Below are 57671 nucleotides of genomic sequence, written 5' to 3' on the forward strand. Positions count from 1 at the left end.
AATAAATTTTTTACTTTTTAATTGGCCGAATAGTATAAATAAATTCATTGAAATCTTGCCCTATTTTACTTTGGGAGGTTTTTTTTGAATTTTTATAAGAAATTAAAATTTGCAAATAGTTTTGCCTCTTAAACTATACTTTGGTTATGATTGTAATTTTGCACAAATGTTATAACAAAATACCTTTTCATTTGTTTAAAGGCATGGCAAATGCGACGGTTTTTATTGGTTATATCGAACCTGTTTAAACTTATTTCTTTAGACTACGAATGGCTATTTTTCACTGCGTGGCAGCCGATCATATTTCGCTTATTTATTTCGTCCGTAGCGCTGCTACGCCAGTTCCACTGCGGACTCAACAAATAATCTTATCTGATTAAAAAATTGCCGCGCGGCGTCCGCTCATTCTCGTTACTAAACAAAAAGTTTAAACAGGTTCATCAACAAACTATTCATGCTTTTAAACAAAGTTTGTTGTAAAATCCTATATTTGCCTCATTATGGGAATTCGTTCAATTTTAAGTAAACCATTGGCTGCTTATATAGTGGCTCAACAAAAAAAATGGATCGCCCGCCCGGCACAAGTACAAGCTGAATGGCGACAAAAACTCGTTGAACAGGCAGGCAATACTACCTTTGGCAAAGACCATCATTTTAAAGATATCCGGTCTTATGAAGATTACAAACAGGCTATTCCTGTGCGTGATTATGAAGACGTCAAAAACTACATCGAACAGATTTTAGATGGCAAAGAAGATGTGTTATGGCCGGGTAAGCCTTTATATTTTGCCAAAACTTCAGGCACCACTTCAGGCACAAAATACATTCCTATCTCTAAAGACTCTATTCATAACCATATTGATTCGGCCAGGAATGCCTTGCTCAACTATGTGCACGAAACAGGTAAATCAGGTTTTTTAGACCATAAAATGATTTTCCTATCCGGTAGCCCCGAACTCAAGCAAAAACATGGAATCAATATCGGACGCCTATCCGGTATTTCTATGCACCATGTACCTGCTTATCTGCAAAGTAACCGACTACCTTCTTATGAGACCAATTGCATAGAAGACTGGGAAGAAAAACTGGAAAAAATCATTGACGAAACCATTAATCAACCCATGAGTCTTATTTCGGGAATTCCACCGTGGGTACAGATGTATTTTGATAGAATTCAGGCACGCACAGACAAAAAAATAAAAGATGTATTCCCGACATTTGAGTTATTTGTTTATGGCGGTGTGAACTTTGAACCTTATAGGGCTAAATTATTTGAATCAATCGGCAAATCTGTCAATTCAATAGAATTATATCCTGCGTCAGAAGGTTTCTTTGCCTATCAGAATGAGCAGGACGATTCGGGTATGCTATTGTTATTAAATACAGGAATCTTCTATGAATTTATTCCTGCAGAAGAGTATTTCAGCGAAAAACCTACCCGATTGAGTATTGAGCAGGTAGAACTGGGGAAAAATTATGCATTGATTATTAATAATAATGCAGGCTTGTGGAGCTATTCAATTGGCGATACTGTGAAGTTTGTTTCGCTTGACCCTTACAAGGTTATTGTATCAGGCAGAATTAAACATTTTATTTCAGCTTTTGGCGAACATGTGATTGGGGAAGAAGTAGAAAAAGCCATGAAATATGCCTGCGAACGCCATCCGGAAGTAGAGGTAGTAGAATTTACGGTAGCGCCTATGGTAACAGCAGCCGAAGGATTACCTTATCATGAATGGCTGGTTGAGTTTGCGACACCTCCAAAAGATATAGAGCAATTTGCCGAAGATTTAGACAAAAAAATGACTGAACTCAATGTCTATTATGACGACCTCATCACGGGTAGCATTCTCAGACGATTAGTCATTACATCCTTGAAAAGAGATGCTTTTATCAACTATATGCGTTCGCAAGGAAAACTTGGTGGGCAAAACAAAGTACCTCGTTTATCAAATGACCGGAAAATTGCAGATGAATTGGGTAAGATGTGTTTATAGTTTTTTTAACCACGAAGTAACCCGGAGTCCATCAAGGAGGTGCACGGAGTTATAGTTTACTACTCTTTTGAACTCAGTGCCAGACTCCGTGTTACTCCGTGGTAAGAATTTCATGAACATTTTTTCATAATTTCACGTTGGAAAATCAACGAACATTGCATCAACAAACATGAAAGTCGAACAAATCTACACGGGCTGTCTGGCACAAGGCGCCTATTATATTGAATCAGACGGAGAAGCTGCCATTATTGACCCGTTACGAGAAGTAAATACTTATATCAATAAAGCAAAGAAAAACGGGGCTACTGTCAAATACATTTTTGAGACCCATTTTCATGCAGATTTTGTTTCTGGTCATGTCGAGCTTTCGCAAAAAACCAATGCCCCTATCGTATATGGTCCTCATGCTAACCCTGCCTTTGAGAGTATTATTGCAACTGATGAACAGGTGTTTGAAGTAGGCAAAATCAAAATAAAAGTTCTGCATACGCCCGGGCATACAATGGAATCTTCCTGCTATTTATTGTTTGATGAGAATGGAAAAGAATACTGTATTTTCACAGGCGATACGTTGTTCATTGGCGATGTAGGCCGCCCTGACCTTGCACAGAAATCAAATCTGACCGTGCAGGATTTAGCAGGCTATTTGTATGACTCTTTAAGAAGTAAAATTCTGCCTCTACCCAACCATATCATTGTCTATCCGGCTCATGGCGCAGGTTCGGCTTGTGGCAAGAATATGAGTAAAGAAACTTTCGATTCGTTAGGGCATCAGAAAGAGGTAAACTATGCGTTGCAGGAACAAAGCAAAGAAGATTTTATCAAAGCCGTAACTGATGGGTTAACACCCCCACCCTATTATTTTCCGAAAAACGTACAACTGAACAAAACAGGCTCTGCCAGTTTAGAGAGTGTGATGGAGTCTGGTCTTCAGGCACTTTCACCAGAGGCTTTTGAAGTAGCAGCCAATGAAACCGGAGCCATCATTTTAGATACACGTCCGGCTTCTGACTTTAAAGATGGCTTTATACCTAATAGCATCAATATTGGTATTAAAGGTGATTTTGCTCCCTGGGTCGGTACGCTTATTACAGATATTCAGCAACCTATTCTCTTTGTAGCAGATGCAGGTCTGGAAACAGAAGTAATTACCCGTTTATCAAGAGTAGGTTATGATAATATCTTAGGATATTTAGCCGGAGGAATAGAAGCATGGAAAGCGGCAGGAAAAGAGACAGATAGTATTGAATCTATCTCTCCGCAAGAATTTCGTAAAATCTACATTGAGGGAGATGTTACAGTAATAGATGTTCGTAAAAATACAGAATTTGAGGCCGAACATTTAGTAAATGCCGAAAACATACCTTTAGCATACATCAGTGAAAATATGGCCGGATTCTCAAAGAAAGCTACTAATTATATTCATTGTGCAGGAGGCTATCGCTCTATGATTGCAGCCTCAATCTTAAAATCAAGAGGTTTCGATAATGTAGTGAATGTCGAGGGCGGTATAGGTGCCATCAAGCAGCATTTACCTACGTCCGACCTGGTTTCTTCTTATTAAAAATAAGGCACCTATACTCTTCTTTTGTATAAGTGCCTTTTTCTTATCCTCTCAAATTTCCTCTTAGCTAAAACTTCTACCGTTTATCGAAATATTGATACATATTACTGCATATACACATACTTTTGTCTATTAGAACAATTTGGGTACTATTATATTTAAACCTAAGCGTCAAACTGCTGTTTATTTTATATCCTGAACCCATTTTATCAGCTTTGAACTCTAATTAACTATACCGTTTTATAACTTATGTTACAATTTTTGAAATACGTCTTTGCGACAATCGTTGGGCTATTCTTGTTTTTCGTGGTTTGTTTCTTCATTTTAGTAGGTATTGGCTCTATCATGTCGAGTGCTGATGAAAAAACTTTTGTGTCAAAAAACTCTGTTCTAAAAATAGACCTTAATCAAGTAATTACAGAAAACATTCCTCAGAAAGACCCATTCACTGAACTGCTGTCAGGTGGTCGTGGTCCCGGTCGATTGGGCTTACCTCAAATCAAAGAAGCCATTGCGAATGCCAAGCTCGACCCGAATATCAAGGGTATTTACCTACACGCCGAGTATCCGGCTGCAGGTTTTGCTACTTTAGAAGAAATCAGAAGTTATCTGATTGATTTCAAGAAATCTAAAAAGTTTGTGTATTCGTATGCTGAAATCATGTCTGAAGGCTCGGTTTATCTATCTTCAGTAGCGGATAAAAGTTATTTAACCCCAAGTGGCGGATTAGATTTTAATGGTTTGAACGCCAAATATACTTTTATGAAAGGCTTGTTTGAAAAAATTGGCGTAAAACCTGAGATTTTCAGAGTAGGTGAATATAAAAGTGCCGTTGAGCCATTTTTCAGAACCAATATGAGCGATGCCAACCGTGAGCAGACTCAATCGTTTATCAACGACATTGCAGCACGCTTCTATGGTGATATTTCACAGGCAAGAAATATCCCGATGACAGACCTGAACAATATACTGAATGGCGCTTTAATTCAAGAACCCGGTGATGCTGTAAAATATAAACTGATTACAAACACAGGCTACTGGGATGAGTTTGAGCAGGCACTCCGCCATGAGATAGGTTTAGAGAAAGACAAGAAAATTGACTATGTTACGCTAAATAAATATCTGAAAGCTGAAAAATATGTAAAAGAAGGCAGTCTTTCTAAAAGAATTGCCGTGATTGTAGGCGAAGGTGATATTGTAACAGGCGAAGGCGAAGAAGGGAGTATCGGCTCTGATAAAATCGTAAAAGAATTACAAAAGGCACGTAACGATTCAAAAGTAAAAGCCATTGTATTAAGAATCAACTCGGGTGGTGGTAGCTCACTGGCATCTGATGTGATGTGGAGAGAAGTTGAACTAACCAAGAAAGTAAAACCTGTGATTGCCTCTATGGGTGATTATGCGGCTTCGGGTGGTTATTATATGGCCATGTCGTGCGATACGATTGTGGCTCGTCCGACTACTATTACCGGTTCTATCGGTATTTTCGGAATGATTTTCAATGTTGAAACCCTGATGAACCAGAAATTAGGCATTACTTTCGATGCTGTGGGTTCACATAAATTCTCTGATTTCCCATCGGCTACACGTACCATGAGCGATGCCGAAAAAATGAAGATTCAGAACAGTGTCAATCATGGCTACGAAACGTTTACAGCCAAAGCAGCCAAAGGCCGCCGCATGAGTGTAGAGCAATTAAAATCTCTTGCAGGTGGTAGAGTATGGACAGGCACGCAGGCCAAAGCCAATGGCTTAGTTGATGTACTGGGTGGTTTAGACGATGCCATTAAGATTGCGGCCAAAAAAGCTAAACTAAAAGATGATGAGTATCGAGTAAAATATTATCCGATTCAGAAATCAGGTTTTGCAGCAATATTCGATAAGTTTGGTAAAGACCAGGAAGAAGAAAAAGTAAGGGCATATTTAGGTAGCCTTGCCCCATTTGCCAAGCAAATAAAAACGCTTCAAAGCATGGATAAACTACAGGCCAGAATGCCGTTTGAATTGGAGATAAAATAATTATACAGAGATGGGCCAAGCATAAGCCCAGACAATAAAACCACAAGAAGAGAGAAAAAAGTGCTACCTTTGCGCTTTATTCTCTCTTCTTTTTTTGTAGCTGTTGCTTACAAAAGAGAAAAAATACAATCAATTATGATTGTCTGAATTAGAAAACAGTATGAAACTCACCGAAGCAAAATTTGTTCAAAGCGCCTCTGATTACCGCAAAAGCCCTAAGCCTTTGTTGCCTGAATATGCCTTTATCGGCCGGTCAAATGTGGGCAAATCGTCTTTGATTAATATGCTCACAGCTAATAAAAACTTAGCCAAAACCTCTCAGACCCCCGGTAAAACACAGTTGATTAACCACTTCATAATCAATAATAACTGGTTCTTGGTAGATTTGCCCGGCTACGGTTTTGCCAAAGCACCCAAAGCCGAGCGTGAAAAATGGGATAAGATGATATGGGATTATCTCGCAAACAGAGAAAACCTGATGTGCGTATTTGTGCTGATTGATATACGCATTGAACCACAGACAGTTGATTTGAACTTTATTGATGCGTTGGGCGAAAAAGGCATTCCTTTCTATCTTATATTTACCAAAGCTGATAAAGTAGGCAAAGTTACAGCAGAGCAAAACATTGATTTATTTAAAAAAACAATGCTAATGACCTGGAGCAAGGTTCCTCCTTATTTTGTTACTTCTTCTGAAAAAAGAATAGGCCGTGAAGAATTATTGAAAGCAATAGATGACTTAAATCAGTCTTTTAAAAAATAATTTATAATTTTGCACTTGTATGAATCGTTGATTAGCAAAGCTATCAGTGTAAGAAACGGTTTAAGTCAATCTTAATTTAGTTCAAAATGTCTATTTTTCACAAATACTGCGTTACTAAAATCCTCATTTAGCTCTGCTAAACTGCGGTTTTAGTTCCTTGTCTTTGCAAAAAATAGCTCATTTTGATTCTAAAAATTTAACTTAAACCGTTTCTAAATTTATCCAACAATTTACCAAACTGGCAAGACCATTGCCACTCATAAAGCTTACTTTATTTATCAGATGGAATTATTAAGAGACATTGCCCATATCTCGGGAAAAAGTGGATTGTATAAAATTTTAAAGCCTGGTCGTGGTGGCGTAATCGTAGAAACGCTTGACGATAAGAAACAACGTGAAATGGTAAGTGCCAATGCACGTGTTTCTGTTTTAAAAGATATTTCGATTTATACCGAAGACCAGAACAAATCTATCCCGCTTTCAGATATTTTCCTGAAAATCCGTGAATTACACGGCGAAACGGTGGAAGATGGTTATAAAAACTTTTCAAACAATCAGTTCTTTGATTTCTTTGCACAGATAATGCCTGATTTTGACCGTCAGAAGGTATATCCATCAGACATTAAGAAAATCATTGGCTGGTACAATGTGCTGTCAAAATACATGCCGGAAGTATTCACTGCTCCTGCGGCAGAAGAAGCAACTGAACCAGTAGCGGAAGAAACAAAAGCAGAAGCCTGAAATACCTGACTCTTTATATAGTCCCTGATTGGATAACTCATTCAATCAGGGATTTTTTGTTTAGGCTTAGGTGCTTGTATTTACCTGTTATAAAACTTTAGCACTTTTTTTTAGTGGTTTTGCTGTTACCTTTGTGTAAAAGTATGCGAACGGGACATTCGCACCACAATGAAATTATGAACCGTATTCTTATTACAGGTGCTAACGGACTGCTGGGAAGCGCCACTGCTAAAAGATTTGTAGAGGCAGGATTTGAAGTACTGGCCTTGTGCCGTGCAGGAAGCGACTTATCTGCACTTAAAGATATTGCCTCAAAAATAACCATCGTTGAAGGAGACATATTAGACATTGTTTCTTTAGAGCAGGTATTAGATAGGGTTGATTGGGTAGTTCATTCGGCTGCTGTAGTGTCTTATGCCCCTAAAGACAAAGACCGGATGTACAAGACCAACGTAGAAGGTACAGCCAATGTAGTAAATGTGTGTTTGATGAAAGGAGTAAAAAAACTTTGTCATATCAGTTCTATTGCTGCTTTGGGCAAACCCAATGTACCGTTGAAATTATCTGCTGTTGATACCGTTATTGACGAAGACCAGAAGTGGGAAGACTCTCCTGTTAATTCAAACTACGCCAAAACCAAGTATCTTTCTGAATTAGAAGTTTGGCGGGGTAAAGCTGAAGGGCTACCTGTGGTGATTGTTAATCCGTCGGTTATTTTAGGAGAAAGTGACTGGACTAAAAGTAGTACCCAGCTTTTTAAATATGCCTATGACGAGCATCGGTTTTATAGCGAAGGCAATATGAACTATGTAGATGTAAAAGATGTCATTGAGGCCATTTATCAGCTAATGATTTCAGATATTGAAGGTGAAAGATTTATCTTAAACGGTGGCACTGTAAGCTATAGGGAGTTCTTTGAAAAAGTTGCTAAACTGTTTAATAAAAAACCTCCCAGACAGAAGGTTTCACCTGTATTAACTGAAATTATCTGGCGCATTGAAGCCGTCAGGTCTTTTATTACCGGAAAAGCACCACTTATTACCAAAGAAACAGCCAAAAACTCATTGATGAAGTTTATTTATAAAAACGATAAAATTCTTCAATCTCTCCAGTTTAAGTTTACCGATTTCGACGAAACCATTCGGCGCGTAAGTATGTTTTTATTAAAGAATCATTGATTTTTTTTAGTAGAATAACGTATAATAGTCGCTCTTATCAGCACTGACAGCCTACAGAAATTTATTGGAAGAAATCCTTGACATTTGCTAAAAAATACTTATATTGAATCATAATTAAGAGAAATATTTGTGTGGGATTGCGTGCTTTTAATTGAAAACACTTTAAAATCTTTATTTAAAGCGGTTTATAAAAAATTAAGACCGCCCCGAGCAGATAATATAATTACCGTCCTATGGTAGGGCCGTAAAAACTTTGGGTAATCTTACATGCAACACGAATTCAGCGACCGATTCGAAAACTTCGATGACGCAGATGTAAAAGCTACTGTTGAACGTTTTGAAGGAATGCTCAAAAGCCAAGAAACGGTCTTCTTCGATGAAGAAACCTATGAACAACTATCTGAGTACTATCTTCTGACCGGAAAATGGGAGATGGCTATGCAAGCCTGTCAAATGGGACTTCAACAGTATCCCTACTCACTTGACCTCCTTCTGGACCAAGCACAGATTCATGCCAATTATGAACAGTTTGACGAAGCGATGGAAGTACTCGACAAAGCATCTACTTTTAATCCGTCTGACAACGAAATCACTTATATGCGAGGGGTTATCTGTAACCTCATGGGTAGTTACGAAGAAGCCATTGAGCATTTAAGAGAAGCCTTGCTGATGTCGGAAGAAAAAGAGTCGGTATATTTTCAACTCGCACAAACGTATCAGAACTGGCAGAAATTTGAAGAGGCGGCCCATTTCTATAAAAAAGCTATCAAGTATCAGTTTAATGAAGAAATAGCTTTTTATGAACTGGTTTTTTGCCTAGAGCAACTTAGTAAATTAGACGAAAACGTATCCTACTTTCAGGAGTTAGTCGATAATAACCCTTATTCATACCTTGCCTGGTTTGCTTTGGGTATGGTACACGGCAGGCTGAATAATCATAAAGATGCGGCTTATGCTTACGATTATTCGGTAACTATCAATGAAAAATTTGCTTCGGGTTGGTTCAATCTGGCATATACTTATATTAATCTGGAAAACCATCTGGATGCCAAAGAATGTTACCTGAATGTATTGAAGAATGAAAAACCTACGGCTGAGGTTTATACGCATCTTGGCGTAGCCTGTGAGAAACTGGAACAATATGAAGAAGCCTATAAATACTACAATGAAGCTGTTAATTTAGACGAAACCTGGGACGAAGCCTGGTTTGGTATGGGTTCGGCTTTGTATGAGTTGAATCGTTGGTACGAAAGCATACATTTTTCACAAAAAGCCATCAAACTTAACGAAGGCAATTCAGATTACTGGCTTTTATTAGCTGATACAGAAGCGAAATTGGGAAATTTCTTATCAAGCAATGAGGCTTACAGCCATGCCATGAGACTTGACCCTAAAAACCCCGACATCTGGCTAAGTTGGTCTTTACTTTTCTTCGAGAATGGTGAATATACCAAGGCCTTTGAGATTATGTATGATGCCATTACCGAAATACCGGAAGAAGCAGATTTATATTACCGAGCCGCCGTATATCTGATTTTAGACGGAAGTTTCAACGAAGCATATCAGTATCTTGAATCGGGTTTAACACTTAATTACGATGCGCATACGCAGGTGTATGACTTCTTTCCGAACCTGAATACGCAAAAGGCACTCTTCCGGATTATAGAGCAATACAAATAAAAACAGGGCTTTGAGAAATCTCAAAGCCCTATTTGTTTATAGAATCATTTTTGCCACAAAGTATACTATAACATTTTTCCCTTATCCACCGAATTAACGCCCTTCTTCGATAAGGCTTTTACGCCATAAATCAAATCAGCAAAACGCTCGTCTGTCGTTAATCCTTTTTTGTATCGGCTATATATCTGCTGAATCACTACCGAGTTTTTAAAAAGCCCGAAAACATAGAAATACAGAATGTTCGATACATCTCTCCCACTCTTTTCGGCATAGCGTTCAGCAAATTCCTGACGGGTAAGATTCCCCGGCAGCCATGACAGATTAAATCCTTTTTCAAACATACCATCATTAGCCTCTGCCCAGTAAGATAGCGTAGTACCTAAATCCATTAGTGGATCTCCTACGGTTGTCATTTCCCAATCTAACACTGCTAATATATCAGACCAATCATTGGCATTCAGCACCATATTATCATACTTATAATCATTATGAATCAGCGTGGGTTTACCCTCAGCAGGCAAATGAGTTTTTAGCCAGTTCGCCAGATTATCCAAAGCCGGAATCTCATCTGTCTGCGAAGCCAGATAACGTTTATGCCAGCCCTCTACCTGCCTTTGAATATATCCTTCCGGTTTGCCTATGCTGATTAGCGCAGGCTGTTGCCCGTCTGTTACTTCAATTGCAATGGCATGCAATTCAACCAGATTATCACACAAAGCCTCTGACATTTTTCGCATCATTTCAGGGCTGACATTATCTATTAACTTCGGTGCATCTTTTGCCCGTAGAATAATGCCCTCTACTCTTTCCATGATATAAAACGGGCAGCCCATCACCGCTTCATCTTCAGTAAAAATAACAGGCTTAGGGATTTTTTGATAACCACTCGTTTGTAGCGCACTTAGTATCTTATATTCCCGACCCATATCATGCCCACCTTTAATGTCTTTTGCGCCAAAAGGTGGTCTACGCAAAACATAAGCCTTATTGGCTGTCTTTAGTAGATAAGTAAGGTTAGAATATCCACCAGGAAACTGACTAATTTCAATAACAGACTCAAAATCAGGTAAAGCTGACTTAATAAAATCATTCAGCTTTGCCCTGTCAATTTCTTCACCCTGTCTGATAGTAGTAGGAGAATCTATTTTAATAGCAATCATTGCTTACGCTGGTTGGTGCTCGTTCCTCAATAAATCATTAACCGTTTTCACAGGGTTAAATGTAATGAGCGGTACCTCTACAAAAAGCGTATTCCAGTCTGACATTGCACCATTCCATAGCCCTGGTAATTCCTGTGCTTTCAGGTCTTTGCCACTTTGTGATTTTTGCGTAATAAAGCCTGTCTGTGGGTCACGATAATGCAACAGATTGAATTTATTGCCCTTATAATCTTTTACGGAACATATCAAATCTACCGGATTAAAGTGAGTGGCTTTATCGAAAATTTCTTTTTGTTGCGGATTGCCCAAATCAATCTGCGCCGACTCTACCACCTGTAATGACACTGAACTGTCAGGGTCTTTTGCCCAGAAAGGCCCCCCTCCCGGTTCGCCTACATTTTTTACCATGCCACACAAGCGGATCGGACGATTCAGCTTTCGTTTACAATAATCCATCTTCGCATCAACCGAGTAACTGCCAAACCCATCAGGCGGCAATGTACAGAGTTTGGTTTCAAGAAAATTCAGTATCTCTTTCAGTAGTTTTTCATCTACTTCATCATTATACAATTTTCTCAAGTAAGAAAATATCTTTTCCTGATAGTCTAATAGCAAACCTGCCAATGCCTTTTTGTATAAAATGGTTTTCTTCTTCAATCTGTCAGGCACTACATTATCTACATTTTTAATAAAGATAATATCTGCTTCCTGCTCATTCAGGTTTTCCAGCAATGCCCCGTGCCCGGCAGGACGGAAAAGTAAATCATCACTACCTGTGCGGAACGGGGTATTATCCATATTTACCGCAATAGTATCGGTAGAAGGTTTTTGCTCAGAAAAACTGATGCTATACTTTACCTTATGCTTGGCTTCATAGGTAGGCAAAACCGAATCAATCAATGCTTTAAATCTTTTTCTATGCTCGGGCGAAACTGTAAAATGTAGTTTCACTTTGCCATTACTATTGGCATATTTAGCTCCTTCTACCAGATGCTCTTCTACGGGTGTGCGAGCCGCTTTACCATACTGATGAAAATGCAACAAGCCTTTAGGTAAATTGCCATAGTCTAATCCTTTATCAGTAAGCAGGTACTCTAAAACCGTCTGGTAATCTGCGGATTCTGACCCGATAGATTTGATTAGCTTATCATAAAATGCAAAATCTTTCAGGCGTTCCAGAAATTCATTGACCGATTTATCCAGTTTTCCCTCATCTTTTGCCGAAAACAGGGATTTGAACATGCGGGTAGCTGCTCCTGAGGCGGGCACAAATTTTAATAATTTCAGTTTCTTGGCTCTTTCATCAAAGTATTTGGCATACTTACCTGCCTGTGAGTCAGAGAGTGCGATAATGCCATCGCCAATAGTCGCAGCTTTGATTACATTCAGATACGGAAAACCTTTTTTAAAGTTTTCTATCTGCTGCTCAATAGTTTCGAGGTTTGCCCCACGAACCTTTATTTTGTCAAGGTCTTTTTCGATGAACATAGCACTTGTTGTTTTTATACTTTTGATTGTGATTATTGCGATGTAATTTTACAAAAAATTAGAATCAAGGCAATACTTCGGGGTGATTTATTATGAATAGCATTCTTTCTCTTCTTCAGGCTACCCAACAGGCATCGGCAGGTATCAGAAACTTATCGGGCGAACAAAAAAGCCAGTTATTGAATCAGTTAGCAGTTTTGATTGAAGAATCAAAAGCGTTGATTATGGCTGAAAACAAAAAAGACTTAGACCTGATGGATAAAGCCGACCCCAAATACGACCGTCTGCTATTGAATGAAAATCGGATTCAGAGTTTAGCTGATTCGCTGAGAGAAGTAGCTTTACTACCTGACCCTACAGGCCAGCTATTGCTTGAAAAACACCTTGACAATGGGCTGACTGTTAAAAAAGTAGCCGTTCCAATGGGAGTTGTAGGAGTAATTTACGAATCTCGTCCGAATGTAACCATTGATGTGGCTTCCTTATGCCTACGCTCAGGCAATGCCTGTGTATTAAAAGGTGGCAAAGAAGCCTATTTCTCTAATCAATGTCTGGTGAGTTTAATCCATCAGGCTTTAGAAGAAGCTGGCATAGCCAAAGAGGTAGTATTACTCTTACCTACCGACCGGAAGTTTACAGAAGAATTACTGAAAGCCACCCGTTTTGTAGATATTATTATTCCGAGAGGCTCTGATTCTTTGATACAATATGTCCGTCAGAACTCTCTGATTCCTACCATTGAAACAGGCGCAGGTGTAGTACATACTTATATTGAAAAGACTGCCGATTTAGCCATGGCAAAAGATATTATTGTCAATGCCCGTGTATCCCGCCCGTCAGTATGTAATTCGCTTGATTGTGCCATTGTTGATGAAGCCATCATCAATGATTTTTTACCGATGCTGATTGAGGACTTTCATAAATGGAATGTAGAAGTGTATGCCGATGCCCCTGCCTACGCTGTTTTGGAAAAGGCCGGATATGAAAAACTACATGAAGCCCAACCAGAAGACTTTGGCAAAGAATGGTTAGATTATAAAATATCTGTTAAAACCGTGCATGGCATTGACGAAGCCTTAACGCATATTCAACAATACTCATCCCGACATTCAGAAGCTATTCTGACCGAGAATGAGGCATTAGCTAATCAGTTTTTATCAGAGGTTGATGCAGCGGCTGTTTATCATAACGCCTCTACCCGTTTTACCGATGGTGGTCAGTTTGGTTTGGGTGCTGAAATTGGCATTTCTACGCAGAAACTACATGCCAGAGGGCCTTTTGCCTTAGAAAAATTAGTAACCGAAAAATGGGTGGTAACAGGTAGCGGGCAGGTAAGATGGTAAGATTATGAAAGAAATTTCTTCATAAATAAAGACAAAACCAGACTAAGGGTTGTTATACATAAATAAATCCATAGAAAGTTTTACTTTTGTTCCACACAAACCTATGATCGCTTATGAAGAATTTGCCTGAGCAGTATGCTCATCCTTACCCTTTCGCTTCAAAATTCAAAAAATCTGTTGTTTACTTCTCTATGGAATTTGCCATAGACCAATCATTAAAAACGTATTCGGGTGGACTTGGTTTTCTGGCTGGTTCTCATATGAGAAGCGCCTATGAATTAAAACAAAACCTGATAGGCATAGGTATGTTGTGGAAATACGGGTATTATGACCAGACCCGTAATGCCGATAACAGTATGGCAGTACAGTTTCGGGAGAAAATGTATAGCTTTATTAAAGACACAGGTATCCGCTTTCAGCTTACTATTCAGAACCGCCCGGTCTGGGTTGCGGCTTATTTTCTTCCTCCAAAAACCTTCGGCTCAGTACCTATGTTTTTCCTGACAACCGATACCGAGGGCAACGATAGCTGGGCTCGCTCGTTGTCTTATCATTTATATGATGTAGATTCGTCAATCAAAGTAGCTCAATGTATGATATTGGGTCTTGGAGGCATGAAACTCTTAGACGAACTTAATTATCAGCCTGATATTTATCATTTCAACGAAGCACACGCAGTTTCAGGGGTTTTTCATTTATACAAGAAGCTGGGCAAGGTAGCCGACATCAAAAAACAAGTAGTATTTACTACCCATACCCCTGAGGAAGCGGGTAACGACAAACACGACATCAACCTGCTGGCGAGTATGAATTTCTTTAATGATATTCCTCTGACTGAAATCCGAAAAATTACAGGTATCAAAGACAATATCTTTAATCATTCATTGGTAGCCCTTCGTTTCAGTAAAAAAGCAAATGCGGTTTCAAAATTACACGGCGATGTATCAAGAACCATGTGGAGTGGGCATAGCGGTGTAGCTCCGATTACTCATGTAACCAATGCACAGAACAGCCTTTACTGGGTAGATGAAGAATTAGAAAAAGCACGCAAAAAATCAGACCTCAAGAAAATAGCTACCCGTAAAAAAGAGCTTAAAGCAACGCTATTTAAAACAGTAGCTGACCAGTCGGGGAAATTATTTGACCCCAATGTGCTGACTATTGTATGGGCCAGACGTTTTGCGGCTTATAAAAGACCTGACTTATTGACAAGAGACCGTGAGCGTTTTGAAAGAATTATGCGTAATACCCGTTACCCAATTCAGTTTATCTGGGCGGGCAAGCCTTATCCTTTCGATGGCGGAGCTATCACTATATTTAATCAGTTATATTACCTGAGCCACCTGTTCCCAAATATGGCAGTGCTGACAGGTTATGAGTTAGCTTTATCAAAAACCCTTAAAGATGGGTCTGATGTGTGGCTGAATACCCCAATAGTAACCCGTGAAGCATCAGGTACGAGCGGTATGACTGCTGCCATGAATGCCTCGTTGAATTTCTCAACATTTGACGGTTGGATATGTGAGTTTGCCAATGACCAGAACTCTTTTGTAGTTCCGGTAGCCCCCAGCTACCCTGAATGGGAAAGAGATAATACCGACATCAGCAACTTACTTGATATACTCGAATACAAGATTCTGCCTATGTATTATGATAACCAGGCAGAATGGCAGAAGATGGCTCTCCAAAGCATGAACGATGTAAATGCCTTTTTTGATTCAGACCGAATGGCGACAGAATACTACGAAAAAGTGTATTGATTTGTAATATTTTAATGTAACTGAGAGGTTTTACGACTATATTTTTCGTAAAACCTCTTGCTTTTTTACAAGTGTTTATCTTTGTGCCGTGTATATACATGAAAAATAATTTGGTCGAGTAAATTCGCTGATTGATAGAGAAAATTCGCTATTTAGTTGAACCAATGGCTGAACTTCAGTTGTTTATATATATATTTGTCTTAATATCCTTTTCTAAAGAAAACACAATGTTAGTGCTTAAGAAAAAAATAGCTTTAAAAGTGTATTTTTTATTGATACTAATGTTCTGTTTTATTTGCAGGCAGTTTATATCCGAAGGTATCCGGATTTATGAATTAGCTGTAAATAATACAGAACAGTGTTTAGATATTAGCTTAGAGGATAATTGTTCTTTGGAAACACAAGTGTTTGGTGCTGAGGAAGTAGAAGCCTGCGTTGGCTCTAATTTGTTCAGACCCGTCATGATTGAGTTTACTCACAGTAAAGAAGCTATTTTTTCCGCCTCTAATATACACGAAGTATATTTAGGCCTCAACACTCCCCCTCCTGAGCAAATGCGTTTGCTCGCTTAAGTGTATTTTATCATGTATTTTTCTTTCTGCAAAGAAATCTTTGCGGATAGAAGGTTCATTTTATCAAATACGCTATAGCTTCTCACAAAAATGTTATTTTTTCAATAGGCAAAGTCCTTGTCGGGCTGCTGCTATATCTATTCATTGTACGATTCCAATAAAAGAAATTGACTTTCAAAGAATTACTTGGATTAAGAATTTATTAACAATAAATTTATTCTAAGTCCTTGACAGTCTGTCTTTTACGAATCATACCAAAGAGAAATTTTATGAAAAATCTTACACTTACACTTTCGATGCTTATTCTGGCATCTTCCTGCTCCTCCGATAAAGACGAGAAGCAAGTACAGGAAATGGAAAAATTTCCTGTAACGTCTCCTATTGCAATTGATACCACATTGCCAATTGACTATGTAGCAGAAATCAATGCTGTTCAGAATGTCGAAATCAGAGCAAGGGTCAAAGGGTATTTAGACCATATATATATAGATGAAGGTAAATATGTGAAACAAGGACAACTACTATTTACCATTAACAACCAGGAGTTGAATGAAAATATTGTAAAAGCTACCGCTATTCTGAAAAGTACGGTTACAGAACTGAAAGCGGCAGAACTGGCATTAAAAAATGTAAAGCATCTGGTAGACAAAAATGTTATTTCAAATACTGAGCTTGAAATGGCAAAAAATAAAGTTGAGTTAGCCAAAGCAAAAGTAGAAGAAGCCCAAGCCAACGAAACATTTGCCAAAATACAATTGACTTACACACAGGTTAAAGCGCCATTCAGTGGCATTATCAATCGTATTCCAAACAAAACCGGAAGTCTGATGGAAGACGGTACGCTACTGACCAGTATCTCTAAAAATGATGAAGTATTTGCTTATTTCGATGTTTCAGAAAAAGAATATCTCAACTATGCTTCTAATCTGAAAACAGATGCTGAACAATCGAAAAATGTAACACTGATATTAGCCAATGGTGAAGAACATCCATTTAAAGGAAAGATTGAAACCACTGAGGGTGAAATAGAGCCAAGCACAGGTAATATTGCTTTCCGTGCCAGATTCAGCAATCCTGAAAAGATACTGAAACATGGTGCCAGCGGTAAGATACGTCTTTTGAGAAAATACAAAAACGCTTTGATTATCCCTCAGAAAGCCACTTTTGAGATTCAGGATAAAATGTATGTGTATGTAATTGACAAAAGCAACAGGGTTAAATCTAAAGCTATTACTACTAATAGCCGTATGCCTCATTATTATATCATAGACTCGGGTTTATCACCTGACGATAAAATTATTTACGAAGGCATTCAGAATATCAAAGACGGCATGACCGTTGACCCGCAATTTGTGGAAATGAACGAAATATCGAAAGAATTTGCGGCTAACGAAGCCTCAAGATAATCCTCATTAGTATGTTTACAAATTTTATCAACCGACCGGTACTATCGTTGGTTATATCCATCTTTATAGTACTCTTAGGGGTTTTAGCCATGATTGGCCTGCCAATCACACAATATCCTGACATTGCCCCTCCGGCCGTTTCAGTAATAACCAAATATACCGGTGCCAATGCCGAAGTATGTGCCAAAGCGGTAGTTACCCCCTTGGAAAGAGCCATTAACGGGGTGCCGGGAATGACCTATATGACTTCGGTTTCAGGTAACGACGGAACCAGTATTATACAGGTATATTTTGAAGTAGGTACCGACCCCGATGTAGCCGCAGTAAATGTGCAGAACAGGGTTACTACGGTATTGGACGAACTTCCCGAAGAAGTCATCAAGGCCGGGGTATCGACCGAAAAAGAGGTAAATAGTATGCTGATGTATATCAACCTTATCAGTGATGATACCTCTTTAGACGAAAAATTTATCTATAACTTTGCTGACATAAACATATTAGCCGAGCTTAAACGGATTGATGGCGTAGGTTTTGTGGATATTATGGGTTCTCGTGAATATGCCATGCGCGTATGGCTGAAACCAGCCCGTATGGATGCTTATGAAATATCGGCCGAAGATATTATTCAGGCCTTAAGAGCCCAGAACGTAGAAGCAGCTCCCGGTAAAATTGGTGAGAGTTCAGGTCGTACTCCTCAATCGCTCCAGTATGTATTGCGCTACACAGGTAAAATGACTACCAAAGAGCAATATGAAAATATTGTGATCAAGGTATCTGACAATGGCGAAATGCTTCGCCTGAAAGATGTAGCTGATTTAGAGTTTGGTTCTTTAGATTATGACGTATTATCGAAAGAAAACGGTAAACCTTCTGCCGCCATTGTATTGAAACAACGACCGGGCTCTAATGCCAGCGAGGTAATTGCCAATATTAAGTCCCGTCTGAATTTCCTGAAAGAAACGACTTTTCCGCCCGGCATGACTTATACTATCAGTTATGACGTTTCAAGATTCCTTGATGCTTCTATCCATGAAGTTATTAAGACCCTTATCGAGGCATTTATATTGGTAGCTATTGTGGTATTCCTGTTTCTGCAAGACTTCCGTTCTACGCTTATTCCGGTACTGGCGGTACCTGTTTCTTTAGTAGGTACCTTTGCTTTTATGCAGTTATTTGGCTTTTCTATTAACCTGCTTACTCTGTTTGCATTAGTATTGGCTATCGGTATTGTGGTCGATAACGCCATTGTGGTAGTAGAAGGGGTGCATGCCAAGATGGAAGAAAAACACTTAGGCCCGAAAGAAGCTACCATAGAATCGATGGGTGAAATCAGCAGTGCCATCATTGCCATTACATTAGTAATGTCGGCTGTGTTTGTGCCTGTAGCATTTTTATCAGGTCCTGTGGGTGTATTTTATCGGCAGTTCTCGGTTACAATGGCCATTTCCATCGTTATTTCCGGCGTAAATGCCTTGACTCTGACCCCTGCCCTATGTGCAATTATGCTCAAAAACCCGCATACAGAAGCCAAGAAAAACAATTTTCTGACCCGGTTCTTTGATAAATTTAACCAGGGTTACGATAAACTATCTGACCGATATAAAAGCCTTTTAAGTTTGATTGCTAACCGCCGTTTGGTAACAGTACTCGTATTAGTGGCTTTCTGTATAGGCACCTGGGGCATAGGCAAAGTATTACCAACCAGTTTTATTCCTACCGAAGACCAGGGAACTATCTACGCTAATGTAACTACACCGGTAGGTGCAACGCTTGAGCGTACGGAAGAAGTAATGAACGAAATCGACAGGATTGCGCAGAAGTTACCCGAGGTAGAATCTATTTCCAGTTTGTCAGGCTTCAGTATGATGACCGATGGTGTGGGAGCTTCGTTTGGCATGAGTACCATAAACCTGAAAGCATGGAAAGACCGTGAAGCTACTGCCAACGATATTATTGCACAGATGGTTGAAAAAACCAAGCATATTAAAGATGCCGAAATACAGTTCTTCCCTCCTCCGGCAGTACCCGGCTTCGGAAATGCCAGCGGTTTCGAGGTTCGTTTGCTTGATAAAACAGGCTCGGGTAACTTGCAGAATACAGCAAAGGTAGCCGATGAGTTTATGGAAGAACTCAAAAAACGCCCTGAAATAAAAGAGGTATTTTCGAGTTTCAATCCTAATTTTCCTCAATACCTGATTCATGTGGACCAGGATATGGCAGCAAAGAAAGGAATTTCGGTAGATGCTGCCATGAGTAACCTCCAGTCGTTGATAGGTAGTTATTATTCTACCAACTTCATTTTGTTCGGGCAAATGTATAAAGTAATGATACAGGCTGACCCGAAATACCGTGCCCAGCCCGAAGACATCATGAAACTGCGTATCAAGAATAAAAACGGAGAAATGGTACCTTATGCTATCTTTAGCCGGATAGAACGTGTGTATGGCCCCGAGCAGCTAACCCGCTACAATATGTATGTATCTGCCATGCTTAACGGAGAAGCAGCCGCAGGGTATAGTAGTGGTGATGCCATCAGAGCTATTGAAGAAGTAGCTAAAGAAAAACTTCCTCGCGGATATACTTACGAATGGTCAGGTATGACCCGTGAAGAGGTGCTTTCGGGCAATCAGGTAGTCTATATTTTTATTATCTGTCTCTTGTTTGTTTACCTGCTTTTAGCGGCTCAGTATGAGAGTTTCATGCTTCCGTTACCTGTTATCCTTTCATTACCCGTGGGGGTATTTGGCTCTTTGTTTTTTCTTTATCTGTTTGGTTTAGAAAACAATATTTATGCACAGGTAGCTATGGTTATGCTCATAGGGCTATTAGGTAAGAATGCCATTCTTATTGTTGAGTTTGCGGTATTGCAGCAAAAAGAAGGCAAAACCCTGCTTAAAGCTGCCATAGGGGGTGCAGTAGCCCGTTTCAGACCTATCCTGATGACCTCTTTTGCCTTCGTAGCTGGTTTGATTCCATTGATGTTTGCTTCGGGTGCCGGAGCCATCGGTAATAAAACCATCGGCACTGCTGCTGCCGGAGGTATGCTATTCGGAACCATCTTTGGCGTTATTATCATTCCGGGGCTGTATGTCATCTTTGCAGGCAAATTTAAACGAAAGAAAAAAACGAAAAAAACTACTGAAGAAGTCTATGTTGAAGCTTAAATATATTTGCATTTTTGTCTGTATAATTTTTTTGGGTGGCTGTAAGCTAAAGGAAAATGTACCACAGCGTAAAGCTGTAGCTATCCCACAAAAGTTTAGTGCCAGAACCGACTCAACCACTATCCAGTTAGCCAGTATGCAGGATTTCTTTGCAGACCCTATGCTGGTGGCGCTGATAGATACCGCTTTAAAAAACAATTTCGACCTTCAGGTAGCCCTGCAGAATATTGAATTGGCCCGTGCAGGAGTGCGTTTTACGCAAGGCATTGATATGCCCGACTTATCGGCTGCACTAAGTGTCGGAAGCCGCAAGTTTGGTAATTATACCATTGATGGGGTGGGTAATTATGATACCCAGTTTTCTACCAATTTAGACAAGAAGCAACAATTGCCGTCTCCACACGTGCCTGATTTTTTTGTAGGTCTGCAATCTTCGTGGGAAGTAGATTTGTGGGGAAAACTCAAGAGTAAAAAGAAAGCCGCCGCTGCCAGATTCATTGCCAGCGAATACGGTCGCAACCTGATAGTTACTTCGTTAGTTTCCGATATTGCTGATGCTTATTTTCAGCTATTGATTTTAGACAATGAACAAAAAATATTAGATGATAATATTCAACTGCAACAAAGAGCCTTAGATATTGTAAATGCTTTGAAACAGGCAGGCGAAGCCAACCAGTTAGGCGTTGAACTGATGAGTGCGCAGTTATTGAGTTCGCAATCATTAAAAATTGAAGTAAAGCAGAAAATAATTGAAAACGAAAATAGGATTAATTTTCTATTAGGCAGATTTCCACAAACTATTGAACGCAGAACTGTGGCTTGGGAAAACATCGTTCCGCCTAAATTAGCGACGGGAGTACCATCAGCTTTATTAGAAAACCGTCCTGACATTAAACAGGCAGAATTTGATTTAATAGCCGCCGATGCTGACATTTATGCGGCCAAAGCTGCCTTTTATCCATCGCTCAATATCAATGGTTCAATGGGTTTGCAGGCATTCAGGGCTGCAGTATTATTTAATCCGGGTTCATTTGCTTATAGTGTTGCCGGAGGGTTATTTGCCCCATTGCTAAACAGGCGACAACTTATTGCCGACCTGATGGCAGAAGAGGCCGAGCAAAAAATTGCTTATACTAATTATAAAAGAACCATCGTAAATAGTTTTACAGAGGTATATAATTATCTGAATCTGATTGAGAATACCAACGAAATTCACGAATTGAAATCAAAAGAAGTAGAGGTGCTGAAAGGCACAATTAATACCTCTGTTGAGTTATTCCGATTTGGCAGAGCCACTTATCTCGAAGTAGTAACAGCGCAGAAAAATGCCTTACAAGCGCAAATGGAACTGATTAATTTAAGAAAGAGCCAATACAATGCCGTTATCGGGCTTTACAGAGCCTTGGGCGGCGGTTGGAAATCGGTGATTTAATTATTAAAAAGGCTGTTCGGATTGAACAGCCTTTTTAATGTATATTCATCAGGAAGCCTTTACTCGCTTCTGCTCACTTTCCGAACCGCCATTCTGGCGTACTCTCAGGTTTTGGCCTTTATTGAATCTATAAGCAAAAGAAAGGGTTACTACCCGGGTATCCAGATAACTATACCAACTGGCGGCTGCATTTTTGATATTCCTGATATCTCCGCCAACCTGATTGGTATAGAATATGTCGTTTACATTCAGTCTCAATGTACCTTTGTCTTTCATGATTTTTGTTGATACCCCTGCACGGATAGAGCCGATTGGTATCACAAGAAATTGCCCTGATAAAACTTTAGTCTGATAAGACCCTGCTAACTCTGCACTCCATTTTTTATTAATTACAAACTGGTTGGTGGGTACTACTACCCAGTACCAGCGAGAATCATTAAGTATTTCGGTATAAACAGGGCTTTGGAATGTGTTATTAAGAAACGAAGTATAGAGCTGAAGTGTCCACCATTTTTGTATCTTAAAATTGCCGTTCACTTCAATCCCATAAGAAACCTGTTTAGCAAAATTACCCGGACGGCTATAATAAATATTCCCTCTCTGCTCGTTGGTTTCCGAAATCACATTATCTGCCCGGCTATATTGCAAAGTGGTTGTCAGGAAATTGTTATAGGTATAGGACAAATCTACATTATAAGAAAATGTGGGTTGTAAAAAGGGGTTACCACCATAATAAGTAAATCTATCCATCGGATAAGTAAACGGATTCATATCCCTGTAATTAGGGCGGTCGATGCGTCTGCCTACCGAGAATCCTATTACGTGTTTCGATGCAGAATCAACCCTGTATTGCGTGTAAAAAGTAGGGAAAAGATTAGTATAATTCCGTTTAAATGAAGAGTCTTTCACCACTACATTCCCTAACTGATTACCCACTATATTGGTATTTTCTATACGTAAGCCTGCCTGAACAGAAATTTTCTTAAAATCTCTCGAGTAATTCAGATAAGCCGCATTGATATTCTCTTTGTATTGAAAATTGTTAGAGAAAGTATAATTAGGTATTTGCTGGTTATCAACCACATCATTAAAGTCGGCAATGTTACTGGTCTTTACAAAACTTGTTTTAGCACCTGCTTCAATCCTGCCACCTTTAGTAAGCGGATTGATATAATCAACCTTGGCAGCCCTGATACTAATATCAGAGGGTAGATTAGACACCAGAATACTCTTGTTAATCAGCTCTCTTTCAGGGTTCAGGTTGCTATTTTCAAGACGCTGTTCAACGGTTGACTGATAGACAATATTATCAAAGTTTGCCGATATTTCTTTGCCTTTAGTGTCAAACTGGTGGGTCATATTCAGGTTTACACTGCCATTTTTAAAGAGAATATCTGTTGGATTATATGCCTCTACCAATCCTGTTATTTCATTCTGTCCGTTCCTGATAGTGGCATTATTGGTCAGATTTCTGCTCGATGGATTAATAAAACCACTCAGAGCAATACCCAGCGTTGTTTTTTTGGTTACATAATAGTCAAGCCCTAATTTCAGATTCTGACTTCTGTTCGTAGGTCTGATATATGAGTTCTGAACAAAAGTTGAATTCAACTGTCCTTGCTCTGTAAAATACTTACGGGTAATGGTTAAATCCTGATAACTACTGTTTTTATTAATACTCAGGTTAGAGAAGAAGTTGAATTTATTGAGGCGAAAATTGAAGTTAAAACTATTGTTGGTTCGCATATAGCGTCCTTGTCCATAAGATAGATTCAAGCCGCCATTCATACCCTTGGCAATGTTCTTCTTCAATCGTATATTAATAACTCCCGAATTACCTGCTGCATCGTATTTAGCAGGTGGGTTTGTCATAATTTCAATAGAGTCAATGCTTGAAGACGGAATTGTACGCAGATAATTCGCTAAGTCGGCTGCTGACAAATACGTGGGTTTATCATCAACAAATACCACTACCCCACCCTTTCTACGCAATGAAATATTCCCATTGACATCTACAGTAACACCCGGTGCTTTCTCTAATACCTCTAATGAAGTTACTCCTGCATTACTTATCAGTGCCTCCGGATTAATAACCGTACGGTCTATTTTCTGAACTACAAATGCTTTTTGCGCTTTTACAGCTACCTCTTGCAACTCATTTGCTCCATTCGTAAGTGTAATGTTTCCTAAATCAACAGAGGGGTTTTGTGCATTCAGAATAATTCTGCCCGAAGTATATTTATTCATTCCTACAAAACTCACGGCAAGTTCAAGCGTATCGTATTTTAATTTCTCAAACTCAAATTTACCTTCTGCATCTGTAAAGGAAGATTTTACGATATTCCCCTGCTGACTTTTTGATAAAATAACAGTGGCGCCAACAACTGCCTCATTTTTATCGCCTTTGATAACACCTTTGATAATTCCGTTTTGTGCTTTGACTACAGTTGTAAGTAATGAGAAAAGTAATAGCTTTTTATACATAATTGGTATGTGTGCTTAATATAGGTTTAATACAATTGGTATGGTTGTGATGATTAATGTAGAATAGCAAATAGCCATTGACCTGTTACATATCCGGCTTTAAAAATTGAAATAATACCAGCAATAATTACCAGTGGCACCATAAACTTGAGCATTTTTAATTGTTGTAATTCCTGTTTTTTCATAATTGTAAAGTGTTTGTATGTAACATTGATACGATTGCCGCTATGGGCGACTTTTTTTAGCACCAAAATTACCTGATGATTTGAGAAGTGATTTGTCAAATCCTGCTAATTTCACTACATCTACCCATAGCATATTAATTCACGGCTGTTTTTTATGCTTTTTGTTATTTAGCAAAATGAGAAGGAGAAACGCCAAAATGCTTTTTGAAAGACTTGCTGAAAGTATGAATATCTGAAAAACCGGATTCTATGGCGGCTATAGAGACCGAATATCTGTCTTGTAATAAAATATTCCGGCCATGTTCCAGTCGTTTCTGAATAAGATACTGGTTAGGAGAAAGGCCGAATACCAGTTTAAAAAGTCTGAAAAAATGATACTCTGACATATAGGCTTCTCGGGCAATAGCATCGATGGATAGTGGGCTTGTAAAAAAATATCTATAAATTCTTTTCCTCTTTGTAGTCGTCGGTATAAGTCTTTTTTGGTAGCGGGTTTCAGACCGGGAATGGCGTGTAACTGTTTAAAAACAGGTGCTTGATCCTGAATGATTTTTTCAGCAATTGTATAGAAAAACTCAGTGCTAATCTCCTCTTTACTTATTTCATTATTATAGACCTGATTGGTTAAATTTCTGAGTAAAACTCCCAGATGTGTTTGAGTGTCGGTGTATTGGTTATCTAAAAAATGAACTGATGTAAAGTATTTTCCTAATTCGTTATCTGTAAAAGCGGTATCAGCTCTTTTAGTACTTGCCAGCACTTCAGTAATCAATTGAGGGTTGATATTGATACAAATCCCTTTCACATTTCTGTTACTTTCTATTTCAACGTTGCCCTCATAAGTATCGTTGGTAAGTAAATACTTCCCTGTGGTTATCGGATAATTTTTACCATTGAGCTTATATCTTTCTACACCCTCCACTACATATTTAATAGCAAAACCCTCTGATTTAGCAGGTTGATGGTATTCTTTTAATGAAGAGAAAATCAACGAATGCTGATTAATTCTGATGACATCAAGGGTATTGCTATGTTCGTTGAATAAATGAATCATTAGGTAACAAATAGCTTTTTCATAATTTTCTTCAAAGAAAAAGCGATTTTTGCTTTTCATTAGCGGTTTTTTGATAAAAGGTTATTATCATTGAAGAGTGTTTTGGAGGTTCTAAAAATCTACCCTCTTCGTCTTTGTCATTTCGTTTTTAGGGCTTTCATTTGAATATATATATATGTTTATGGAACATCTCTTACCTTTTATAGAAGTACAGTTAACTAACCCAAAGGTTAGCATTGAAGAAATTTATACCGGTCTGGAGCAAGTACACCAATATAATTTAGCTGCACTAATAGTACCTCCTTTTTGGGTGAAGAAGTTAAGAAGAGATTGGGGGGCAGCCAATCAAGCTATTTTAGGAACTGTTGTCGGTTTCCCATTAGGGTTTCAGCGTACAGAAGTAAAACAATTAGAAACAGAACTCGCCCTGCAAGATGGTGCTAATGATATTGAGGTTACGTTGAACTCTTCGGCTTGGTTTTCAACCCAGAATAAATGGGTAAAAATAGAACTTGCTAAATTAGGCAAGCTGATACACCAACAGGAATCTTTTTTCACAGTAGGTATTAGAGCAGTTGATTTTGATGTGATTAACTTAGAAAGATCGATTAAAGACGCTGTAGATGCTGGAGCTGACTTTATCAAGATTTATCGAAATCTTGATGTGGATAAGTCATTAGAAATATACAAATGGCTTCCTGAATCGGTAGGTTTAAAAATTTATGTAGGTAGCACAACTTTCAAAGAAATGGAACTACTGATTGCTGGAGGAATTGAAAGGATTTGTGTTATGAAGTTCGTGAAAAACAATTGATGGGTTCATCAATAAGGCGTTACATTTTCATTATCTAATACAGCAATAATATTTTACTGATACACTTGCAAATATTATGCAAGCATACTATTTTTGCTTTGTATCACGATTGAAAGATTCGTCGTTACGAAAATCGTGAATAAACTACGGAAACTATGGCAGATACTATTGAATATAAAGTGCCTACTATGGCAGAAATGGCTATGAACGGGCAGGAACCTGAAATTCTTTTCTGGGTTGGTTGCGCGGGTTCGTTTGACGACCGCTACAAAAAAGTAACCATTGCCTTTGCCAAAATTCTGAATAAAATAGGTGTTAATTTCGCTGTGTTGGGTACAGAAGAAAGCTGCACAGGAGACCCTGCCCGCAGAGCCGGAAACGAATTTGCTTTTCAGATGCTTGCCCAACAGAATATTCAGGTATTGAATGGTTATGGAGTAAAAAAAATAGTAACTGCTTGTCCGCATTGTTTTAATACCTTAAAGAATGAATACCCGGAGTTAGGTGGTACGTATGAGGTAATCCACCATTCTCAATATCTGCAACAATTAATTAATGAGGGCAGAGTAAAACTGGCCGATGGAGGCACTTTTAAAGGGCAGAAAATCACTTTCCATGATTCCTGCTATTTAGGTAGGGCCAATGAGGTATATGAGGCACCACGTCAGGTATTAGAAATATTAGATGCCGAACTGGTAGAGATGAAACGTTGCCGTACGAATGGCCTATGCTGTGGTGCCGGAGGGGCACAAATGTTTAAAGAACCCGAAAAAGGCAATAAAGATATTAATATAGAACGTATAGAAGAGGCATTGTCAACAGGTGCTAAAACTATTGCTGTGGCTTGTCCTTTCTGCATGACGATGATTTCTGACGGCGTAAAGAACAAAGAAAAAGAACACGAGGTAAAGGTATATGATTTGGCTGAATTGCTGATACAAACCCTTTAGTTCGTTTCCTGACAGAACTTTTACAGGCATATTGAATGTTTAGCTAACAGAATAAAACCTGTATTATGTATATTTCTTTTGAACAAATTCCTCAAAGTGCCCGTATCTGGGTTTATCAGGCCAACCGCACTATTACTGACAGTGAAGTTAGTGAAATAGAAAACACCTTAAAACCTGCTGTAAGTCAATGGGCAGCACACGGAGCCTCTTTGTTAGCTTCGGTAAAAGTATTACATAATCGCTTTGTGGTAATTGCCTTAGATGAAAACCAGAACGAAGCAAGTGGGTGTTCGATAGATGCTTCTACCCGTTGGTTCAAAGAATTGGGGAGTCGTTTAAACATTGACTTTTTCGACCGTTCACAGGCATATCTTGATGGCAACGAGATTAAAACATTTTCGATTTTTCAACCCAAAAAGGCCATTGAAAGTGGGCTTATTTCTGCCGATACACTCATTTTTGTCAATAACAACAATCTTCATACATTGGCCGACTTATCAACGCAATGGCAGGTAAAAGCGGCTGATAGTTATCTGAAAAGGTTTTTCAAGCCAATAGATTCTTTAGCTTAAATCACACTTCTCTTTAGCAATTATTATGGAATTAGGTATCAGTACATTTGGTGAAGTATACCCCGACGGTGTATCCGGTAAAGCCTTTAATGCCCACGAACGTATGCAGGAATTGATAGCAGAGGGCAAACTGGCCGATGAAGTTGGTTTAGATGTATTTGCCGTAGGCGAACACCACCGTCCCGATTTTATTATCTCAGCTCCCGAAGTGGCCTTGGCTGCCATTGCAGCAGTTACAAAAAATATTCGTTTATCAAGCTCTGTAACTGTTCTGAGTTCTGCCGACCCTGTACGTACCTTTCAGAATTTCTCTACTTTAGACCTTATTTCTAATGGTAGGGCAGAAATCATGGCTGGAAGAGGGTCATTTATAGAGTCTTTTCCTCTATTTGGGTATAGCTTGGACGATTATAATGAGTTATTTGTTGAGAAACTGGATTTATTAACTAAAATCAATCAGTCTGAAATTATTTCATGGAAAGGTAAATTCAGAGCTCCTATTCATCAGTTAGGCGTTTATCCTCGCCCTATCCAGCCTGCTCTTCCGATATGGCTGGCGGTAGGTGGTACCCCTGCATCTGCTATACGGGCAGGTAAGATGAACCTGCCTATGACACTGGCAATTTTAGGTGGTCGCCCAAGCCAGTATGTATCGTTTGTAAATCTATATAAACAATCGTATAAAGAAGCAGGGCATGACCCCAGTCAGTTTCAGTTAGGCATTAACTCACAGTTTTATATTGCCGAAACCTCGCAACAAGCCGAAGACGAATTCTGGCCGTCGTATGAAAAACTGATGAATCGTGTAGGCAAAGAACGTGGCTGGTCTCCTATCACCCGTGAGCATTTCGAGTATCTCTGTATGCCTGATGGGCCTTTGTTTGTGGGTAGTCCGCAACAGGTGATTGATAAAATTCTCTATCAGTCTGATTTGTTTAACCATACTCGTTTTCTTGCCCAAATGGTAAAAGGAGATATTCCGCATGCAAAAATCATGAAAGCCATTGAGTTATTTGGTACACAGGTCGCTCCGGCGGTAAGAAAAGCATTGAGTGTAGCGAAGTAGTATAGTATTATTCATTAAAGAGACATGGCTGAAACCTTATATATTCCCCAAACCACCTCGCGCCAAGAAATTTACGAAAGCCTGCTACCACAGGTAGAAGGCCTGATTAGCGATGAAACAGATACCATTGCCAATCTTGCAAATATAGCCGCTGTACTGAAAGAAGCCTTTGGCTTTTTCTGGGTTGGTTTTTATATCAGAAAAGAAAATCAGTTGGTATTAGGGCCATTTCAGGGTCCTATTGCCTGTACACGTATCCATTTCGATAAAGGGGTGTGCGGTTATTGTTATCGGACTAAAGAGACTGTGATTGTACCTGATGTGGATGCTTTTCCGGGTCATATTGCTTGCAGTTCGGCCTCAAAATCAGAAATTGTTGTGCCTGTTTTTGACCATACAGGAGAGGTACTGATGGTATTGGATGTGGACAGCGACCAGTTAGACGATTTTTCGGAAGCCGATAAAGAAGGGCTGGAAAAAATGATGAAATTGCTTGAGAAAACCTTTACTGTCTGATATGAATAACCTGTTTCCTATATTTCTTAAATTAGAAGAACTACATACCTTGATTGTGGGCGGTGGCAATGTGGGTTTAGAAAAGCTTGAAGCTGTTTTACGCAATTCGCCCAAAGCAAAAATCACCTTGATTGCACCCGAAATCAAAGACGAAATCAAGGAACTGGCACAAACTCATAACCTTACACTGATTTTTGAAAAATACGACAGCAAATACCTTGATAGTATTGATATAGTCATTGCCGGAACTGATGATAAAGCTGTTAATCAGCAAATTCAACAGGATTGTAAGGCTAAAAAAATCTTAGTCAATATTGCTGATACACCCGATCTTTGCGACTTTTACCTGAGTTCGGTGGTAGTGAAAGATGATTTAAAAATAGCTATTTCAACCAATGGTAAATCTCCAACCTTCGCCAAACGTTTCCGTGAAGTATTAGAGGAAATATTACCCGATACGCTACACGAAACGTTAGATAATCTGCAAAGCATCAGAAATAAACTGAAAGGAGATTTTCAGGAGAAAGTACAGAAACTGAATGAAATTACTAAGGTAATGCGGGGGGAATAAAACCATTTGTGGCGTCAACGTCCCGTTCGTCGCATAAGAATGCGAACGGGACGTTCGAGCCACATTTTATTCAATTATTATGCCACCGCCAAAGTATTCTTCCTTTCCCCTATCTGCTGTCTCCACATGGCGTAGTATAAGCCTTTTTCGGCTAATAGCTCTTCATGTTTACCTACTTCAATAATTTGCCCCTGCTCTAATACAAATATCCTGTCGGCGTGCATAATTGTGCTTAAACGGTGGGCAATCATCACTGTGATATAATCGCCTTGTGCTGTTACATTTTTTACTGTATTCGTAATTTCTTCTTCTGTCAATGAATCCAGAGCCGAAGTCGCCTCGTCAAAAACAAAGATTTTCGGGTTTCTCAACAATGCTCTGGCAATAGAAAGGCGTTGCTTTTCACCTCCAGAAATCTTGATACCACCCTCACCAATCACAGTATCAACCCCATTATCTGCACGGGCTAATAAGGTTTGACAAGCTGCTTTTTCTAATACATCCATTATTTCCTGGTCGGTGGCCTTTGGTTGGGCAAAAAGCAGATTTTCTTTAATAGTGCCAGAAAATAACTGAGTATCCTGTGTTACAAAACCAATCTGTGACCGTAATTCTTCGATATTGATTTCGTCAGAAGGAAGATTATTATAATAAATTGTTCCGTGTGAGGGATTATACAAACCTACCAATAGTTTTACCAGTGTTGTTTTACCTGACCCTGACGGTCCTACAAAAGCTACGGTTTCGCCCTCTTTTACCTCAAAACTTACATGGTCTAAAGCATTGGTATGAGCCGTCAGGTGTTTAAAACTCACCCCATCAAACTGCAAATGGCTGACTGTCCCTAAATGGGTTGGAGACTCGGGGGTAACTTCAATCGGTTTCTTTAATAACTTATCAAAATTATTCAATGATGCTTCTGCTTCGCGGTAAGCAATAATTACATTCCCGATTTCCTGCATGGGGCCAAATACAAAGAACGAATAAAACTGTAAACTTAACAGCTGTCCTACGGTCATCTGCTCTCTGAAAATCAGAAATAACAATACAAAAAGAATACACTGGCGCAGGAAGTTAACAAATGTTCCCTGCACAAAGCTGATACTGCGCACACCCCTCACCTTTTTTAATTCCAGTTGAAGAATCTTAAAAGTATTCTGGTTCAGACGTTTAATTTCCTGTCCGGTTAATCCCAAACTTTTAATCAATTCAATATTGCGAAGCGATTCTGTGGTAGTACCTGCCAGAGCAGTTGTTTCTTTCACAATCACCTTTTGTATTTCCTTGATTTTCCTGCTTAGTACCCTCGTTAAGGCGGCTAAAGCAAAGGCTCCAACAAAATAAATGGCAATCAACCATGAATTAACGCTTAGTGAGTAAACCGTCAGGAAAACAATCCCTACTAAAGAAGTAAAAGCTACATTAATAAATGAAGTAATAAACTTTTCAGAATCAGTGCGTACTTTCTGCAAAATCGAAAGCGTTTCACCACTTCGCTGGTCTTCAAACTGTTGGTACGGTAGTTTCAGCGTGTGTTTCAGCCCATCGGTAAATACATTGGCTCCTAATTTCTGAATAATCATATTTACCATATAGTCTTGCAATGTTTTGGCAATTCTACTCACCATAGCCACGCCTATGATAGCCAGCAACATCAACAATACCCCTTTCAGAAATTCGGGTTCAGTAAAATCTTTGGCACGATTGGCATATTTGTCAATGAGTTTTCCAAAGATATAAGGGTCAAGCAGCGAAAAAGTTTGATTAATAGCGGCTAACGTTAATGCAAGAACAACCTGCCAGCGATAGCGGCTAAGATACTGTAAAAGAAGTTTCATCTAATATTTCCTTGGGAATTAAGTATAGGTTACTTATGAGAGAACAAAGGGTTTTTATAAAAAATTCCACGCTTTTTTCTACCTTGTATATTATTTCAAACTGATTTTAGCCCAAAATCTTCCTGTAAATTACCATTCTTCCAAAGATTCTTTTTTTATCTCTATTTTTGAGAAAACTTTGTCTTATAAACTGAACCGATATGACACCCGTTAGTACCAATACATTCATCAGGAAAGTAAAAGATATTACCATCAGTAGTACACTTGCGCTGGCAATTTTAGGAAGTAGTTTTACCTTACAGAGTTGTAACAACGATTCTGACAGTGATTATGAATACGAAGAAGTAGAGGTTTATACCAAAGGAGTAAAGACCTATATTGCTGAAACTTCTAAAGGTGTCTTCAAAATCACAGATGAGGTAGAAGTACCTGCCGATAGCTCCATAGCCATTGTTACGTATCTCGATGGTAAAAAAGATACGCTTTCACCCAAAGCGGTAAAAGCGCTGATTGATGATGAAGTACGTGCCAACCCTACTACCATAGGCAAAAGCGATAATTTATCGAATGCGCTTTTATTTGGTGGCATGGGCTATCTGTTAGCTAAAACTTTGAGTCCAAACTATGCTCAATATCGCCCTGATGTAACGCCAAATAGCGGTATTGCTCAAAACCATTCGTCAAAAAATGACACTACCTATCGTCGTCGTCATGGATATTATGGCGGAGGTATGGGTATGATGTACTATTATGCTACCGCTGCGGCCTTCCAGAAATCAAATGCTATTCACCAGAATATTGGTCATTCACGCACTACTATGTCAAGACCGGTAGGTGGCAAAAGTGGCTTTTTCCATAGTTCAAGCCATAGCAGTCATCGCTCTTAATCTGTATTTTGTATAACGATTCAACGGTATTTATTACGAAAATCGTTCAGCCAGAGTCTTAATTGAAATCCATTCTATGAAACTGAAAAAATTAGTAACACCTCCGCAACAGTCGCTTCGAAACGCCGGTTGGGATTGGATGTTAGGAGAAGATACTTTGCCTTACATTACCGACGATATGGTAATAGTATCAGAACAAGAAGCAGAAGAATACTACGAGGCCGCCAACGAACTTTATGAAATGTTTATTGAAGCAGGTCAGCACGTAATAGATAATAACCGACTGGATGAACTGGGGATTCCTGAAAATTTATTCAGATTGGTAAAATATTCGTGGGAAAACGACAAGCAATGGCATTTATACGGTCGTTTCGATTTAAGTGGAGGTTTAGACGGCAAGCCTATTAAACTGATTGAATTTAATGCCGATACAGCTACCTGTATCCCCGAAACGGCTGTAGTGCAATGGGCATCATTGAAAGCGAATAATTTAGATGAGAGCCAGCAGTTTAATACACTCTATGAAAGACTGGTTGAGAATTTTAGAGAACTGCAAAGACAAAATCCGGGTTTTCAGCCTGCTTTACTTATTTCTACGATGAGAGATTACCCGGAAGATGATACCAATATGCAGGTATTGGGAGAAGCCGCCAAAGAAGCAGGCATTGAAGTAGCTTTTGAATATATTGAAGAAGTAGAATTTTCGCCTATTGAAGGAATTTATAAGCAAAATTCAAAAGATGGCAGCTTTACAAAATATGACTACTGGTTCAAATTAATTCCGTGGGAATATATTGGTTGGGACGAGCCTGAACTGGCAGATATTCTGACTAATATGGTTATTAACCAAAAGGCTGTTATTCTGAACCCTGCTTATACCCTACTGTTTCAGTCAAAGGGTATTTTAAAAGTGTTGTGGGAATTGTATCCGAATCACCCACTCTTATTACAAACTCAAAACAAAGCCATTCAGGGCAAGGCAAGTGTAGAGAAAGTATTATTCGGGCGTGAGGGTGCCAATGTAAGAATCCTCTCTGCTGATGGCTATGCAGTAGAAAAAAATGACGGAGAGTATTTCGAGCAAAATACCGTCTTTCAGGAATACACCGAATTTTTGCAGGATAAATCAGGTAATTATTATCAGGCGGGCGTATTCTTTGCCGGAGAAGCCTGTGCCTTAGGTTTCCGCAAAGGCGGCAAAATCATTGATAACAAAGCCCAGTTTTGTGGGCATATTATAGAGTAATGGTTGTTGTGAAGTGGTAGATTACCACTTCACAATATTTTTAGTATTCAATAGTTTCTTATTCGCATCATACAATCGAAGAAAATACTTCCCCTTTTCAAATTCTGACAGGTTAAAAGTATCTTCTGAAATCTCTCCTTTAAAAACTAATTGCCCTTTCATATTGATTAACTCGATAAACCTGACTGTTGCTCCTGATGAATTAATGAGAATTTTATCTTCTGCGGGATTGGGAGAAATAGTAATAGTACCTTTAGTATATTCAGTACTTAATACAAGCTCTGTACACATTTCATTTGAGTAGGCAAAAGCGTAATTACAAGTATCTTTTTTAGCTAATCGAAAACAATACTGTGTAATTGGGTCTAAGCCTGTAATGGTAGCTTCGGCAACCGTACTGGGTGTATTTGCTTTTATTATAGTAGTTGATTCAATCCAGTCATTAGCAGTTTTTGCTTTGTATTCAATAAAATATTCCTTCCCGGCCTCTCTGCTCTCCATTTGTATTTTTACTTCTTTTCCATAATTCAAGGTTTGTAACTGCTTTATAGAAAAATTGTCAATAACATATTCAACAGCCCTGCTATAACACGCTTTCACGCCATTTCTTTCATAAATTGCCTGAACAATAGGGATAGCTGGAAAAACATGTGTACGATTAAAGATAATAGAATAAGGTAACCCTGTTGGCTTATAAGATAGTATATTATCCCAGTCATATTGTATCGAATAGCCGCTTTGCTTCCGGTTAACAGGTGTATCTTTTATCAGAATGTTAACTACTAATGGGCCACAAGTGGAGTATTCAATATCAGGTATATCAGTTTTTATTACCTCTATTGATTTACAAATTAATGCATTTTTTGAAGCCCCACTTTCTGTTACGGTTCCTTTTTGAACAAGCCAATAAATGCCCTCTTTATTGACCGTATATCTATTCTGTTTGGTAAATATTAGGGAATCTCCATCTTTATAGTTGAAGATATACTCTTCCGAACCTTTATCAATTCCAGCCTGATTACCTAACAAGATTAAACCTTCACTATAGGCATAGTCTATACATGCCACTTGAGGCATTGAGGTAAAATCACCTCCTAACTCATATCCCTTAGGAGGATTTTTACAGATTTCGGGTTTAGCAGTCTGTTGCCCATTTGTTTTTATTGTCAGGGAAAGCACAAATAGGCCAATATAAATACTCTTTTTAAAGGTAGTTTTCGTAATCATTCGTTAACTTTTATAATCAAAGCAAATATTTAACTTTCTATTTCAAACTCTTCAAATATCTCAGTGTCAATGGCAGGTGCTGCATGACTTCTGCGTTTTCGTCTTCTATATAATAATATTTTACGCCCGACTGTATGGCAGCCCGAAGGATTTTAGGAAAATTCAATTGTCCTGTTCCAACCACTACATCAGAGGTTAGAGGTGCACCACCGGAAAATTCTCCGGTCTCTTGTCCGGGTTTCATGTCTTTAATATGAATGGCAAGGAATCTGCCTTTATGTTTTTTCAGCAATAAGGCAGGGTCTTGTCCGCCATGAAAAGCCCAGAACACATCACACTCAAAACTTACATTTTTTGCATCAGTTTTCTGAACCATATAATCAAATATAGTACCTTCTTCGCTTGGCTTAAATTCATAGCCATGACAATGGTAAAAGAAATGAAGTCCTTCTTTAGCCAATGCAGCACCTGCTTTATTGAAAACAGCAATGGCTTTATCGGCATCTGCTTTGCTGAACTGATTGGTTTTATGTGGAATCCACGATGCCCCAACATAAGTTACCCCTAAGCCCTTGGCTGTGGCTATCACTTTATCAAGACTATCTTTAAACCAACTATAGTCTAATAAGGCACTATAAGGGGTAATTCCTACTTTATCTAATTCCTTTCTGAAATCTTCGGGTTTCATACCATAAGTACCTGCTACTTCTACTTCTTTTATGCCCAGGCTTTTCACATAAGCTAATGTTCCGGCCACATCTGTCTTGAAATAATCTCTCAGGCTGTATAATTCCAGTCCTATTCTACCATCAAGTGCTCTGCTGATATTGGGTAGTTTTTTACCCCCACCATTCTGTAGCCATATATTCAATCTTGGTGCGTTCCAGTTATAGGGCTTTGAGACAATATCCATATCGCCATCACCGTCCACATCATATACCCGCCCTTCATGAAAATCTATCCCTTTCTGAAAGGTAGTTTTTCTAAAACCACCTTTGCCGTCTCCGTACAAAATAAAGGCTTCAGCATTGGCATTATCTGGCTCAGCTTTACTCTCCGACCACTTCGCCATTTCGGCGCAAAAAATATCTAAATTTCCATCGTCGTCAATATCTGCCGCTTCTAAAGTATGCCCGTGTACTAACTCTCTTCCTATCAAATCTTTGGCTGTCCAGTTAGCGGTAACCTCTGCACTGCCTGTACATTCGTAGTATAATAATCTGCCTGTGCCATCGCCGGGAGATACCACAATCTGCATCTTTTTTCCGGCACGAAACTTGGCAGCTATCACCCTGCCGCCTGCTTCGCCAAACTGAATCGCTTTGAATTTGCCGTCCACATATTTAAACCAGTAATTACCTGCTATTAAATCCATAAAGCCATCGCCATCAACATCTGCGGCTGTGCATCCTTCTGCATACCACGATTGCTTTTCTTTTTCTGCTGCCACAAACACAGGCTCATAGCTCCATATCACATTTCCCCACGGTTCTGCCGGAATATCTGCGATAAATAATGTTTTTGCCCCCTGATTCCAGAAAGCTAACTGAGCTTTACCGGTTTGTTTGAAATCGCCAAAAACCTGGTCATGATGCTGTGGGGCTCCCTCTTTTTTAATTTCTTTGCGTTTCCAGGGTACATTCGGGTTATAAAAAGGGAACGGATTTTCCCACCACCATAATTTATTACTTTGCGAGTCGCCACCAAATACAATGTCCTTATCACCATCATTGTCTATATCATAAAAAGCCCCTCCGGCTTCAATTGTCAGCCATTCTTTCTCAATGGCAAATTCTCGCCAACCTATAGATGAATCATATTTAAAATAAATTAGAGAAGGCGCTTTATCACGACCACCCATTACCAATTCATTGATACCATCGTTGTCTATGTCTAATACCAGAGATGCAGTTTGTTGTGTAGTTTTCCATGTCAATGGAATTTCACCTGATGCAGAAGAAATATATTCCCATTTTTGTGCTTGCACAGCAGTGCTTAATGTCAGGCCAAATGCAATAGAAAGACTCAGTTTTTTCATAAGAGAAGTAGGATAATGCAATCTCTGCAAAGATAGAATATAAAAATAGCAACACATCTATTGTGCTGCTACTTATTTACAGGAACAAATATAAGGTAATCAGGCAATTATTTCATTAATCACTTTTCCGCCTACGTCTGTCAGCCTGAATGGTCGGCCCTGAAAATCATAGGTAAGTTTCTCATGATTCAGCCCTAACTGATTCAGAATAGTCGCTTGTAAGTCGTGTACGTGTGTTTTTCCTTTTATGCCATAATACCCTATTTCGTCTGTTTCACCATGCGTAAATCCTTTCTTGATTCCACCTCCGGCCAACCACATGGTATAGGCTTCTACATGGTGGTCTCTACCCAGAAAGGGCGCAGGTTTATTATCACGATTTTCCTGCATAGGAGTTCTGCCAAACTCACCACCCCATACTACCAGTGTTTCTTCTAACAAGCCTCTTTGTTTTAAATCTAATAGTAATGCCGACATGGCCTGGTCAATCTGGCGGCATTTCTCCCATAAAGCAATTTCTATTGATTCCCCTCTGCTTGAGCCGTGCATATCCCATCCCCAGTCGTAGAGTTGTACGAAACGCACGCCATTTTCTACCAGTTTTCTGGCCAAAAGGCAGTTGTTGGCAAAAGAAGTCTGTCCCGGAGTAGTGCCATACAGTTCATGGATTTTCTGTGGTTCTTTCGAAATATCCATTGTTTCGGGTACTGTCATCTGCATGTTAAATGCCAGTTCGTACTGCGAAATACGGGTCAGTATTTCTGGGTCTTTAAATTCTTCGTATTGACGTTGATTAATTTCGTTGATGGTATTGATGGCCTCTCTGCGTATATCTCTGCTGACACCTGCCGGATTATTGACATAGAGTACGGGTTCACCGTTAGAACGGCATTGCACACCCTGATAGACTGACGGAAGAAATCCACTTCCCCAGATACTTTTACCTCCCTCAGGATATTTACCGCCTGAGGTTAAAACTATATATCCGGGCAGGTTCTGATTTTCGGAGCCTAAACCATAGGTAGCCCAGGCACCCATGCCCGGCCTGCCTAATCTGGGGCTACCTGTCTGCATGAATAACTGTGCAGGAGCATGATTAAACTGGTCGGTGTGCATGGCTTTCAGAAAAGAAACTTCGTCGGCCATATTATGAAAGAAAGGCACATAATCAGACATCCATGCTCCTGATTGGCCGTATTGAGCAAATTTCCCTTGTGGGCCTAACATTTTAGGGACACCCCTGATAAAAGCAAAGGTTTTACCTTTCAGAAATTCTTCTGGACAATCTTTGCCATGCCATTTTTCGAGGGCAGGCTTATAATCGAACATTTCTAATTGTGACGGAGAACCTGCCATGTGCATATAAATCACGTTCTTTGCTTTTGGCGCAAAGTGAGGCATTTTAGGAGCTAACGGGTTATCTGTCAATGTCTCTTTCTTTCCATTAAAACACCCGGTGAGCGAACCTAACGCCATCATACCTATTCCGGTAGTGCATTGTTTCAGAAAATGCCTACGCTTAATAGCCTGTAAGTTTGCTTCGCTTACTTCGTGAAAGAGATTCATTTCTAATTTTTTTATTATATTTGTTTAATCAAATCTTCAAAATCATGCTTAGTGACTTAGAGATAAAACCAGCGTTTCATCAGTTAATAGACAAAATTGAGGACAAAGAATATTTAAAAGAGCTGTATGATAGCATTGCTGCCCTACTCCCTCAAAAAGATGATATTCTTGATGGACTCAACCCTGATGAAATTAAAAAACTTGAACAGTCAATTCTCCAGGCAAAAAACGGTGAAATAACCTCTGATGCCATTGTTAGACAGAAAATAGTTGAAAAGTTTGGCAACTAAGCAATACTGTCTCAACTCTTATCCAACCGTCACGGATTGCCAATCCGTGTTACTGCTTCGTTACAAATTCATCTAAATTCAGAATAGCATTCGCTACAATAGTTAAAGCCGCAGTTTCTGCCTGTTGCTTTTCTTCTTTGAGAAAATCTTTACTGTTTTGGGGCTTGTCTTTAAACTCCTGCAATGATACGGCGTACAAGCGTTTGAGTGCCGCCAAATCTTTGTCAGGTGCCTCATGTATGAAAATCCTTTGATACGCCCAGTTGATTTGTGCATCAACTGTTTTTGCATTCTTTTGCATTTGTAAGGCCAGACTTTTAGCCGCCTCTACAAACACCGGGTCATTCAACAATTGCAAGGCCTGTAAAGGAGTATTGGTACGAATGCGCCTTTGTGTACAAATTTCTCTGCTTGAGGCATCAAAAGTAATCTGTTGCGGATAAGGCCCTGTCCGGCGGGCAAAGGTATAAATAGCTCGGCGGTATTGGTCTTCTCCCTCGCTTTGTTTATAATTCAGGCTACTATTTACCGCCTGCCATACTCCGTCAGGCTGATAAGGCATTACCGGCTTGCCATACATTTTAGGGCTGAGTAAGCCGCTAACGGCCAGCGTCTGGTCTCTCACCATTTCAGAAGTCATCCGAATACGGGGGCCATGTGCCAGCAATCGGTTTTGTGGGTCTTTTTCTGCTAAAGCTTCGTTACCTGCTGATGATTGCTGATAGGTAGCCGACATAACTATATATTTAATCAGTGGTTTCATCTGCCATTTGTAATCATCTCTGAACCTGATAGCCAAAAAGTCTAATAATGCTGTATGCGAAGGCTTTGCGCCTTGTGTCCCAAAGTCTTCTAACGTTTCTACTAAACCAATCCCAAATAACTGTTCCCAGAAACGATTCACCACAGTACGGGCAGTTAAAGGATTATCTTTGTCTAAAAGCCATTTCGCTAAACCTAAGCGATTTCTTGGCGCATTTTTTGGAAAAGGATTCATTGAATGCGGTACGTCAGGTTGTACCTCCTGCCCATGCACTAACCAGTTGCCTCTCACAAAAACGTGGGTTTTTCTTTCATAGTCGGCATCACTTCTGAGCATAATAGGTGTATTCTGAGTCTTTGCAGTAATGAGGTATTTAAAATCCTCAAACTTCTTAGTGTCTCCTTTCGGAAAATCTTCTAAAAATGTAAACCAGTTAATCGAAAATACATCCTGCTCAGGTTTCAGGCGGCTATTTGTGCCTACCAGATATAAGTCATGGCGTCCTTGCGCAGCTTTGATAGGGATGAAGAGCAGTTTATTTTTAGCAGTAGTATCTAACCGGAGTTTCGTCAGCACTTCTCCGGTGGGGCTGCCTTTTCGTAACTCCAACCAACCACCTACGTTTTTATTTACATAACTAATCAGAAATGTGGTTTTGTTATCTAATTTTATATCAGGCAATCGACAAGTACCCTTGTGGCGTAACCCAATGTTTCTATCGCCTAATAAGGCACCGTTTACATAATTGTCAGCATAGTGTGCATGGTGGCGTGGCTCTAAACTCCTTAAAAACTGGTTATAGTATTTCCCTTTTCCATCGCCTAACTTTGTCTTTATCCAGGTAGTAAGGCTATCTAATTTCTTTTCATCCTCATCCGAAAAATTCCTGTAATTAGGAGCTTCATCCTGTGTATCTTCATCACGGGTATTGTTAAAGAACGCCATCATTTTATAATACTCTTCATTACGAAAAGGGTCATAAGGGTGGCTATGGCATTGCACACAGGCAAAGGTTGTACCCTGCCATACATCAAAAGTAGTATTTACCCGGTCTATCACAGCAGCTACCCTGAATTCCTCATCTACGGTGCCTGTTTCATCGTTGTTCATGGTATTGCGATGAAAAGCCGTAGCAATTAACTGGTTTTCGATAGGCGATGGTAAAAGGTCTCCGGCCAATTGTTCTTTCGTAAACTGGTCGAAAGGCATATTGGCATTAAATGCATCAATCACCCAGTCACGGTAACGCCAGATTGTCCGTCCATTATCTTTCTGGTACCCCCGGCTATCTGAATATCGGGCCAAATCGAGCCACATAGATGCCCAACGCTCTCCATATTGTTTAGAAGCCAACAATTCATCTACCAAAGCTTCATAAGACCCTTCATCTGTTACATACTTTTTTATCTGTTCGGCAGTAGGTGGTAGTCCTGTTATATCTAAACACACTCTTCTGACAAGCGTAGCTCTATCAGCTTCTTTGGCAGGTGATAAGCCTTCTTCTTCTAATTTAGCTTTCACAAAGTAATCAATATCATTTCGTTCCCAACTGCCAAAACTGAATAATCCGGCAAAAATTCCTTTGTTAGGCACTTTTACTTCTTTGGGGGCAACATACGCCCAGTGGTCTCCCCATTTTGCTCCTTCTTTTACCCATTGGGTCAGCGTCTCAATATCGCTCTGGCTCAATTGAGGTGCTTTATAAGGCATCCGTTCGTCGGGGTCGGCATGGGTCAGCCTTTTAATAAATTCACTTTGCTCAGGATGAAAAGGTATAATGGCAGGCTTACCCGATTTGGTTTTTGAGAGGGCTTCATTACGGAATAAAAGACTGAAATCTCCCTGACGCTTTACACCACCGTGGCAAGAAATACAATGCTTGTTCAGAATAGGTTTTACTTGTGTGCTGTAATCTACGGCACCTGAACTGGTGTCTTTAAAGTAGTTCCACCCGATAGAAAGTGTAGCAACAATGAGAGCTGATATAATAATAAAGCGAATCCGCATGCGTGTCAGGGCCAAATATCTAACAAAGTTAGTCGAAACCATCACGATTCACCACTATATTTCTGTTATTTTCTTGTACTTTTTTGATATTAATTGTAAACAATAAAAGTAAATCCGTGGCACTGTTCTAATCAAAGAAATTTAAAAGAGTATAGATAAACTTTCTAAAACCAGGTTTTTCAATCATTTTTAAACTATCTTTAAACGTAAAATTTATCCCTCATACACATGAAATTCCATTTATTTATCAAGGCATTCACTTTCTTAATCATGTCAGCCAATCTAAGTTTTGGCCAGGCAACCAATCGGGTTATCTCCTTTTTTCCTGCTGATACCAAATTATATAGTAATATACCTTATGCCAATGATACCCTCAAAAAACACCTGTTAGACATTTATATTCCTGCTAATGCTAAGACAGATATACCATTGGTTGTTTGGGTACATGGCGGTGGCTGGATGCAAAACGATAAATATGCCGACATGAGTTATATGAAAAAAACTATTGCTGCCTTACTCAACAACGGTTTTGCTTTAGCTTCTATTGATTACAGATTCAGTACTGAAGCTGTTTTCCCGGCACAGATACAGGATTGTAATCAGGCATTGGAGTTTCTGTATCAACATGCTGCACAATATGGCTATAATAAAAACAAAATAGCCTTGATGGGCTTTTCAGCAGGTGGTCATCTGGCATCTTTACTGGCACTATCTCATAATAACGGCATAGCTTCTTTTTACGCAGGTATTGCTAAAAAATCATTCACAATCAATGCCGTGGTTGATTTCTATGGCCCTGCCGATTTTTTAGCCATGCTCAAACCACAGGAAGAAAATGCCCCAAAAGACGCCATTACTACTCTGTTAGGCGCCTCTCCGATTGAAAGACCCGACTTAGCCAGAACAGCCAGCCCCGCTACTTATATTGATAAAAACGATCCGCCTTTTCTGATTATTCATGGCGAAAAAGATGCCTCTGTTCCTGTTATACAATCTAAATTACTGAGTTCGTGGCTGACCTTGAATCAAATTCAGAATGAAGTAATAATTGTAAAAAATGCTCCACATTACGGAGAAATGTTTGATGAAGCATATATCAAAGATAAAATTATAGCCTTTCTGTATAGTAAGTTGAAATAATGTTGAGACAAAGAGTTACAATAGGTATTCAGAAAAAACTTTTATTAATACCTTAAAAGCTACTCTATCAGGGTAGCTTTTATTATGTCTCCATCTTTCAAAACAATACTACCAGTTACAAAGCTAATCTTGCCAGCTAATGATTATGGCTTTCGGGCTACGTGTTTCTTGCGCAAATTTGTATCATAAAATAGAACAGTTTATGAATCATACAGTGAGTGCAAAAACACCAGCCGGCAGAATTGTAATGGGAGCCACTCTGGGCGGCTTAGTTATTATGGGATTAGTAGCTTTAGGAATCAGTGAATATGATGGCTATGTTGATGAATTATTAGTCTATCAGAGTTTAGCCCTTGGCCTCATAGGAGGGCTTATCTTAAGTGGGTTTTACCTGCTCTTTACCCGAATAAAAGCAGCACGCCCTCCCAAATACCAACCACCGATTATAGGCTATACATCACCACTTCAAAGCAAGAGAACAGCCATTGTAGCGAATGATATGGCCATTGCCACGCCTGCTGAGCGTAAGTCGCTTTTCAAAAGAATCTTATCTTCAGTTGCCTATTTTTCAGCTTATACACTTATAGGTATGTCTTTAGGTTTTTTAGGTGGCGTTATTTTCTTATGCTTCAATCTGAACAATATCTTCGACGATGCCTCCAATCAGTATTCTTTTCTGATGTTCATCTTTTTACCATTACAGTTAATTGCTACGCTATTGGTCAGTATGGCTATTGGTGGTGTAGCAGGTGGTATCACGGGTTTTGTTCTGAAAATAGTCAAAAAATAATCTGAAACGCACTAAATCTATGTTACGAAAATTATTTCCATTCAGTTTATTAGGTTTCCTTTTTGGTAGTTGCAATGTTGAGGGACTTAAAAACGGGTATTATGTTGAGTCTGACACCGTTTTGTATTATAGCGGTTTCCCGGCTCATAAATATATTGTACAAGGGGCTGATGCTTCTACATTCAAGACAATTGATAAGTATTATGGGAAAGATAAAAACCATGTTTTTTATCGTGAATATATTGTTAAAAATGCTGACCCTGCTTCTTTTAAAGTATTGGAAGGTTTCTATTCTAAAGATAAAAACTATGGGTATGCCGTAGGTGCTAATGGTCCTGATGCCGTGTTTATTATCAGCCATGAGCCTGAGTTTTTTGAAACAGTGCCTAACCCAGAAGAAACCTCAATGAACCATACTGCAGAAGGAATTATGTATGCTCGTGACCGCCAGCATGTGTATCATGGGCGCTATATTTTTGAACTGGCCGACCCTGATTCTTTTGAATATATACCCATGCGTAGTGGCAGTGGTTATGATTTAGCCAGAGATAAAAAATATGTTTATTGGAACCAGAAACCTATAGCAGGTGTAGATGGCAGTAGTTTTGAGAAAATCTCTAATGATTATTTTAAAGATGCGCAAGCGATATGGTCTACCCATATTGATAACAGAGGAAATTCAAGCTGGGTAATATTAAAAGATGCCGATAGGGCTACTTTTAAAGTAATTGATACAGAAAGAGGGATAGCGCAGGACAAAAACCATATGTATAAAAACGGTGATTTTTATACACCGCCTAAAACCCAGTAACTTATAAAGGAAAATGTATCATTACCCGGGTGCCTGATGGCGCTTGCGCAACAGATGTTAAATCAGAGATTTCGACTTCTATCTCTAATTTATGAAGTTCGTGTAGTACTTTCAACCGCTCGCCATTAATCTGTAACCCCATAGATTTATGTGGCCGGGCGGTTTTACTATGTATCTCTGCCGATTTCTTCCGGCCTATGCCATTATCTTCAATCATACAAATTATTTCATCGTTTCCCATTTTTACCTCTATTCTCAATTCTCCTCTGGTTTCTTTGTGCATCAGACCATGCCAGATAGCATTTTCTACATAAGGTTGAAGCAACAAAGCAGGAATCTTTATATAAGTAGTATCTACCCTATCATCAATATTATAGCTGAAATCAAATTTATTTTCAAAACGCATTTGCTCTAACCTGATATAGAGTTCCAGTATTTCCAGTTCATCCTTCAACGAAATAAATGACTGCTGACTTTGCTGTAAAACCGAGCGAATCAGATTGGCAAAGTCTGTGAGGTATCGTGCGGCATCAGTAGGTTTATTGGTAAGAATATAGTTTTTAATTGAGTTGAGCGAATTAAATATAAAATGCGGATTTATCTGTGACTGTAAAGCCTTTAGCTCGGCCTTTGATAATTTCTGGTTAAATTCAGCCAATAGCCTTTGCTGTGTTTCGGTCTCAAGTGCTTTGGTTTTTTCCTGCACCAGTTTCTCTAATTCGTTATTTAACTGAATCTGCAATTGCTGGTTGGTTTCCAATTGGGCAATCAATTGTTTTTGTGTCTGATTTTTTTCAACATAAATCTGTTTAATTTTGGCAACAAATGCCACTATAAATAACAAATTTTCAACAAATATCCCTGTTTCTACATACGGAAACGACATCATATAATAAACATAGGTCTCACCTGACATTCTTCTCATCATAGCCATTACAAACGAAATTACCAGGAATACAAATAAAAGACTGGTACCTAAGGCTATATAAGTAGCCACCACATTTCTTAACCTGAAAATGAGTACAATCGAATAGGTAGTAATAGGCATCATACCTAATTTTACCCATCGGTAAATACTTAAACTCAGCGCATATTCATTCAATACATATTGCAGAAAACAATCAAAAATAAAATAGATAGTCAGAAATTTTACCTGCCATCTGAAAATCTTATATGTCTTCGGATGATTGTTAGGCGTAAGATTAAGCAGGTACTGACAAAAAAGCAGATACCAGATATTAGGCAGTATATTTAAGGGAACTTCAGAAGTAAGAAAAGACTTGGGAAAGTAGGAGAAAATAATAGCCGTATCGGTCAGTGCCTCTATTCTTCTGATAAAATATAAGTATAAGCCCAACAGATACAAGGCATAATACACAAAGGCTATCTCACGGGTCTGGCTATACTGAATGATACAAAACAAGATGAGAAATAAGCCAATAGCCAGAAATGATGCACTATAAAAGAGATCCTTGCGGCTTTTGAAAAATGATTTTGAGCGCAGGTTTTCTTCAAAGTCATACGTCAACAGGCTTACTTTTGAATCTTTATAAATACCGTTTTTATCATTTACCTGTATATATATCTCTTTGGTTGTATGGGCAGTAAGCGTAACCGGAATAATGTATTTATTATCATTAAACAGTTTTTCATCAGGCTTCACAAGCATTCCAGCTTTTTTTATCACACTTTTTTTTCCGTCAGAATCATGCAAATAGATATAATGATAAAGCCCATAGTCAAACAAAAGTTGTTGATTCTCGGGTGTATTATTCTGTACTTTAAATCTTAACCAGTGATTATAGGATTTTTTCAGCGAAGAGTTCTCTAATTGAAAATTTTTAAAAGGAATAAATTGCTGATTTTTAACGGTATTGATTGTATGGGTCTCGGTAGGTTCGTAGAATATCTCTGCGTAATTATTCAATACAATTGAATCTTTAATCGGCTGATTAATCACGTAGGTTTTCTGGGCAAATAAGGTAGTGGCCGTAAAAAAGCATACAAAGGGCAGAAACTTCGTTATGGTGCTTCTGTAACGAGCCATGAGAAAATATATCATATCATTATCATTTCCATCAATCGGGGTCGGCCTGAACGGGAAACCGGAACCTCTTTGCCATCATTCATCACCAAAGTTCCTCCCTGACCTTTTATATACCTCCGAACCTGATTTAAGTTGACTAAAAAGGTATAATGTACTCTCAGAAAATTGTTATTTTCCAACATTCCCTCCAGGTCTTTCAGAGGCTTCGACAATAAAATTCTTTCTTTATTTACAAGATGTACAATGGTATAATTATCACTTGCTTCGGCATAAGAAATCTCATCTATATTTACAAACTCCAATCCATCTAAAGTAGGTAAAGCTATTGTCGGACGAATATGCTCCAAACCTCTGATATTGGCTAAAACCATATTTAATTGTTGCTTATCTATTAGCTGAGATTGTTTTTTCATTTTCTCAACCGCCTGTATTAACCTTTGTGGGTCTATGGGTTTCAAAAGATAATCAATAGCCGAAAACTCAAAGGCCTTTAAAGCAAAATCATCGTAGGCTGTGGCAAAAACTACATCAAAGGCAATTTTATCAAAAGTTTTCAGCAGTTCAAACCCATTCATAAAAGGCATTTCAATGTCTAAAAAAACTACATCAGGTTTATATAATTTTATAGTTTCAATCCCTTTCTGGGCAGAGTTACATTCTGCCAGCACTACTACATCGGGGCAATATTCGTTTAACTCAATCCTTAAATTCTGAGTACATTTTACTTCATCATCAATCAAAATGGCTGTCATGCGATACGCAAATTTATATATCAAATGTATGGAACAATTTTAATTTTTATCAAGTAGCACAGAGGATTGCCTGATAAAAATTTATTTAACCTTCTTCTCAACTACCATCATTAGTTTTATTGGTTAAAAACTTCTTTATTTGTTGCCGGAGTAAAAATAATGAAGATGGCTAACAGATATAAATGGTTGTTGATTACTGCCGGATTACTACTGGTTGCTGTGGGCACCTGGTACTATTTACGAGGCACTAAAAAACTAAAAAAGGTTAACGGAATTGCTGAATACGACACCCTCGTTCAACCGACACATTATAAGAAAATTCCTTTAAAACCTTTCAGATATGTGATGGTAAACTGCGACCTGGGGCCTGTAAAAGTATATCTGGAAGCTGATCTGAAATCGTCTATCGAATACCATCAGACATTCATGAAATATGTTGAGGTAAGTTATAAAGGTGATACTCTCATGATTCATACCCTTAAAACACCCAAATCAACCAAAGAAAATCCTATTTATAAACAGATTTCTATCCGCACGCCTCAAATCAGTTATTATATGGGTGAGGCTACACAAACCTTTTTCTCAAATTTCGGGGCTGATTACCTGAAAGTAGATAACCGTAGCAGTTATATGAGATTTATTGCCTGTGAGATTGAGCAATTAGACCTTACTACCAACAAATCATGTAATTTTCTTATTGACGAAAACTGTTCTTTTGATAAAATTGATGCTGAAATAAATCCTAATAGTGCCTTGACCTGCAATGGAGAAGTATATACCCTACTATCTCTCAAAGCCAATAATCTCCAGAATATTAAATTTGGTTTAAATGTAAAATCACTTCGTATGAAAAAATACAATAAGTAAGTCAAATGCCTAACTGTTCTCGTACTTCTTCTTTTTTTCTTCTCGAAATTTCTATTTCTGAAGTATCTTTCAGAATTAATGACTCACGGTTGGCAGAAAGACCGACAATGTGTTTCTGATTAACCAGATGTGATTTATGTACCCTCAGAAACTGGTGATTCGTCAGTGTAGTTTCGTATTCTTTCAGTGTTTTGGCCGAAACGAATTTACGTTTTTCTGTCAGGTATAAAACTGTATAGTTACGGTCGGCTTCTAAACGGATAATTTCTTCCAAAGGAAAAAAATGAGTTCCTTCGGTACTTGATACCGGTAATTTAAAATTTTGTTTCCGGGTATTTAAAGCCTCTATTTTTTCCTGATATACCGCCAGTTTCTGTTCTTTTTCCTGTAGGCGCTCTTTTATTCTTACGCCATAAATCTTATTGGCGCACAGATTGGCAATAGCTGTTAAAGTTTGCAGATGCCATTCTCTGAAAAAAGCCCTTTGCGGATGTTCAGAATCTATTACGCCTAAAATTTCTCCGTTATAAATAATCGGTACTGTAATTTCAGACAAACGGCACTCATCATCTACAATATAACGGGCATCTTTTGAGGTATTTCCAATTATTTCTGCTATGCCTGTTTGGGCTACTGTTCCAACAATTCCTTTCCCCTTAGGAATCACTATGGGCTGGTATATATCAAAGTTAACCGGATTTTTTGGGCCATAGGCCGCTTTCTGCAAGAGGTTTTCCTGTTTATCATCAAATAAGTAGATTACACAATCTGCTAATCCTAATCTTCCTATACAATTTTTGGCAATATCCCATACTATATCTTCTTCAGTATTCTTGCCGAATAATGAAGTAGCAAAATAACTGATGATTTCTATCAGGTTCATCTCGGAAACAGAATCAGGTAATTTCAAAAATGTCTTTTGTGTAAAGGTGGTCATAAGATTACTAATATTTGAATAGGTAAAAATAGACAGATTTAATAGCAATGGGTAGTCAGATTGAGTATCTGGTAAGATTTGGGAGGTAATCGGTAAAAAACAGGTGGTATTTGGTAAATACTGAATTTATGCTAAAAATCAGGCATTTTTTAGGCAAAAACCGTTAGATAAACGAAACCTGCCGTTGGATAAGTGGGTTTGGAATACGGAAAAACTGGCTGTTACCTTTGCAACCGCAAAACAAAAAACGCCATGAAACGTAGAATGAACAAAAATTGTATCACACTTTATCCGACAGAAAGCCCAAGCCCGGTCTTGTGGATGTTACACAAAAACAAACGAGTGAGGGTTTTTCTGGAAGATATTATTTACCTTGAAAGCCAGGCTAATTACACAATTTTTTACCTGAAAAACGGCAAAAACATAATTAACTCCCGCACAATGGGGCTTTTTGAAAACGTACTCGGACAAGAATCATTTTTTCGGGTACACAGGTCTTTTATCGTTAACCTGAATTATATAGACCAGATAAGCATCATTAAGCATACGAGCGGCATTATTGAACTCAGCAATGGCAAACAGATTTTTCTGTCAAGGCGTAAAATCAAACCTTTTCTCGAAGAATTTGCCAATTGTGAAGAAAGTAATCCGCAAGTAAGTATTCAGATAACCAATCATCCTTTTGCTGCTTAATGATGAAAACAATTATAGTTAGTTTTTTATCTGCTTGCCTATATACAACAGGGTTAGCACAAACAGGAAATGTGGTTATCCTACCAGATAATGGTAGCAATAGTTTACAAACCAGCCTTTATCCCAATCATAAAATCAGTATAAAAACTCAACCTGAAACGTATGGTTTTGTGCAAAAAGCAAATCAGATTGAAGCAGGTACTTTTATAAGCGAACTGAATGGCGGGTATGCCTCTTATGGCACCACAGGGCTTTACACTTTGTGCCTGACTACCAACTCACAGAATCCTCAGGTAATTTTTAATATCTTGAACTTTATGGGTATTGGCGGGCAACCATTTAATGCTTTGCATGTATATGGTCAGGCAATTATTGAGGGAGTTGCCAATACTAATCAATATATAGCTGAGACTTTCTTAAAAATTGATAATAATGGCACCCTTTCTGCTGAAAAACAAACGTACTATTATAGTTTACCCCCAAGTGCGTTTTTGCCAATAATCAATTCCGCAAATAACCCGATTGCCAGATCAGATGCTGAAGGTATCTATTTTACACTTTCAAATGCCTATTTTGTTAGGTTTGAAGCACCGGTTTACTTACCTGTGGGAGCCATTATTAAAGGTATTGAATTCTATTTTATAGACAATTCTGAGCTTGACTTAAACCTGATTATTACAAGAAGAGTTTTAGGCGAACAAGTGGAAACTTACTATCTTCCTTACCTGTATTCTTCAGGGGAAGAATCTGGTATTCGTAATGTCAAGACTGATAGTATACATAATGGTGGGATCACAATTCTTGAAGACTCAAGCTATACTATTATTGTATCTCCCAAAAATACAGTTAATAATAAAAAATGGGATGGAGCAAATATGCAGTTAATAGCTGCAAAATTAATTTACCAGTATTAATTTTAAACAATTATGAAAAAAATACTTACTACAAGTCTGGTTGTATTGATATTTTCTTTTAAATCTATTGCTCAATCAACCACTATAACACCTGAAGATGGTATAGTTGGCCAATATACCAACCAGAAAGTTTCTATTCAAACCACTGAAAACTCATACGGTTTTGAACATACCGCAGGGAACATTTCTTTGGCCACTTATATAAGCAACAATGCCGGATGGTTAATGACCAAAACTAATCACCCGTTGTATTTCTCTAATAATGGCAATACTACGCCCAATATGGCCATTTTAACCAATGGAAACGTAGGGATAGGCATAAGCAATCCTGCTGAAAAATTACATGTTATTGGCAATGCCCGTATCTCTGGTCTGGCTGGGAATGGCTTAAAATTTATACGGGCAGATAACAATGGCTTGCTGACTTCTGCACCAAAAACATTTAATTTAAATCTTCCAAGAAGTGCTTTTTTATCGGTCAATGGCAATGCAACAGCCAATGATATTGCCAATCAGGGTCTCTATTGTCTGGGTAATACTGTTGCTGACCTTGAAGCACCCATAAATTTACTGGACGGCTGTGTTATTTCAAATATGCAGATTTACTTTGTAGATAATTCTGCAAAAAATATAAGAGCACAATTGTACCGCCGTGCCTATGGAGCAACTACAAGTGACCTTTTGGGAGTTTTCAGTTCATCGGGATTAGCATCAACTAATACTATACAGAATGGAAATACTAATATAAGCAATAACAATGTGATAGATAATAATACCTATTTCTATTATCTGCGTATCACAGCTACAATAACTATTAGTGGCGTTGAAGGTGCCTCTTCTTGGGACGGGAGTAAAACAACTATTAATCAGGTAAAAATTACGTATAGCTACTGAAAATTATTCTATGTTGGATTACAGAAAAGGGAATGGTGGGTAGTGTGTTAGGGCTACCCTCATTTTAAAACTGAATTATTAAATAGCCTGTTTATGAAAAAATTGTTTCTGTTATGGTTTATATGCGTGATAAACAATTGTAATGCGCAAAAAAATATCGAAAAGCGAGTAGAAGAAATGCGCCAGCAATATATTGGCCGGGAGTACGAAAAGGCTTATCAATCGGCCGGAAAAATCTTGCAGGATGACACCAAAAATCTTTCTGCACTACATTGCCTGATGAATACTGCTTATGAACTCAAGAAGCCTAAAGAAGCTATTGAGGCAAGTAACAGAATTATTTCATCAATAGACCAGAGTACCTTGTTCCCGTATCTGGAGGAACATAGTTACTACCGCCAGCTACTGCGTGAAGCCTATAATCTGCGGGCATGGATTAGTTACGAAACCGGAAAAGATTTGTCTAAGGCATTAGAAGATGTTAATGCCGCTTTATCAATTACATCACCCATTGATAAAGACCCTCATCTGAATGCCTATGTTGATACCAAAGTGCGTATTCTGCTCAAACTTAACCGCCCAAAAGAAGCGTATGCTACGGCAGAAAAAGCATTAAGAAAAGACCCTGATATACAGGATTTGCAAGACATTAAAACAAGTGAGGCTTATCAGGCATACATAACTGAGGTTCATAAGTCAGGCTGGGGCAAATATACCAAAGGTACTACCACAGAAACAGCTATAGAAGCCCTGATCCGCTATGAAAACTTCATTAAAATCTACGAGAAAGAAACGGAGCAGAAAATGCCCTATCAGCAGTTAAAATGGTATAAAAAGAAATTCTCGGCAAAAGACATACAGGAAGCAGAAAAAAGACTGGGCATTAGCCTACCACCCGATTATATAAAATTTGTAACTACCTACGGCAATTTCTCTATTCAGGAAGGTTACAACTTACTTGAACCTAAAGAAATCACCCGTTTATCTGACGCCCTGCGAAAAGAATGGGAGATAAATCTGGAAAAAAAGTGTACACCCAAACAACGGGAGAATTTAGATAACCTGATATGCTTTGGGTATGGCACAGAAGACCAACAGGATGTATGGTATTATGTATTCAGTTACAAAACACGTAATCAGCAAACAGGCTATATGGATGTACTACCCTATAACCAGGACGACTGGTGGGATTTAACCAAAACCCCTACACTTATTTATACCGACAAGCGTGGAGGGTTCGACAATTATATTTCACAACTCATAGATTCGCTGATTCAGGATATTATAGAATAGTTTTTTCATTTACTCAATAGTTATACTATTCCACACACTTCATATTTTACTCGTCATACTGCTGATTTAACACTAAATCAAATTCCTTTGCCATGAAAAGAATACTACTTGCTCTCCTCTACTGGTCTATTACCATACACTTACAGGCTCAGTTACCTGTAGTAAATACCCGCCCGAGAATCATGATGACAGCCGATTTAAAGGCGACACTCATGGCTAAAAAAAATGCCAATACACCCGAATGGCAGGCTTTACTGACCGAGGCCAATAGCTACTCTACCAAGCCTGTCATGAGCTGGTCTCCGGCTACTGCCAATACCTGGGATACCAACTATATCTTTTACAGTTATCAGGCCAGTAGTTGGGAAGACGCCACTATGCCTTTAGCATTTGCCCATTTATTAACTAAAACAACTAATGCAGGAGCCAATCCAACTGCCTATTCTAACAAACTCATGCAACTGGCCGATTCTATTATGTTAGCTAATCGTCGTTATCGCTCACAAATCAATACATGGAATCATCCCTTGAGCAGAAACGACTATTATCCCTCACGGCATTTAGGAAGAATCATTGGCACTATTTACGACTGGTGTTATGATGAATTAGGGCAGGCACGTAAAGATTCGCTTATTCACCTGATGAAGCAATGGTTTGATGATATAAGGGGAAACGCCTATCAGAGAAACGACCGGGCTACAGGAAACTATTTCTTTGGTCATGTGTTTTGTATAGCTCATTTTGGCTATGCTATCGGGAATGACGACCCTCGTTCGAAGGAGATGATTGACTGGGCAAGAATTCGTTTTGATGGTACTCCGTCGCCTGATGTTGCACCTCAAGATGTACCCGACAATGACCTGGCCGATACCTGGGAAAATGGTTATAATAGTTATAAAGTAACCTCATACGGGTTTCCACCTGCACAGGCCTACACGGGTTTACCCTCAAAAGGCGGTTTGCAGATACAAGGATGGAGTTATGGCTCCGGTAATAATGTGAGGATACTCGACTATATGGCTTTGGTAAAAATGGCTACAGGAGAAGATATCATAGAGACCAAAATCTCATGGATACAAGACCTTGTGAAAGCCCTGCATCATTCTCTACTGCCGAATGGACATGAAATTGACCACGATGGCGACTGGGGAGATATCTACGGGCCTTACCTCAATCATCACTTCTCTGAGAGACTGGCTTTTGTCCTGGAAGGTAAACCTCTGGGAGAGCAGGCACAATACTTTCAGAAATCAGAATACAAGCCTTTTTTAATTTATGGCAATATCGTAAATCGCTTATACAACTGGGAGAAGTTTTATTTTCCTAATACTACCCGTCCATCGGCTCCTTTCGATAATCAGTTATGGTATAGCGGCTTCAATCAGGGGCATAATTTAGGTATCGGTAATCGTACTTCGCCTGTTTTTCTGATGCGGAATAAATGGGCTGACAGCACCGCTACATGGGCAGTTTTCAGGGCTGATGCCGCTACTTACGACGACCACAAACATTTTGCAGGTGGTAGTTTTGAAATCTGTCGGGGTGGTAGTTATATACTTACCAATGCTTCTAATGTAGGCAAAAGCGGATATCCACTTTTGGGAGATAATACAATGGCCGAAAACAGTGGTGCAAATAACACCCTGTACTTTGATGATTTTGGAGATTATCAGCAAACCGGAAGCACTTTCAAAGGTGGACAGGGTTACTATGGTAAAGATGATTTGAAAGCCGTACAGATGGACGATTCGCTGACGTACGTACGCACCGACTTATCGTCTTGTTATGACAAAAGCTATTATCCCGAAATCTATTTACGAAAACTCAATTATTTTATCAGAGGCTTTCTTTACCTGAGAAGCAGTAACCTCTTCCTGTCTTACGACCAGATTTCAGCCAAAAACTCTACTAATCCGCAAGGACAGTACAAAAAGCATCTGCGCTGGCATTTTATGGCTAATCCTACCGTGAATGGTAACCTGATTAAGTCAAGTCATAGAGGCTCAGATATTTACATAAAAACGCTTATTCCGGCGAATCCTGATATTTCGGTTGTTGACGAAAGCAATAATCCTGACAATACTTCGGGGCCGATTATGAATTATTATTTTAATAGCCCTACCTGGCGGACGGAAGTGAAATATTCGGATAATCCGCTTGAACAGGAGTTTCTGACCGTTTTACAATCCACTATCAGGAATACTACTGCTCCTACGATTGATAATATCAATTCAACTGATGGCAAAATGAAAGGAGCCGTAGTAACTGCCAACAATGGTAAGAAAGAAATTGCTTTTTTCAATACTGACCTCAACCCTTTGCAGGCAGGTATTACCACTACACATTATACTTTTCCTAACTCAGGTGATATTCGTCATACCATTTGTGGAGTAGTACCCAATGCCAAATATCAGGTAACTGTAACCGGCAATGAAGTAAATATTGTACATAATGCCAATGGGAATCGCACAGCTTCTATGGCTGGAGTCTTACAGTTTATGACTACTGCTGTACCTTGTCCCAACGAAATGACTTTTTCTAATTCGGTTGCCACAGGCAACTATAAAACAGGTAATACTATTTCTACCCAGAACGGTAGTACTACGCAGATTCAGAACGGAACAAATGTTACTTTCGATGCCGCCAAAGCCATTATCTTAAACCCAACTTTTGAAGCACAAAGCGGAAGTGTGTTTAAAGCACAGATTGGGGGGTGTAATTAAAATATTCTTTAAGTTCTAATCAGAAACTAATACATAATCCACTATTTTCAGCAATGCGTTGAAAGTAGTGGATTATCTTTTTTAGATTTTCTAAAAAAAAATAACCCAACCATGTCCAATTCATTCAGGTTTATTTGATATGCTACTGACAAACATTTAATTACATTAAATCTTTAAAGCAATGGACGAATACATGTTAATTTTCAGAAACGAAGATGGAGGTAAAGTAGCCTCACCTGAACAAATGCAAATCTGGATGAAACAAACGATGGACTGGATTGGCGGAATAGCTGCGCAGAACAAATATGTAGGTGGCAACGGATTGGTTTTTGAAAACAGCAAAATAGTTGGGCATAACGGTGTAGTAACCAATGGCCCATTTGGTGATATTAAAGAAACCATTGGTGGTTATGCCATTGTAAGAGCCGAATCAATTGAGGAAGCAGTTGAATTTGCCAAAGGTTCGCCTATTTTGCAAGGAGAAGGCAATACGATGGAAGTCAGAAAAATTGCTAAAGGATAAGATGTTCATTAACCATCAGGTTATAATCCCCTGCTGCTGGCAGGGGATTCCATTCTATTTATGAATCAACAAGAACTCATACCACACTTATTCAGAACCGAGTTCAGAAAAATAACGGCTGTATTATCTAAGCTGATGGGCATAGAGCATATAGAAACAGCCGAAGATATTGCAAGCGATACTTTTTTATCAGCCGTTGAAAGCTGGCCTTATAAGGGCATTCCTCCTAACCCAACAGCCTGGCTATATGCCGTAGCTAAAAACAAAGCCCGGAATTATATTGCACGCAATCACATTTTTGATAGCAAAGTCGTTTCCGAAATCACTCAGGCAACAGCCGAAAATGAAGCCCTTGCCATTGATTTATCAGATAAAAATATTCATGATAGCCAATTGCAGATGCTGTTTGCTATCTGCCACCCGAGCATTACTATTGAATCACAAATCGGGCTGGCGTTGCGCATTCTTTGTGGTTTTGGCATTGATGAAATAGCCAATGCTTTTCTAAGCAACAAAGAAACCATCAACAAACGTCTTTTCAGAGCGAAAGAAAAGTTAAGAACTGAAAATGTACCCATTGAATTTCCAGCTGAAAAGGAAATACAGCAACGATTGGAAGCAGTATTAAGAACGCTGTATTTGCTTTTCAATGAAGGCTACTATTCTGAAAGTCAGGATACAGTACTACGCAATGACCTTTGTTTAGAAGCCATGCGACTGACTTATTTGTTAATCGAAAACGAATCAACCAACCTCTCTGAAGTAAATGCCTTATTATCTTTAATGTGTTTTCATGCGTCCAGGTTTGAAGCCCGAAAAAATGCCAATGGAGAGATAGTGCTTTATCAGGACCAGGACGAAAATCTCTGGAATAAAGAGTTGATTGAAAAAGGTGTTTATTACTTACATCAGGCATCAAAGGGAAATCATCTATCCAAGTATCATT

The 57671-nt window shown here is 38.8% G+C and carries 46 protein-coding genes and 1 pseudogene (1 of these 47 cut by a window edge); 33 read left to right on the top strand and 14 right to left on the bottom strand.

Annotated features, from left to right (window positions below):
* Positions 1 to 500 precede the first annotated feature (500 nt).
* The 7 genes from EWM59_RS00655 to EWM59_RS00685 all read left to right on the top strand — a co-directional run bounded on the left by EWM59_RS00655 (position 501) and on the right by EWM59_RS00685 (position 9942).
* Positions 501 to 1997, top strand: a complete 1497-nt coding sequence (locus tag EWM59_RS00655) for a GH3 auxin-responsive promoter family protein (RefSeq protein ID WP_130019011.1) — start codon at positions 501 to 503, stop codon at positions 1995 to 1997.
* Positions 1998 to 2166: 169 nt separating this feature from the next.
* Positions 2167 to 3561: an MBL fold metallo-hydrolase gene (locus EWM59_RS00660; RefSeq protein WP_130019012.1), complete on the top strand. Its 1395-nt coding sequence runs from the start codon at positions 2167 to 2169 to the stop codon at positions 3559 to 3561.
* A 249-nt stretch (positions 3562 to 3810) separates the two neighbouring features.
* A complete protein-coding gene (gene sppA, locus EWM59_RS00665) occupies positions 3811 to 5580 on the top strand; it encodes a signal peptide peptidase SppA (protein WP_130019013.1) in 1770 nt (589 codons plus the stop codon).
* 160 nt (positions 5581 to 5740) lie between these two features.
* Complete coding sequence (gene yihA, locus EWM59_RS00670; RefSeq protein ID WP_130019014.1) at positions 5741 to 6343, top strand: ribosome biogenesis GTP-binding protein YihA/YsxC; 603 nt, start codon at positions 5741 to 5743, stop codon at positions 6341 to 6343.
* Positions 6344 to 6625: 282 nt separating this feature from the next.
* The gene (locus tag EWM59_RS00675; protein ID WP_130019015.1) at positions 6626 to 7084 is read left to right on the top strand and encodes a DUF5606 family protein; all 459 of its coding nucleotides are present in this window, start codon (positions 6626 to 6628) and stop codon (positions 7082 to 7084) included.
* A 176-nt stretch (positions 7085 to 7260) separates the two neighbouring features.
* Positions 7261 to 8262, top strand: a complete 1002-nt coding sequence (locus EWM59_RS00680; protein ID WP_130019016.1) for an SDR family NAD(P)-dependent oxidoreductase — start codon at positions 7261 to 7263, stop codon at positions 8260 to 8262.
* A 267-nt stretch (positions 8263 to 8529) separates the two neighbouring features.
* Entirely contained in the window at positions 8530 to 9942 is a 1413-nt protein-coding gene (locus EWM59_RS00685) for a tetratricopeptide repeat protein (protein WP_130019017.1), read from the top strand.
* Positions 9943 to 10007: 65 nt separating this feature from the next.
* On the opposite strand, the gene EWM59_RS00690 is transcribed toward EWM59_RS00685, so the two are convergent.
* Both EWM59_RS00690 and EWM59_RS00695 read right to left on the bottom strand, forming a co-directional pair.
* Complete coding sequence (locus tag EWM59_RS00690) at positions 10008 to 11102, bottom strand: phosphotransferase family protein (RefSeq protein WP_130019018.1); 1095 nt, start codon at positions 11100 to 11102, stop codon at positions 10008 to 10010.
* A gap of 3 nt (positions 11103 to 11105) precedes the next feature.
* Positions 11106 to 12590, bottom strand: coding sequence for a DUF4301 family protein (locus EWM59_RS00695; protein ID WP_130019019.1), 1485 nt, complete (start codon positions 12588 to 12590; stop codon positions 11106 to 11108).
* Positions 12591 to 12682: 92 nt separating this feature from the next.
* Here EWM59_RS00695 and EWM59_RS00700 point away from each other — a divergent pair, with 92 nt between their 5' ends.
* From EWM59_RS00700 to EWM59_RS00725, 6 genes are all read left to right on the top strand, one after another.
* The gene (locus EWM59_RS00700; RefSeq protein WP_130019020.1) at positions 12683 to 13933 is read left to right on the top strand and encodes a glutamate-5-semialdehyde dehydrogenase; all 1251 of its coding nucleotides are present in this window, start codon (positions 12683 to 12685) and stop codon (positions 13931 to 13933) included.
* Between the two features lie 113 nt (positions 13934 to 14046).
* A complete protein-coding gene (glgP, locus tag EWM59_RS00705) occupies positions 14047 to 15693 on the top strand; it encodes an alpha-glucan family phosphorylase (protein ID WP_130019021.1) in 1647 nt (548 codons plus the stop codon).
* A 164-nt stretch (positions 15694 to 15857) separates the two neighbouring features.
* Entirely contained in the window at positions 15858 to 16265 is a 408-nt protein-coding gene (locus tag EWM59_RS00710; RefSeq protein ID WP_130019022.1) for a hypothetical protein, read from the top strand.
* A 269-nt stretch (positions 16266 to 16534) separates the two neighbouring features.
* Entirely contained in the window at positions 16535 to 17671 is a 1137-nt protein-coding gene (locus EWM59_RS00715; protein ID WP_130019023.1) for an efflux RND transporter periplasmic adaptor subunit, read from the top strand.
* A gap of 11 nt (positions 17672 to 17682) precedes the next feature.
* Complete coding sequence (locus EWM59_RS00720; protein ID WP_130019024.1) at positions 17683 to 20835, top strand: efflux RND transporter permease subunit; 3153 nt, start codon at positions 17683 to 17685, stop codon at positions 20833 to 20835.
* Positions 20822 to 22267 (top strand): efflux transporter outer membrane subunit, encoded by a 1446-nt coding sequence (locus EWM59_RS00725; RefSeq protein ID WP_165372072.1) that lies wholly within the window; start codon positions 20822 to 20824, stop codon positions 22265 to 22267. Before EWM59_RS00720 ends, EWM59_RS00725 begins: the two co-directional genes overlap by 14 nt.
* Before the next feature lie 48 nt (positions 22268 to 22315).
* Here the strand turns inward: EWM59_RS00725 and EWM59_RS00730 are convergent, their stop codons facing one another.
* The 4 genes and pseudogenes from EWM59_RS00730 to EWM59_RS28745 all read right to left on the bottom strand — a co-directional run.
* A complete protein-coding gene (locus EWM59_RS00730; RefSeq protein WP_130019026.1) occupies positions 22316 to 24751 on the bottom strand; it encodes a TonB-dependent receptor in 2436 nt (811 codons plus the stop codon).
* Between the two features lie 53 nt (positions 24752 to 24804).
* The gene (locus EWM59_RS28525) at positions 24805 to 24936 is read right to left on the bottom strand and encodes a hypothetical protein (RefSeq protein WP_262709080.1); all 132 of its coding nucleotides are present in this window, start codon (positions 24934 to 24936) and stop codon (positions 24805 to 24807) included.
* A 164-nt stretch (positions 24937 to 25100) separates the two neighbouring features.
* Positions 25101 to 25322 carry a helix-turn-helix transcriptional regulator gene (locus EWM59_RS28740; RefSeq protein WP_130019027.1) on the bottom strand — a complete coding sequence of 74 codons (222 nt, stop codon included), beginning with the start codon at positions 25320 to 25322 and terminating at the stop codon, positions 25101 to 25103.
* A 251-nt stretch (positions 25323 to 25573) separates the two neighbouring features.
* Positions 25574 to 26050 (bottom strand): annotated as a pseudogene (locus EWM59_RS28745) (AraC family ligand binding domain-containing protein); the annotation flags it as partial.
* Positions 26051 to 26171: 121 nt separating this feature from the next.
* On the opposite strand from EWM59_RS28745, the gene EWM59_RS00745 reads away from it, so the two are divergent.
* The 6 genes from EWM59_RS00745 (at position 26172) to EWM59_RS00770 (ending at position 30479) form a co-directional block, all read left to right on the top strand.
* Complete coding sequence (locus EWM59_RS00745; protein WP_130019029.1) at positions 26172 to 26804, top strand: beta/alpha barrel domain-containing protein; 633 nt, start codon at positions 26172 to 26174, stop codon at positions 26802 to 26804.
* Positions 26805 to 26959: 155 nt separating this feature from the next.
* Positions 26960 to 27754, top strand: coding sequence for a (Fe-S)-binding protein (locus EWM59_RS00750; protein ID WP_130019030.1), 795 nt, complete (start codon positions 26960 to 26962; stop codon positions 27752 to 27754).
* A 65-nt stretch (positions 27755 to 27819) separates the two neighbouring features.
* Positions 27820 to 28326, top strand: a complete 507-nt coding sequence (locus tag EWM59_RS00755) for a hypothetical protein (RefSeq protein WP_130019031.1) — start codon at positions 27820 to 27822, stop codon at positions 28324 to 28326.
* A gap of 25 nt (positions 28327 to 28351) precedes the next feature.
* Positions 28352 to 29392 (top strand): LLM class flavin-dependent oxidoreductase, encoded by a 1041-nt coding sequence (locus EWM59_RS00760; RefSeq protein ID WP_130019032.1) that lies wholly within the window; start codon positions 28352 to 28354, stop codon positions 29390 to 29392.
* 24 nt (positions 29393 to 29416) lie between these two features.
* On the top strand, positions 29417 to 29908 hold the full coding sequence (gene msrC, locus EWM59_RS00765; protein WP_130019033.1) for a free L-methionine (R)-S-oxide reductase MsrC: 492 nt from the start codon (positions 29417 to 29419) through the stop codon (positions 29906 to 29908).
* Between the two features lies 1 nt (position 29909).
* Positions 29910 to 30479 carry a precorrin-2 dehydrogenase/sirohydrochlorin ferrochelatase family protein gene (locus tag EWM59_RS00770; protein ID WP_130019034.1) on the top strand — a complete coding sequence of 190 codons (570 nt, stop codon included), beginning with the start codon at positions 29910 to 29912 and terminating at the stop codon, positions 30477 to 30479.
* A 77-nt stretch (positions 30480 to 30556) separates the two neighbouring features.
* Here EWM59_RS00770 and EWM59_RS00775 read toward each other — a convergent pair whose 3' ends face one another.
* On the bottom strand, positions 30557 to 32317 hold the full coding sequence (locus EWM59_RS00775; protein ID WP_130019035.1) for an ABC transporter ATP-binding protein: 1761 nt from the start codon (positions 32315 to 32317) through the stop codon (positions 30557 to 30559).
* 200 nt (positions 32318 to 32517) lie between these two features.
* Between EWM59_RS00775 and EWM59_RS00780 the strand changes: the two genes are divergently transcribed.
* Both EWM59_RS00780 and EWM59_RS00785 read left to right on the top strand, forming a co-directional pair.
* Complete coding sequence (locus EWM59_RS00780) at positions 32518 to 33204, top strand: Cj0371 family chemotaxis-regulating polar lipoprotein (RefSeq protein WP_130019036.1); 687 nt, start codon at positions 32518 to 32520, stop codon at positions 33202 to 33204.
* Positions 33205 to 33280: 76 nt separating this feature from the next.
* On the top strand, positions 33281 to 34450 hold the full coding sequence (locus EWM59_RS00785; RefSeq protein WP_130019037.1) for a glutathionylspermidine synthase family protein: 1170 nt from the start codon (positions 33281 to 33283) through the stop codon (positions 34448 to 34450).
* Between the two features lie 21 nt (positions 34451 to 34471).
* On the opposite strand, the gene EWM59_RS00790 is transcribed toward EWM59_RS00785, so the two are convergent.
* The 3 genes from EWM59_RS00790 to EWM59_RS00800 all read right to left on the bottom strand — a co-directional run bounded on the left by EWM59_RS00790 (position 34472) and on the right by EWM59_RS00800 (position 39281).
* Complete coding sequence (locus EWM59_RS00790) at positions 34472 to 35677, bottom strand: T9SS type A sorting domain-containing protein (RefSeq protein WP_130019038.1); 1206 nt, start codon at positions 35675 to 35677, stop codon at positions 34472 to 34474.
* Positions 35678 to 35714: 37 nt separating this feature from the next.
* Positions 35715 to 37715 carry an FG-GAP-like repeat-containing protein gene (locus tag EWM59_RS00795; protein ID WP_165372073.1) on the bottom strand — a complete coding sequence of 667 codons (2001 nt, stop codon included), beginning with the start codon at positions 37713 to 37715 and terminating at the stop codon, positions 35715 to 35717.
* Positions 37716 to 37814: 99 nt separating this feature from the next.
* On the bottom strand, positions 37815 to 39281 hold the full coding sequence (locus EWM59_RS00800) for a DUF1501 domain-containing protein (protein ID WP_130019040.1): 1467 nt from the start codon (positions 39279 to 39281) through the stop codon (positions 37815 to 37817).
* Between the two features lie 44 nt (positions 39282 to 39325).
* On the opposite strand from EWM59_RS00800, the gene EWM59_RS00805 reads away from it, so the two are divergent.
* Positions 39326 to 39571: a hypothetical protein gene (locus EWM59_RS00805; RefSeq protein WP_130019041.1), complete on the top strand. Its 246-nt coding sequence runs from the start codon at positions 39326 to 39328 to the stop codon at positions 39569 to 39571.
* A 49-nt stretch (positions 39572 to 39620) separates the two neighbouring features.
* Here the strand turns inward: EWM59_RS00805 and EWM59_RS00810 are convergent, their stop codons facing one another.
* Positions 39621 to 42341, bottom strand: coding sequence for a DUF1553 domain-containing protein (locus tag EWM59_RS00810; RefSeq protein WP_130019042.1), 2721 nt, complete (start codon positions 42339 to 42341; stop codon positions 39621 to 39623).
* A gap of 228 nt (positions 42342 to 42569) precedes the next feature.
* On the opposite strand from EWM59_RS00810, the gene EWM59_RS00815 reads away from it, so the two are divergent.
* The 3 genes from EWM59_RS00815 to EWM59_RS00825 all read left to right on the top strand — a co-directional run bounded on the left by EWM59_RS00815 (position 42570) and on the right by EWM59_RS00825 (position 45082).
* Entirely contained in the window at positions 42570 to 43481 is a 912-nt protein-coding gene (locus EWM59_RS00815) for an alpha/beta hydrolase (protein WP_130019043.1), read from the top strand.
* A gap of 202 nt (positions 43482 to 43683) precedes the next feature.
* Positions 43684 to 44271 carry a hypothetical protein gene (locus tag EWM59_RS00820; RefSeq protein ID WP_130019044.1) on the top strand — a complete coding sequence of 196 codons (588 nt, stop codon included), beginning with the start codon at positions 43684 to 43686 and terminating at the stop codon, positions 44269 to 44271.
* Between the two features lie 19 nt (positions 44272 to 44290).
* Positions 44291 to 45082: a DKNYY domain-containing protein gene (locus EWM59_RS00825; protein WP_130019045.1), complete on the top strand. Its 792-nt coding sequence runs from the start codon at positions 44291 to 44293 to the stop codon at positions 45080 to 45082.
* Between the two features lies 1 nt (position 45083).
* Here the strand turns inward: EWM59_RS00825 and EWM59_RS00830 are convergent, their stop codons facing one another.
* Both EWM59_RS00830 and EWM59_RS00835 read right to left on the bottom strand, forming a co-directional pair.
* A complete protein-coding gene (locus tag EWM59_RS00830; protein ID WP_130019046.1) occupies positions 45084 to 47144 on the bottom strand; it encodes a histidine kinase in 2061 nt (686 codons plus the stop codon).
* Complete coding sequence (locus EWM59_RS00835; RefSeq protein ID WP_130019047.1) at positions 47141 to 47881, bottom strand: LytR/AlgR family response regulator transcription factor; 741 nt, start codon at positions 47879 to 47881, stop codon at positions 47141 to 47143. Before EWM59_RS00835 ends, EWM59_RS00830 begins: the two co-directional genes overlap by 4 nt.
* Positions 47882 to 48046: 165 nt before the next feature.
* On the opposite strand from EWM59_RS00835, the gene EWM59_RS00840 reads away from it, so the two are divergent.
* A complete protein-coding gene (locus EWM59_RS00840; RefSeq protein ID WP_130019048.1) occupies positions 48047 to 48748 on the top strand; it encodes a hypothetical protein in 702 nt (233 codons plus the stop codon).
* Position 48749: 1 nt separating this feature from the next.
* On the opposite strand, the gene EWM59_RS00845 is transcribed toward EWM59_RS00840, so the two are convergent.
* On the bottom strand, positions 48750 to 49685 hold the full coding sequence (locus EWM59_RS00845) for a LytTR family transcriptional regulator DNA-binding domain-containing protein (protein ID WP_130019049.1): 936 nt from the start codon (positions 49683 to 49685) through the stop codon (positions 48750 to 48752).
* A 252-nt stretch (positions 49686 to 49937) separates the two neighbouring features.
* Here EWM59_RS00845 and EWM59_RS00850 point away from each other — a divergent pair, with 252 nt between their 5' ends.
* From EWM59_RS00850 to EWM59_RS00880, 7 genes are all read left to right on the top strand, one after another.
* Positions 49938 to 50378, top strand: a complete 441-nt coding sequence (locus EWM59_RS00850; protein WP_130019050.1) for a LytR/AlgR family response regulator transcription factor — start codon at positions 49938 to 49940, stop codon at positions 50376 to 50378.
* A complete protein-coding gene (locus tag EWM59_RS00855) occupies positions 50378 to 51292 on the top strand; it encodes a hypothetical protein (protein ID WP_130019051.1) in 915 nt (304 codons plus the stop codon). The genes EWM59_RS00850 and EWM59_RS00855 overlap by 1 nt, the downstream gene beginning before the upstream one ends.
* A gap of 12 nt (positions 51293 to 51304) precedes the next feature.
* Positions 51305 to 52186 (top strand): hypothetical protein, encoded by an 882-nt coding sequence (locus EWM59_RS00860; RefSeq protein ID WP_130019052.1) that lies wholly within the window; start codon positions 51305 to 51307, stop codon positions 52184 to 52186.
* Between the two features lie 93 nt (positions 52187 to 52279).
* Positions 52280 to 53479, top strand: a complete 1200-nt coding sequence (locus EWM59_RS00865; protein WP_130019053.1) for an SMI1/KNR4 family protein — start codon at positions 52280 to 52282, stop codon at positions 53477 to 53479.
* 92 nt (positions 53480 to 53571) lie between these two features.
* Positions 53572 to 56202 (top strand): 3-coathanger stack domain-containing protein, encoded by a 2631-nt coding sequence (locus EWM59_RS00870; protein ID WP_130019054.1) that lies wholly within the window; start codon positions 53572 to 53574, stop codon positions 56200 to 56202.
* 181 nt (positions 56203 to 56383) lie between these two features.
* On the top strand, positions 56384 to 56725 hold the full coding sequence (locus tag EWM59_RS00875; RefSeq protein WP_130019055.1) for a YciI family protein: 342 nt from the start codon (positions 56384 to 56386) through the stop codon (positions 56723 to 56725).
* A 60-nt stretch (positions 56726 to 56785) separates the two neighbouring features.
* Positions 56786 to 57671 carry the 5' portion of an RNA polymerase sigma factor gene (locus EWM59_RS00880; RefSeq protein WP_130019056.1) on the top strand. It continues 341 nt past the right edge of the window, so the window shows 886 of its 1227 coding nt (coding positions 1-886); the start codon lies at positions 56786 to 56788; its stop codon lies off the right edge, out of view.

This window comes from Emticicia agri, from assembly GCF_004168285.1.
GTDB lineage: Bacteria > Bacteroidota > Bacteroidia > Cytophagales > Spirosomataceae > Emticicia > Emticicia agri.

Excerpts from the sequence above, each read along its gene's own strand:
- EWM59_RS00655 (WP_130019011.1), top strand. The coding sequence starts at position 501 with ATGGGAATTCGTTCAATTTTAAGTAAACCATTGGCTGCTTATATAGTG.
- EWM59_RS00660 (WP_130019012.1), top strand. The coding sequence starts at position 2,167 with ATGAAAGTCGAACAAATCTACACGGGCTGTCTGGCACAAGGCGCCTAT.
- sppA (WP_130019013.1), top strand. The coding sequence starts at position 3,811 with ATGTTACAATTTTTGAAATACGTCTTTGCGACAATCGTTGGGCTATTC.
- yihA (WP_130019014.1), top strand. The coding sequence starts at position 5,741 with ATGAAACTCACCGAAGCAAAATTTGTTCAAAGCGCCTCTGATTACCGC.
- EWM59_RS00675 (WP_130019015.1), top strand. The coding sequence starts at position 6,626 with ATGGAATTATTAAGAGACATTGCCCATATCTCGGGAAAAAGTGGATTG.
- EWM59_RS00680 (WP_130019016.1), top strand. The coding sequence starts at position 7,261 with ATGAACCGTATTCTTATTACAGGTGCTAACGGACTGCTGGGAAGCGCC.
- EWM59_RS00685 (WP_130019017.1), top strand. The coding sequence starts at position 8,530 with ATGCAACACGAATTCAGCGACCGATTCGAAAACTTCGATGACGCAGAT.
- EWM59_RS00690 (WP_130019018.1), bottom strand. The coding sequence starts at position 11,102 with ATGATTGCTATTAAAATAGATTCTCCTACTACTATCAGACAGGGTGAA.
- EWM59_RS00695 (WP_130019019.1), bottom strand. The coding sequence starts at position 12,590 with ATGTTCATCGAAAAAGACCTTGACAAAATAAAGGTTCGTGGGGCAAAC.
- EWM59_RS00700 (WP_130019020.1), top strand. The coding sequence starts at position 12,683 with ATGAATAGCATTCTTTCTCTTCTTCAGGCTACCCAACAGGCATCGGCA.
- glgP (WP_130019021.1), top strand. The coding sequence starts at position 14,047 with ATGAAGAATTTGCCTGAGCAGTATGCTCATCCTTACCCTTTCGCTTCA.
- EWM59_RS00710 (WP_130019022.1), top strand. The coding sequence starts at position 15,858 with ATGGCTGAACTTCAGTTGTTTATATATATATTTGTCTTAATATCCTTT.
- EWM59_RS00715 (WP_130019023.1), top strand. The coding sequence starts at position 16,535 with ATGAAAAATCTTACACTTACACTTTCGATGCTTATTCTGGCATCTTCC.
- EWM59_RS00720 (WP_130019024.1), top strand. The coding sequence starts at position 17,683 with ATGTTTACAAATTTTATCAACCGACCGGTACTATCGTTGGTTATATCC.
- EWM59_RS00725 (WP_165372072.1), top strand. The coding sequence starts at position 20,822 with ATGTTGAAGCTTAAATATATTTGCATTTTTGTCTGTATAATTTTTTTG.
- EWM59_RS00730 (WP_130019026.1), bottom strand. The coding sequence starts at position 24,751 with ATGTATAAAAAGCTATTACTTTTCTCATTACTTACAACTGTAGTCAAA.
- EWM59_RS28525 (WP_262709080.1), bottom strand. The coding sequence starts at position 24,936 with ATGAAAAAACAGGAATTACAACAATTAAAAATGCTCAAGTTTATGGTG.
- EWM59_RS28740 (WP_130019027.1), bottom strand. The coding sequence starts at position 25,322 with ATGTCAGAGTATCATTTTTTCAGACTTTTTAAACTGGTATTCGGCCTT.
- EWM59_RS00745 (WP_130019029.1), top strand. The coding sequence starts at position 26,172 with ATGGAACATCTCTTACCTTTTATAGAAGTACAGTTAACTAACCCAAAG.
- EWM59_RS00750 (WP_130019030.1), top strand. The coding sequence starts at position 26,960 with ATGGCAGATACTATTGAATATAAAGTGCCTACTATGGCAGAAATGGCT.
- EWM59_RS00755 (WP_130019031.1), top strand. The coding sequence starts at position 27,820 with ATGTATATTTCTTTTGAACAAATTCCTCAAAGTGCCCGTATCTGGGTT.
- EWM59_RS00760 (WP_130019032.1), top strand. The coding sequence starts at position 28,352 with ATGGAATTAGGTATCAGTACATTTGGTGAAGTATACCCCGACGGTGTA.
- msrC (WP_130019033.1), top strand. The coding sequence starts at position 29,417 with ATGGCTGAAACCTTATATATTCCCCAAACCACCTCGCGCCAAGAAATT.
- EWM59_RS00770 (WP_130019034.1), top strand. The coding sequence starts at position 29,910 with ATGAATAACCTGTTTCCTATATTTCTTAAATTAGAAGAACTACATACC.
- EWM59_RS00775 (WP_130019035.1), bottom strand. The coding sequence starts at position 32,317 with ATGAAACTTCTTTTACAGTATCTTAGCCGCTATCGCTGGCAGGTTGTT.
- EWM59_RS00780 (WP_130019036.1), top strand. The coding sequence starts at position 32,518 with ATGACACCCGTTAGTACCAATACATTCATCAGGAAAGTAAAAGATATT.
- EWM59_RS00785 (WP_130019037.1), top strand. The coding sequence starts at position 33,281 with ATGAAACTGAAAAAATTAGTAACACCTCCGCAACAGTCGCTTCGAAAC.
- EWM59_RS00790 (WP_130019038.1), bottom strand. The coding sequence starts at position 35,677 with ATGATTACGAAAACTACCTTTAAAAAGAGTATTTATATTGGCCTATTT.
- EWM59_RS00795 (WP_165372073.1), bottom strand. The coding sequence starts at position 37,715 with ATGAAAAAACTGAGTCTTTCTATTGCATTTGGCCTGACATTAAGCACT.
- EWM59_RS00800 (WP_130019040.1), bottom strand. The coding sequence starts at position 39,281 with ATGAATCTCTTTCACGAAGTAAGCGAAGCAAACTTACAGGCTATTAAG.
- EWM59_RS00805 (WP_130019041.1), top strand. The coding sequence starts at position 39,326 with ATGCTTAGTGACTTAGAGATAAAACCAGCGTTTCATCAGTTAATAGAC.
- EWM59_RS00810 (WP_130019042.1), bottom strand. The coding sequence starts at position 42,341 with ATGCGGATTCGCTTTATTATTATATCAGCTCTCATTGTTGCTACACTT.
- EWM59_RS00815 (WP_130019043.1), top strand. The coding sequence starts at position 42,570 with ATGAAATTCCATTTATTTATCAAGGCATTCACTTTCTTAATCATGTCA.
- EWM59_RS00820 (WP_130019044.1), top strand. The coding sequence starts at position 43,684 with ATGAATCATACAGTGAGTGCAAAAACACCAGCCGGCAGAATTGTAATG.
- EWM59_RS00825 (WP_130019045.1), top strand. The coding sequence starts at position 44,291 with ATGTTACGAAAATTATTTCCATTCAGTTTATTAGGTTTCCTTTTTGGT.
- EWM59_RS00830 (WP_130019046.1), bottom strand. The coding sequence starts at position 47,144 with ATGATATATTTTCTCATGGCTCGTTACAGAAGCACCATAACGAAGTTT.
- EWM59_RS00835 (WP_130019047.1), bottom strand. The coding sequence starts at position 47,881 with ATGACAGCCATTTTGATTGATGATGAAGTAAAATGTACTCAGAATTTA.
- EWM59_RS00840 (WP_130019048.1), top strand. The coding sequence starts at position 48,047 with ATGGCTAACAGATATAAATGGTTGTTGATTACTGCCGGATTACTACTG.
- EWM59_RS00845 (WP_130019049.1), bottom strand. The coding sequence starts at position 49,685 with ATGACCACCTTTACACAAAAGACATTTTTGAAATTACCTGATTCTGTT.
- EWM59_RS00850 (WP_130019050.1), top strand. The coding sequence starts at position 49,938 with ATGAAACGTAGAATGAACAAAAATTGTATCACACTTTATCCGACAGAA.
- EWM59_RS00855 (WP_130019051.1), top strand. The coding sequence starts at position 50,378 with ATGATGAAAACAATTATAGTTAGTTTTTTATCTGCTTGCCTATATACA.
- EWM59_RS00860 (WP_130019052.1), top strand. The coding sequence starts at position 51,305 with ATGAAAAAAATACTTACTACAAGTCTGGTTGTATTGATATTTTCTTTT.
- EWM59_RS00865 (WP_130019053.1), top strand. The coding sequence starts at position 52,280 with ATGAAAAAATTGTTTCTGTTATGGTTTATATGCGTGATAAACAATTGT.
- EWM59_RS00870 (WP_130019054.1), top strand. The coding sequence starts at position 53,572 with ATGAAAAGAATACTACTTGCTCTCCTCTACTGGTCTATTACCATACAC.
- EWM59_RS00875 (WP_130019055.1), top strand. The coding sequence starts at position 56,384 with ATGGACGAATACATGTTAATTTTCAGAAACGAAGATGGAGGTAAAGTA.